General features: G+C 67.4%; 58 protein-coding genes (2 of these 58 cut by a window edge). 35 read left to right on the forward strand and 23 right to left on the reverse strand.

From position 1 onward, the window contains the following. The 5 genes from tsaD to GR702_RS07160 all read left to right on the forward strand — a co-directional run. Positions 1 to 851, forward strand: the 3' portion of a protein-coding gene (gene tsaD / locus GR702_RS07140) for a tRNA (adenosine(37)-N6)-threonylcarbamoyltransferase complex transferase subunit TsaD (RefSeq protein ID WP_160985287.1). 184 nt of this gene lie to the left of the window's left edge; only the last 851 of its 1,035 coding nucleotides appear in the window; its start codon lies off the left edge, out of view; its stop codon occupies positions 849 to 851. Continuing rightward, entirely contained in the window at positions 848 to 1,864 is a 1,017-nt protein-coding gene (locus GR702_RS07145; protein ID WP_160985288.1) for an NAD(P)H-dependent glycerol-3-phosphate dehydrogenase, read from the forward strand. Before tsaD ends, GR702_RS07145 begins: the two co-directional genes overlap by 4 nt. Beyond that, entirely contained in the window at positions 1,861 to 3,384 is a 1,524-nt protein-coding gene (locus GR702_RS07150; RefSeq protein ID WP_202408116.1) for a lipopolysaccharide biosynthesis protein, read from the forward strand. Before GR702_RS07145 ends, GR702_RS07150 begins: the two co-directional genes overlap by 4 nt. A gap of 43 nt (positions 3,385 to 3,427) precedes the next feature. Beyond that, entirely contained in the window at positions 3,428 to 4,150 is a 723-nt protein-coding gene (locus GR702_RS07155; RefSeq protein WP_160985289.1) for an OmpA family protein, read from the forward strand. 139 nt (positions 4,151 to 4,289) lie between these two features. Beyond that, positions 4,290 to 4,973 carry a hypothetical protein gene (locus tag GR702_RS07160; RefSeq protein WP_160985466.1) on the forward strand — a complete coding sequence of 228 codons (684 nt, stop codon included), beginning with the start codon at positions 4,290 to 4,292 and terminating at the stop codon, positions 4,971 to 4,973. Positions 4,974 to 4,999: 26 nt separating this feature from the next. Here the strand turns inward: GR702_RS07160 and GR702_RS07165 are convergent, their stop codons facing one another. Both GR702_RS07165 and uvrB read right to left on the reverse strand, forming a co-directional pair. Then, entirely contained in the window at positions 5,000 to 6,088 is a 1,089-nt protein-coding gene (locus GR702_RS07165; RefSeq protein WP_160985290.1) for a helix-turn-helix transcriptional regulator, read from the reverse strand. Between the two features lie 264 nt (positions 6,089 to 6,352). After that, complete coding sequence (gene uvrB, locus GR702_RS07170) at positions 6,353 to 8,539, reverse strand: excinuclease ABC subunit UvrB (RefSeq protein ID WP_160985291.1); 2,187 nt, start codon at positions 8,537 to 8,539, stop codon at positions 6,353 to 6,355. Between the two features lie 150 nt (positions 8,540 to 8,689). Between uvrB and GR702_RS07175 the strand changes: the two genes are divergently transcribed. Continuing rightward, the gene (locus GR702_RS07175) at positions 8,690 to 9,250 is read left to right on the forward strand and encodes a DUF3617 domain-containing protein (RefSeq protein ID WP_160985292.1); all 561 of its coding nucleotides are present in this window, start codon (positions 8,690 to 8,692) and stop codon (positions 9,248 to 9,250) included. A 23-nt stretch (positions 9,251 to 9,273) separates the two neighbouring features. Continuing rightward, positions 9,274 to 10,038 carry an esterase/lipase family protein gene (locus GR702_RS07180; RefSeq protein ID WP_160985293.1) on the forward strand — a complete coding sequence of 255 codons (765 nt, stop codon included), beginning with the start codon at positions 9,274 to 9,276 and terminating at the stop codon, positions 10,036 to 10,038. 49 nt (positions 10,039 to 10,087) lie between these two features. Here the strand turns inward: GR702_RS07180 and GR702_RS07185 are convergent, their stop codons facing one another. Next, on the reverse strand, positions 10,088 to 11,596 hold the full coding sequence (locus GR702_RS07185; RefSeq protein WP_160985294.1) for a YifB family Mg chelatase-like AAA ATPase: 1,509 nt from the start codon (positions 11,594 to 11,596) through the stop codon (positions 10,088 to 10,090). A gap of 155 nt (positions 11,597 to 11,751) precedes the next feature. On the opposite strand from GR702_RS07185, the gene GR702_RS07190 reads away from it, so the two are divergent. Further along, positions 11,752 to 12,522 carry an alpha/beta hydrolase gene (locus GR702_RS07190; RefSeq protein WP_160985295.1) on the forward strand — a complete coding sequence of 257 codons (771 nt, stop codon included), beginning with the start codon at positions 11,752 to 11,754 and terminating at the stop codon, positions 12,520 to 12,522. 4 nt (positions 12,523 to 12,526) lie between these two features. On the opposite strand, the gene GR702_RS07195 is transcribed toward GR702_RS07190, so the two are convergent. Further along, positions 12,527 to 12,775, reverse strand: coding sequence for a hypothetical protein (locus GR702_RS07195; RefSeq protein ID WP_160985296.1), 249 nt, complete (start codon positions 12,773 to 12,775; stop codon positions 12,527 to 12,529). Positions 12,776 to 13,025: 250 nt separating this feature from the next. Here GR702_RS07195 and rpmH point away from each other — a divergent pair, with 250 nt between their 5' ends. From rpmH to GR702_RS07250, 11 genes are all read left to right on the forward strand, one after another. After that, complete coding sequence (gene rpmH / locus GR702_RS07200) at positions 13,026 to 13,160, forward strand: 50S ribosomal protein L34 (RefSeq protein WP_039388288.1); 135 nt, start codon at positions 13,026 to 13,028, stop codon at positions 13,158 to 13,160. A gap of 137 nt (positions 13,161 to 13,297) precedes the next feature. After that, complete coding sequence (gene rnpA / locus GR702_RS07205) at positions 13,298 to 13,681, forward strand: ribonuclease P protein component (protein ID WP_160985297.1); 384 nt, start codon at positions 13,298 to 13,300, stop codon at positions 13,679 to 13,681. A gap of 41 nt (positions 13,682 to 13,722) precedes the next feature. Further along, on the forward strand, positions 13,723 to 13,923 hold the full coding sequence (yidD, locus tag GR702_RS07210) for a membrane protein insertion efficiency factor YidD (protein WP_237449612.1): 201 nt from the start codon (positions 13,723 to 13,725) through the stop codon (positions 13,921 to 13,923). 68 nt (positions 13,924 to 13,991) lie between these two features. Continuing rightward, positions 13,992 to 15,758, forward strand: coding sequence for a membrane protein insertase YidC (yidC, locus tag GR702_RS07215; protein ID WP_160985299.1), 1,767 nt, complete (start codon positions 13,992 to 13,994; stop codon positions 15,756 to 15,758). A gap of 3 nt (positions 15,759 to 15,761) precedes the next feature. Beyond that, positions 15,762 to 16,406 carry a ribosome biogenesis GTP-binding protein YihA/YsxC gene (gene yihA, locus GR702_RS07220; protein WP_160985300.1) on the forward strand — a complete coding sequence of 215 codons (645 nt, stop codon included), beginning with the start codon at positions 15,762 to 15,764 and terminating at the stop codon, positions 16,404 to 16,406. A 218-nt stretch (positions 16,407 to 16,624) separates the two neighbouring features. Then, positions 16,625 to 17,770 carry a DUF47 family protein gene (locus tag GR702_RS07225; protein ID WP_160985301.1) on the forward strand — a complete coding sequence of 382 codons (1,146 nt, stop codon included), beginning with the start codon at positions 16,625 to 16,627 and terminating at the stop codon, positions 17,768 to 17,770. 6 nt (positions 17,771 to 17,776) lie between these two features. Beyond that, positions 17,777 to 18,778 (forward strand): inorganic phosphate transporter, encoded by a 1,002-nt coding sequence (locus GR702_RS07230; RefSeq protein ID WP_160985302.1) that lies wholly within the window; start codon positions 17,777 to 17,779, stop codon positions 18,776 to 18,778. A gap of 293 nt (positions 18,779 to 19,071) precedes the next feature. After that, positions 19,072 to 19,737 (forward strand): glutathione S-transferase N-terminal domain-containing protein, encoded by a 666-nt coding sequence (locus tag GR702_RS07235; protein ID WP_160985303.1) that lies wholly within the window; start codon positions 19,072 to 19,074, stop codon positions 19,735 to 19,737. A 1-nt stretch (position 19,738) separates the two neighbouring features. Next, complete coding sequence (locus GR702_RS07240; protein WP_337192547.1) at positions 19,739 to 20,596, forward strand: S1/P1 nuclease; 858 nt, start codon at positions 19,739 to 19,741, stop codon at positions 20,594 to 20,596. Positions 20,597 to 20,709: 113 nt separating this feature from the next. Further along, positions 20,710 to 21,861 carry a succinyl-diaminopimelate desuccinylase gene (dapE, locus tag GR702_RS07245; RefSeq protein ID WP_160985304.1) on the forward strand — a complete coding sequence of 384 codons (1,152 nt, stop codon included), beginning with the start codon at positions 20,710 to 20,712 and terminating at the stop codon, positions 21,859 to 21,861. A 49-nt stretch (positions 21,862 to 21,910) separates the two neighbouring features. After that, positions 21,911 to 23,239 carry a dicarboxylate/amino acid:cation symporter gene (locus GR702_RS07250; RefSeq protein ID WP_160985305.1) on the forward strand — a complete coding sequence of 443 codons (1,329 nt, stop codon included), beginning with the start codon at positions 21,911 to 21,913 and terminating at the stop codon, positions 23,237 to 23,239. A 30-nt stretch (positions 23,240 to 23,269) separates the two neighbouring features. Here the strand turns inward: GR702_RS07250 and GR702_RS07255 are convergent, their stop codons facing one another. From GR702_RS07255 to dapB, 3 genes are all read right to left on the reverse strand, one after another. Continuing rightward, positions 23,270 to 23,659, reverse strand: coding sequence for a hypothetical protein (locus GR702_RS07255; protein ID WP_160985306.1), 390 nt, complete (start codon positions 23,657 to 23,659; stop codon positions 23,270 to 23,272). A 75-nt stretch (positions 23,660 to 23,734) separates the two neighbouring features. Beyond that, the gene (gene nth / locus GR702_RS07260) at positions 23,735 to 24,418 is read right to left on the reverse strand and encodes an endonuclease III (RefSeq protein ID WP_160985307.1); all 684 of its coding nucleotides are present in this window, start codon (positions 24,416 to 24,418) and stop codon (positions 23,735 to 23,737) included. Then, complete coding sequence (gene dapB / locus GR702_RS07265) at positions 24,415 to 25,143, reverse strand: 4-hydroxy-tetrahydrodipicolinate reductase (protein WP_160985308.1); 729 nt, start codon at positions 25,141 to 25,143, stop codon at positions 24,415 to 24,417. The genes nth and dapB overlap by 4 nt, the downstream gene beginning before the upstream one ends. A 146-nt stretch (positions 25,144 to 25,289) precedes the next feature. Between dapB and GR702_RS07270 the strand changes: the two genes are divergently transcribed. Further along, a complete protein-coding gene (locus GR702_RS07270) occupies positions 25,290 to 25,991 on the forward strand; it encodes an NAD-dependent deacylase (RefSeq protein ID WP_160985309.1) in 702 nt (233 codons plus the stop codon). 15 nt (positions 25,992 to 26,006) lie between these two features. Here GR702_RS07270 and GR702_RS07275 read toward each other — a convergent pair whose 3' ends face one another. The 6 genes from GR702_RS07275 to mutM all read right to left on the reverse strand — a co-directional run bounded on the left by GR702_RS07275 (position 26,007) and on the right by mutM (position 31,544). Then, positions 26,007 to 26,798: a HesA/MoeB/ThiF family protein gene (locus GR702_RS07275; RefSeq protein ID WP_202408117.1), complete on the reverse strand. Its 792-nt coding sequence runs from the start codon at positions 26,796 to 26,798 to the stop codon at positions 26,007 to 26,009. Further along, positions 26,795 to 27,199, reverse strand: a complete 405-nt coding sequence (locus GR702_RS07280; RefSeq protein ID WP_160985310.1) for a DUF983 domain-containing protein — start codon at positions 27,197 to 27,199, stop codon at positions 26,795 to 26,797. Before GR702_RS07280 ends, GR702_RS07275 begins: the two co-directional genes overlap by 4 nt. A 99-nt stretch (positions 27,200 to 27,298) precedes the next feature. Beyond that, complete coding sequence (locus GR702_RS07285) at positions 27,299 to 28,150, reverse strand: GGDEF domain-containing protein (protein ID WP_160985311.1); 852 nt, start codon at positions 28,148 to 28,150, stop codon at positions 27,299 to 27,301. Between the two features lie 137 nt (positions 28,151 to 28,287). Then, positions 28,288 to 29,721: a chromosomal replication initiator protein DnaA gene (gene dnaA, locus GR702_RS07290; protein ID WP_160985469.1), complete on the reverse strand. Its 1,434-nt coding sequence runs from the start codon at positions 29,719 to 29,721 to the stop codon at positions 28,288 to 28,290. Positions 29,722 to 30,327: 606 nt separating this feature from the next. Next, positions 30,328 to 30,588, reverse strand: coding sequence for a 30S ribosomal protein S20 (gene rpsT / locus GR702_RS07295; RefSeq protein ID WP_160985312.1), 261 nt, complete (start codon positions 30,586 to 30,588; stop codon positions 30,328 to 30,330). 143 nt (positions 30,589 to 30,731) lie between these two features. Further along, positions 30,732 to 31,544: a bifunctional DNA-formamidopyrimidine glycosylase/DNA-(apurinic or apyrimidinic site) lyase gene (gene mutM / locus GR702_RS07300; RefSeq protein WP_160985313.1), complete on the reverse strand. Its 813-nt coding sequence runs from the start codon at positions 31,542 to 31,544 to the stop codon at positions 30,732 to 30,734. Positions 31,545 to 31,794: 250 nt separating this feature from the next. On the opposite strand from mutM, the gene GR702_RS07310 reads away from it, so the two are divergent. The 5 genes from GR702_RS07310 to dut are packed head-to-tail and all read left to right on the forward strand — an operon-like array spanning position 31,795 to position 37,114. After that, positions 31,795 to 32,535, forward strand: coding sequence for a class I SAM-dependent methyltransferase (locus GR702_RS07310; RefSeq protein WP_160985314.1), 741 nt, complete (start codon positions 31,795 to 31,797; stop codon positions 32,533 to 32,535). A 7-nt stretch (positions 32,536 to 32,542) separates the two neighbouring features. Continuing rightward, complete coding sequence (ubiB, locus tag GR702_RS07315; RefSeq protein WP_160985315.1) at positions 32,543 to 34,117, forward strand: 2-polyprenylphenol 6-hydroxylase; 1,575 nt, start codon at positions 32,543 to 32,545, stop codon at positions 34,115 to 34,117. After that, complete coding sequence (locus GR702_RS07320; protein WP_202408118.1) at positions 34,084 to 35,283, forward strand: hypothetical protein; 1,200 nt, start codon at positions 34,084 to 34,086, stop codon at positions 35,281 to 35,283. Before ubiB ends, GR702_RS07320 begins: the two co-directional genes overlap by 34 nt. A gap of 51 nt (positions 35,284 to 35,334) precedes the next feature. Continuing rightward, positions 35,335 to 36,660 (forward strand): bifunctional phosphopantothenoylcysteine decarboxylase/phosphopantothenate synthase, encoded by a 1,326-nt coding sequence (locus GR702_RS07325; protein ID WP_160985316.1) that lies wholly within the window; start codon positions 35,335 to 35,337, stop codon positions 36,658 to 36,660. Then, on the forward strand, positions 36,644 to 37,114 hold the full coding sequence (gene dut, locus GR702_RS07330; RefSeq protein ID WP_160985317.1) for a dUTP diphosphatase: 471 nt from the start codon (positions 36,644 to 36,646) through the stop codon (positions 37,112 to 37,114). The genes GR702_RS07325 and dut overlap by 17 nt, the downstream gene beginning before the upstream one ends. Positions 37,115 to 37,130: 16 nt before the next feature. Here dut and GR702_RS07335 read toward each other — a convergent pair whose 3' ends face one another. Further along, positions 37,131 to 37,340, reverse strand: coding sequence for a hypothetical protein (locus GR702_RS07335; protein WP_160985318.1), 210 nt, complete (start codon positions 37,338 to 37,340; stop codon positions 37,131 to 37,133). 149 nt (positions 37,341 to 37,489) lie between these two features. After that, positions 37,490 to 38,164, reverse strand: coding sequence for a DUF4136 domain-containing protein (locus GR702_RS07340; protein WP_160985319.1), 675 nt, complete (start codon positions 38,162 to 38,164; stop codon positions 37,490 to 37,492). Between the two features lie 206 nt (positions 38,165 to 38,370). Here GR702_RS07340 and GR702_RS07345 point away from each other — a divergent pair, with 206 nt between their 5' ends. After that, entirely contained in the window at positions 38,371 to 39,024 is a 654-nt protein-coding gene (locus GR702_RS07345) for an MOSC domain-containing protein (protein ID WP_160985320.1), read from the forward strand. A 179-nt stretch (positions 39,025 to 39,203) separates the two neighbouring features. On the opposite strand, the gene trpS is transcribed toward GR702_RS07345, so the two are convergent. From trpS to secB, 3 genes are all read right to left on the reverse strand, one after another. Further along, entirely contained in the window at positions 39,204 to 40,223 is a 1,020-nt protein-coding gene (trpS, locus tag GR702_RS07350) for a tryptophan--tRNA ligase (RefSeq protein ID WP_160985321.1), read from the reverse strand. A 402-nt stretch (positions 40,224 to 40,625) separates the two neighbouring features. Then, entirely contained in the window at positions 40,626 to 42,188 is a 1,563-nt protein-coding gene (gene murJ / locus GR702_RS07355; RefSeq protein ID WP_160985322.1) for a murein biosynthesis integral membrane protein MurJ, read from the reverse strand. Between the two features lie 105 nt (positions 42,189 to 42,293). Next, positions 42,294 to 42,809: a protein-export chaperone SecB gene (gene secB / locus GR702_RS07360; RefSeq protein WP_160985323.1), complete on the reverse strand. Its 516-nt coding sequence runs from the start codon at positions 42,807 to 42,809 to the stop codon at positions 42,294 to 42,296. Positions 42,810 to 43,195: 386 nt separating this feature from the next. Between secB and GR702_RS07365 the strand changes: the two genes are divergently transcribed. From GR702_RS07365 to GR702_RS07380, 4 genes are all read left to right on the forward strand, one after another. Then, positions 43,196 to 43,885, forward strand: a complete 690-nt coding sequence (locus tag GR702_RS07365) for a Tim44/TimA family putative adaptor protein (RefSeq protein ID WP_160985324.1) — start codon at positions 43,196 to 43,198, stop codon at positions 43,883 to 43,885. Positions 43,886 to 43,996: 111 nt separating this feature from the next. Next, positions 43,997 to 45,226: a murein transglycosylase A gene (gene mltA, locus GR702_RS07370; protein WP_419880287.1), complete on the forward strand. Its 1,230-nt coding sequence runs from the start codon at positions 43,997 to 43,999 to the stop codon at positions 45,224 to 45,226. Next, positions 45,223 to 45,804 carry a Smr/MutS family protein gene (locus GR702_RS07375; protein WP_160985326.1) on the forward strand — a complete coding sequence of 194 codons (582 nt, stop codon included), beginning with the start codon at positions 45,223 to 45,225 and terminating at the stop codon, positions 45,802 to 45,804. The genes mltA and GR702_RS07375 overlap by 4 nt, the downstream gene beginning before the upstream one ends. A gap of 261 nt (positions 45,805 to 46,065) precedes the next feature. Further along, on the forward strand, positions 46,066 to 46,305 hold the full coding sequence (locus GR702_RS07380; RefSeq protein WP_160985327.1) for a DUF6894 family protein: 240 nt from the start codon (positions 46,066 to 46,068) through the stop codon (positions 46,303 to 46,305). 78 nt (positions 46,306 to 46,383) lie between these two features. On the opposite strand, the gene ahpF is transcribed toward GR702_RS07380, so the two are convergent. After that, positions 46,384 to 48,006 (reverse strand): alkyl hydroperoxide reductase subunit F, encoded by a 1,623-nt coding sequence (ahpF, locus tag GR702_RS07385; RefSeq protein WP_160985328.1) that lies wholly within the window; start codon positions 48,004 to 48,006, stop codon positions 46,384 to 46,386. A gap of 160 nt (positions 48,007 to 48,166) precedes the next feature. Continuing rightward, complete coding sequence (ahpC, locus tag GR702_RS07390) at positions 48,167 to 48,733, reverse strand: alkyl hydroperoxide reductase subunit C (protein ID WP_160985329.1); 567 nt, start codon at positions 48,731 to 48,733, stop codon at positions 48,167 to 48,169. A gap of 286 nt (positions 48,734 to 49,019) precedes the next feature. Here ahpC and GR702_RS07395 point away from each other — a divergent pair, with 286 nt between their 5' ends. After that, entirely contained in the window at positions 49,020 to 50,438 is a 1,419-nt protein-coding gene (locus GR702_RS07395) for an alginate export family protein (RefSeq protein ID WP_160985330.1), read from the forward strand. A 42-nt stretch (positions 50,439 to 50,480) separates the two neighbouring features. Here the strand turns inward: GR702_RS07395 and GR702_RS07400 are convergent, their stop codons facing one another. Continuing rightward, a complete protein-coding gene (locus GR702_RS07400) occupies positions 50,481 to 50,936 on the reverse strand; it encodes a YaiI/YqxD family protein (protein WP_160985471.1) in 456 nt (151 codons plus the stop codon). 43 nt (positions 50,937 to 50,979) lie between these two features. Next, a complete protein-coding gene (gene aroC / locus GR702_RS07405) occupies positions 50,980 to 52,059 on the reverse strand; it encodes a chorismate synthase (RefSeq protein ID WP_160985331.1) in 1,080 nt (359 codons plus the stop codon). A gap of 182 nt (positions 52,060 to 52,241) precedes the next feature. Here aroC and GR702_RS07410 point away from each other — a divergent pair, with 182 nt between their 5' ends. The 4 genes from GR702_RS07410 (at position 52,242) to GR702_RS07425 (ending at position 54,130) form a co-directional block, all read left to right on the forward strand. Continuing rightward, positions 52,242 to 52,559: an antibiotic biosynthesis monooxygenase family protein gene (locus GR702_RS07410; protein WP_160985332.1), complete on the forward strand. Its 318-nt coding sequence runs from the start codon at positions 52,242 to 52,244 to the stop codon at positions 52,557 to 52,559. Between the two features lie 146 nt (positions 52,560 to 52,705). Further along, positions 52,706 to 53,050 (forward strand): arsenate reductase, encoded by a 345-nt coding sequence (locus GR702_RS07415; RefSeq protein WP_160985333.1) that lies wholly within the window; start codon positions 52,706 to 52,708, stop codon positions 53,048 to 53,050. A 7-nt stretch (positions 53,051 to 53,057) separates the two neighbouring features. Then, entirely contained in the window at positions 53,058 to 53,621 is a 564-nt protein-coding gene (pnuC, locus tag GR702_RS07420; RefSeq protein WP_160985334.1) for a nicotinamide riboside transporter PnuC, read from the forward strand. Further along, the gene (locus tag GR702_RS07425; RefSeq protein ID WP_160985335.1) at positions 53,618 to 54,130 is read left to right on the forward strand and encodes an AAA family ATPase; all 513 of its coding nucleotides are present in this window, start codon (positions 53,618 to 53,620) and stop codon (positions 54,128 to 54,130) included. Before pnuC ends, GR702_RS07425 begins: the two co-directional genes overlap by 4 nt. A 28-nt stretch (positions 54,131 to 54,158) precedes the next feature. Here the strand turns inward: GR702_RS07425 and ubiG are convergent, their stop codons facing one another. After that, positions 54,159 to 54,672, reverse strand: partial view of a bifunctional 2-polyprenyl-6-hydroxyphenol methylase/3-demethylubiquinol 3-O-methyltransferase UbiG gene (gene ubiG, locus GR702_RS07430; RefSeq protein WP_160985336.1) — the 3' portion only. 248 nt of this gene lie beyond the right edge of the window; only the last 514 of its 762 coding nucleotides appear in the window; its start codon lies beyond the right edge, outside the window; its stop codon occupies positions 54,159 to 54,161.

The raw sequence follows: 54,672 nt of genomic DNA on the forward strand, positions 1-54,672 counted from the left end.
CGACGCTTGGCGATGCCGGCATGACGCTGGACCAGGTGGACGCCATCGCCGCGACCGCAGGGCCTGGCCTAATCGGCGGAGTGATGGTTGGCCTCGTCACCGCGAAGGCGCTCGCGATGGCGAGCGACAAGCCGCTTATCGCGGTGAACCACCTCGAAGGGCATGCGCTCTCGCCGCGCCTTGCGGATGCGGCTCTCGAATATCCGTACCTCCTGCTGCTCGTCTCGGGCGGACACTGCCAGATCCTGCTGGTGGAAGGCGTCGGCAGCTTCCGCCGGTTCGCCACCACCATCGACGACGCGCTGGGCGAGGCGTTCGACAAGTCCGCCAAGGTGCTGGGCCTTGGCTATCCCGGCGGTCCCGCGCTGGAGCAGCTTGCCCTTCAGGGCGATGCGAAGAAGGTGCCGCTGCCGCGCCCACTCAAAGGTTCGGCCGAGCCGCACTTCTCCTTCGCCGGGCTCAAGAGCGCGGTGCTGCGCGCCAAGCAGTCGGGCGAATACTCCGATGCCGACATCGCCGCATCGTTCCAGCAGGCGGCGATCGATTGCCTGGTAGACCGGCTTCGCGGCGCGCTGGCGAAGGCGGGCAAGGTGAACGCGCTCGTCGTCGCCGGAGGGGTTGCGGCGAACAAGGCGATTCGCGGAGCGCTGGAGGAACTTGCGGCCGGGCACGACCTGCCCTTCATCGCGCCGCCCCTTGGTCTTTGCACCGACAATGCGGCGATGATCGCATGGGCCGGGATGGAGCGGCTCGAGCGCGGACAGTCGGACCCGCTCGATGTGGCCGCCCGCCCGCGCTGGCCTCTGGACCCGGAGGCGCAAGCCGTTCGCGGTGCGGGAGTGAAGGCATGAGCACGCCGCAGGTCGGAGTGATCGGCGCCGGCGCCTGGGGCACCGCTCTCGCGCAGGCGCTGGCCGGTCCGCGCGACGGGGACGAAGGCACCGAAGTGCTGCTCTGGGCGCGGGAAGAGGCGCTTGCCGCGCAGATCAACCGCGAACATCGCAACAGCCTCTACCTGCCCGACGCAGCGCTTTCGCCCGCCATTCGTGCCACGAGCGAGCTTGCCGAACTCGCCGCGCTGCCGGTGCTGCTGGTGGTCGTCCCGGCGCAGTTCCTCGCCTCGGTGATCGCCCGGCTTCCCGCGGGTTCGCGCGACCTCGTCCTCTGCGCGAAAGGTATCGAGGCCGGGACGGGGCGGCTGATGGCCGATGTCGCGACAGGCGTTGCGCAGGCGGAGCGGCTTGCGGTGCTTTCCGGCCCCACCTTCGCCCACGAAGTCGCCGCAGGCCTGCCCACGGCCGTCACTCTCGCCTGCGGAGGCGGGCCCGAGCAGTGGGCGCGTCTTTCGCCGCTGCTCGCCCGTCCGGCGCTCAGGCCCTATTATTCCGACGATGTGACCGGAGCCGAGATCGGAGGCGCCGTGAAGAACGTGCTCGCCATCGCCTGCGGAGTGGTCGAGGGCCTGAACCTGGGCCAGAACGCGCGCGCGGCGCTCATCGCTCGCGGCTATGCGGAGATGCTGCGCTTCGGGCTTGCGCGCGGCGCGAGGGCGGAGACGCTTTCGGGCCTCTGCGGCCTGGGCGATCTGGTGCTGACGTGCTCTTCCACTTCCAGCCGCAACTTCTCGCTTGGCCTCGCCCTCGGCAAAGGGTTGAGCGCGGCAGAGGCGCTTTCGGGCAAGTCGAGCGTGGCGGAAGGAGCGGCGACGGCGCCGGTGCTGGCCGAACTTGCCCGCCGTGAAGGCGTGCAGATGCCGATTGTCGAGGCCGTCGCCCGGCTGCTGCGAGGCGAGGCTCCGGCCGCAACCGTGGTCAGCGACCTGCTCGCGCGCCCGCTGCGCGCCGAACAGGAGCCCGCCGCTTGAGCGAGATACCGGTTCCGCGAAGCGAAGCCACGCGCGAGGAACGCCAGCAGGACGACATCGCGGCGCTTGCCAAGGGCGGGCGCACGAACCTGTTCGGCTTCTTCCTGCGCCTCGCCGCGCGCATTCCCTTTCTTTTCATCGCGGGCCGCGCCGCTGCCTATGGTCCGGCCGCGCTGGGTCGTTTCGCCTCGGCGCTGGTGCTGATCGAACTCACCTCGATGCTCTGCACCATGGGCGAGAAGCGCGGGCTTGCCCAACGCCTGTCCGAAAGCGAGGGCAAGGTCCACCCCGCCAACGTGATTGCCGACGGCATGGTGCTGGCGGTCATCACCAGCTTCTCGGCGGCGGCTTTCTTCTGGTTCGTGCCGGCGCTGCTGTTCCCCGGCGGCCACTACACCTGGATCGACCGGCTCATGGTGATCGCCCTTCCGGCGATGACGATGACCGAGATCTGGCTGGCCGCGCTCGCCTATCGCCTGCGCGTCACGCCCACGGTGTGGTCGCGCGCGATCGTGGAGCCGTGGACGATCTCGATCATGGCCGGCCTGATGATCTGGGTGGCGCCCGAAAGCGGCCTCTCGATCGCCTACATCGCCTCGATCTACGCCGCCGCGCTCACCGCGTTCATCCCCTTCTTCCGCGAATACGGGGTGCCGCGTGGCTGGCGGCCGAAGCTTGGAGGCATGCGCAAGCTTGCCTGGCACTCGCTGCCCATCGCGCTGGCGGACGCCATCGAATGGGGCACGCGGCGCGTGGACATCTTCCTGCTCGGCTTCCTCGCTCCGCCCGCTGCGGTCGGTATCTACTACGCCGCGCAGCAGGTGGCGAGCCTGCCCCAGAAGCTCAAGACCAGCTTCGAGCCGGTGCTGGGCCCCGTCATCACCCGCAACCTCAAGGAGCGCGACTACGGGGCCATCGCCCGGCAGGTGTGCCAGGTGGGCTTCTGGATCACCGCATCGCAGGCCGGCATAGCGCTTGCGCTCGGCCTTCCGGGCGAAGGCGTCATGGGCCTCGTCGGGCGCGAGTTCGTGGCGGGCACGGGCGCGCTCGCCTTCCTCCTCGCAGCCGAAGTCGTGGCGGCCACCGCGGTGGTCAGCGAGGCGGCACTCGTCTACGTGGCGCGCGTACGCAATCTCGTCGTATCGGTGGCGACGATCGTGCTGCAGGCGGGTCTGACGCTGGGCGGCATCCTCCTCATGCAGCGGCTCGGCTATGATTCGCTCTACCAGGCTGCGGCGGCTGCCGTGGCGCTGATGCTTTCGCTCGGCATGGCATCGGTGGTGAAGTCGATCATGCTGTCGCGCATCCTGGGGCAGCCGATCAACAACTGGCGCTGGGCGCTCGTCTGGGCGGCGGCTCCGGCGGTCATCATCGGCTACATCACGAAGTGGCTGCTGCCCGAGTGGGCGGCGATGTCGCTCGGCATTCCGGCGATCCTGCTCTCCTACTTCTGGGTGATCTGGAAGAAGGCGTTCGGCCCCGAGGACCGCAAGCTGTTCCAGAAGGCGAAGCCTGCCTGAGAAGCGGGCTGACAGCCCGGCGACGAGGCTTTAGGCAGAACCCATGAACCCCCGCCGCGCTTCCATCATCCTCGCCGGAGCGGCACTGTGCGTCGCCCTGTCCTTCGCTTACACGCGCGTGCAGGGGGGCGTGTTCATCGCAGACCTGCGCAGCAGCGCCATTGCAGCGCGCGACGCTGCCGGAGGGCAGGGCATCACGCTCGCCTTCAGCGACAGCTATGGCTGGCTGACGCGCCATCCCGTGCTGTCGGGTGGAAAGGGCCTGGATGCGCGCACCCGCACCCGCGTGGCCGCCGCGATCACGAAGGTGCCGGGCATCGGCGGCGTAAGCTGGGCCAGCGAAGGGGATGCGCGAACCTCCTCGGCCCACTGCCAGGACGATGTGGAGCGCATCCTCGAAACCCGCACGATCCGCTTCGGCGAGGCGAGCACTCGCCTTGACCCCGCCAGCGAGCGCCTGCTGGACGAAGTCGCGCGCGCGCTGCGGCCCTGCGTCGGCAGCCTCATCGCCGTCACCGGGCACACCGACGCGGGCGGCAATCCCAAGGTCAACGTGGCGCTTTCGCTCGCCCGGGCGGAGGCGGTGCGCTCCGCACTGGTGGCGCGGGGCATTCCCGCCGATGGACTGCGCGCGGCAGGCCTGGGTTCCGCGCGTCCTGTCGAGGGTCTGGACCCGGCCGATCCTGCCAACAGACGCATCGAATTCTCGGTGATCTTCTCCGCGCCGGTGAAGCCCACTCCGATAGACACGCCCGGGCCTGAATGAACGCGGGCGCGGGGACTAGGAAAGGAGCCTGCCTTGCCGCTATGGCTTGAACTGGCCGTTTCGGTGCTGCTGACCTACGGGATCGGCTTTGGCATCGGGGCGTTGCTTTGGAACCGGAAGGGGTGAATTCGTGCTGCAAATGATCGAGGCCAACTGGCTGATCTTCATCGCCGCGCTGCTGATCGGCGTCGTGGTCGCGTACTGGGTCTTCGTGCGCGGCTCGAAACCCGCCCGGCGCGAGCATCGTCCCGACGTGCTGGACGAAGGCGCTGCTCCCGCGCAGCGCAACCAGGCCTTGATCGACGCGCCGCCTGCCGCCCAGTTCGAGACGCCGGTCCACCTCGATCCTCCGCCCATGGCAGGCGTGATGGCAGGCATCGGCGAAGTCATCGCCGTGGCCGCGCAGGAAGAGGCGGACGATGCCCGCTCGCGCCGGAGCGAAGAGGCCGCCCGGACGCTGGCGGATTATGAAGGGACTCAAGGCGGAGACACGCCGCAGCCGCCGCAGACGATCGCGGCAGAGCCCGATCCTACGCCCGCAGCGCCCGCAGCGCCGATGGTCGAAGGCAATGGCGACGAAGCCGTCGCGGACGACCTGCGCAGGATCAAGGGCTTGGGTCCGAAGATGGCGACCGTGCTGCATTCGCTCGGGATCACCACCTATGCCCAGATCGCGGCGTGGAACGATGCCGATCTCGACCAGCTCGATACACGACTCGGAGCCTTCGCCGGTCGTCCGCGCCGCGACAACTGGGTGGAGCAGGCGCGCCTGCTCTCCAGCGGGGATACGGGCGCATACGAGGCGAAATTCGGCAAGCTCTGAGCCGTGGACGCGGGTGGCAGCTTGTCCTAGCGGCTCGCCAGCTCCACCACTGCCCGCGCGACCGCAACCAGTTCGGCCTCTCGGTTCACGCCTGCCTTGTGGAAGATCGTGCGCAGCTGGGTGGCGACGGTCTGGACGCTCACCCCGCGTATCGCGGCAACGTCGCGGCGGGAACGCCCCTGCGCCAGAAGCGAGACGATCTCTCCCTCGGCCGGGGTGAGGCCGAGCGCCATCGACAGCCGGGCGCCCTGGTCTTCCGGGGGCGGCGTGGGCGCCTTGAGCGTTACGATCACGCCCGGCGCGAAGCCGAAGTTCCAGTCCTGCCGGGGCAGTGCGCAAATCTCGACCAGGAGCGGCCCCGCCGGACCTTGCAGCCATATCTCGTCTGGCATGGCCGAGGGACTGGCCAGCGCGGCGGCGAGGCGCAGCTGCAGCGCGCCGTCCCGCTCCGGGCGAGCCGCCTGCAGCCTGCCGCCGCGCACCTGCAGGGTGCCCGGGCCGAGCAGCGCCCGCGCCCGGTCCGTCACCGCGCAGACGCGCCCGGTCGCATCGAGGAGAATGGCTGCGGCGCGCAGGGCGTCTAGCGATCCCCGCAGCAGCGCGGCGCCCCGGTGCTCCACCGCGCGTTGCAGACGGATTGCCGCCATGACGTGCGGCGCGGCGTCCAGCAGCGCCTGGCGCTGTGCCTCGGTGGTGCGCCCGTCGCTTGCCGAATGCAGCGCGGCAAGCCCGAAGAAGGCGCCCGGCTGATCCGCCAGCACCAGTTGCGCTCCATGCTCCGCGTCCCAGCGGCGGACATGCTGCATATAGGCGTCGTTCGGGGCAGCGGCGCGCACGGCATCGTAGTGGTGTTCCCAGACCAGCTCGTACGGCCCGCGCGAGGCGCCGACGCGATAGTTCACATCGGGGCGATGCCCATCGATTGCGGCGAAATCCTCGACGTAGCCTTCCTCGATGTCGGTGACCCAGTTGAACAGCGCGTGCCGTTCTCCGATGGCAATGAGCTGCGCGCGCGATGAGCCGGTGGAGCCTGCCAGCGCCTTCAGGGCCTTGTCCCAGCCCGCCTCCTGGAACGGGGCCCGGGCGAACATCGCCCCGAGATCATCGATTCGCATGGCCTGCCCCCCGACTGCGCCTCGGGCCAATCTGAACACTGCATCAGGTTAACGCAAGGCCACCAAAATTGGCGTGTTTATCCGGGACATACCACGATCGTGGTATGCGCGTGGAACCGGAATCGCGCATGACGAAGGTGCGACCCGAAGGACGGCGAAACGCCATCTGGAGACCTTGCCCGGGTGCTGGAGATCCGGCGTCCGGGCATTTTTCCCGCCCCAGGCAAGGCTACTCCCCGGTTCCGGGCGGTCGTACGGCCGGCGCTACTTTCCGAACTTCCTTTGCGTCTTGCCGTACCGCATCTTGCGCGTGCCGGGCTTGCCCTCGTTCGAGCGACCGACGCGCGGCGCCTTGTGCTCGGCCTCGGGGAGCCCAAGCTCGCTCTGTTCCAACCGCCTAATTTCGTCGCGAAGGCGGCCCGCTTCCTCGAATTCGAGGTCGGCGGCAGCGGTGCGCATGCGCTTTTCGAGGTCTTCGATATAGGCGCGCAGGTTGTGGCCCACGAGATTGTTGCGGCCATCGTCTTCCAGATCGACCACCACGCCATCGCGGCTCGCGGTGTCGGCAACGATGTCGGCGATGCGGCGCTTGATGGTCTGCGGAGTGATGCCGTGCTCGCGGTTGTACTCCTCCTGCCGGGTGCGGCGGCGGTCGGTCTCGGCGATGGCGCGCTCCATGGAGCCCGTCATCCGGTCGGCGTAGAGGATCACGCGCCCGTCGACGTTGCGCGCCGCGCGGCCGATGGTCTGGATCAGCGATGTCTCCGAGCGCAGGAAGCCCTCCTTGTCGGCATCGAGAATGCACACCAGCCCGCATTCGGGAATGTCCAGGCCCTCGCGCAGCAGGTTGATGCCAACCAGCACGTCGTAGACCCCCATGCGCAGGTCGCGGATGAGCTCGATGCGCTCCAGCGTCTCGACGTCCGAGTGCATGTACCGCACGCGCACGCCGGCTTCGTGCATGAACTCGGTCAGGTCCTCGGCCATGCGCTTGGTGAGCGTGGTGACAAGCGTGCGGTAGCCCTTGGCCGCCGTCTCCTTGCACTCGTTGATGCAGTCCTGCACCTGGTCCTCGACCGGCCGGATCGTCACGGGCGGGTCGATCAGGCCGGTGGGGCGGATGACCTGCTCGGCGAAGACGCCGCCGGTCTGTTCCATTTCCCAGCTGCCGGGCGTGGCGGAAACCGCGAAGGTCTGCGGGCGCATCGCGTCCCACTCGTTGAAGCGCAGGGGACGGTTGTCGATGCAGCTGGGCAGGCGAAAGCCGTATTCCGCCAGCGTGATCTTGCGGCGGTGGTCGCCCCGCGCCATCGCGCCGATCTGCGGCACCGTCTGGTGGCTTTCGTCGACGAACAGCAGCGCGTTGTCGGGCAGGTACTCGAACAGGGTGGGCGGCGGCTCGCCGGGCAGGCGGCCGGTCAGGAAGCGGCTGTAGTTCTCGATGCCGTTGCACGATCCGGTGGCGGCGATCATCTCGAGGTCGAAGTTGGTGCGCTGTTCGAGCCGCTGGGCTTCCAGCAGGCGCCCTTCGGTCTCCAGTTCCTTCAGCCGCTCCGTCAGCTCGAAGCGGATCGCCTCGCTCGCCTGCCGCATGGTCGGGCCGGGGGTGACGTAGTGGGAGTTCGCGTAGACGCGGATCTTGTCGAGGCTCGCGCCCTTCTTGCCGGTGAGCGGATCGAACTCGGAGATCTCCTCGATTTCGTCGCCGAAGAAGCTGATGCGCCAAGCCACGTCCTCGAGGTGCGAGGGGAACAGTTCCAGGCTGTCACCGCGCACGCGGAAGTTCCCGCGCGCAAAGGCCACGTCGTTGCGCTTGTACTGGAGCGCGACGAGCTTGCGGATGATCTCGGTCTGGTCCTGCGCCTTGCCCACCTCAAGGTCGAAGATCATGGCCGAGTACGTCTCGACCGAGCCGATGCCGTAGAGGCATGAGACCGAGGCGACGATGATGACGTCGTCTCGCTCCAGCAGGGCGCGGGTGGCCGAGTGGCGCATCCGGTCGATCGCCTCGTTCACCGAGCTTTCCTTCTCGATGTAGGTGTCGGAGCGCGGCACGTAGGCCTCGGGCTGGTAGTAGTCGTAGTAGGAGACGAAGTACTCCACCGCGTTCTCGGGGAAGAAGTCCTTCATCTCGGCATAGAGCTGGGCGGCCAGGATCTTGTTGGGCGCAAGGATCAGCGCGGGGCGCTGCAGTTCCTCGATCACCTTGGCCATGGTGAAGGTCTTGCCCGAGCCGGTGACGCCCAGCAGCACCTGCGTCTTCTCGCCGTCGAGGGCGGAGCCCACCAGTTCGGCGATGGCCGTGGGCTGGTCGCCGGCGGGCTGGTACTCGGAGACGATCCGGAAAGGCCTGCCCGGCATCGACTTGTCGGGACGCTGCGGCTTGTGGGGGACGAAGGCGCCCGTGGTATCGGGTTCCTCGAGGCCGCGACGGATGATGAGCTCTGCCATGGAGGAACATATGGGGTATGCATCGGGCGTCGGCAACCGGGTCGGACGGAAGCGCTCCGACAGGCGGGCAACACCCGGGGCGGTAATGCGTTGACCCGGCGATCAGGGGCTGCCAGCCCACCGGCCATGATGAACAGGAAGGTAGCGCGAATGACGGTCAGGTTCGGGATCATGGCGACGGCGGCGCTGGGTGTGCTGGCGCTGGCGGGCTGCGGCTCGAAGGAAGAGGATGCGGCCCGGGGCGGTCCCAAGTCGGTCGCGCAGGTCCGCGAGGAAGCCGGCAAGCTCGAACGTCCCGAACCCGGCGAATACCGGCAGCAGGTGGAGATCACGAGCCTGGAAGTGCCCGGCATGCCCGCAGACGCTGCAGAGCAGATGAAATCGGCGATGAAAGCCACGCAGGACGGGACGTTCTGCCTCACCAAGGCCGATGCCGAGCGTGGATACGAAGACATGTTCAACGGCATCGGCAAGGGAAACCATTGCAGCCATTCGAAGTTCGACGTTGATGGCGGCCAGCTCGATGCCCAGATGGAGTGTCAGTCCCAGCAGCAGGGCAAGGCGGTCATGAAGGTGAAGGGCACCGTGGCGAAGGACGGCTCGAATGTCACGGTCGTCATGGATACCACCGGAGGCCCGCCGCCGATAACGACGATGAAGATGACGATGCAGCTCACCACCACCCGCCTCGGCGATTGCAAGGGCACCTGATCGAAAGCGATGCGCGAAGGCCGATGGAACCTCTGAAGAACGATCAGGAACGGTTTCCCGGATCGCTGCGCGACGCCATCGCGCGGCGGGCCGCCTTCGCGCGCGAACCGCACCCGGTGGGCGTGCGCAAGCCGCCGCTGGAGTTGATGTGGGCGGAACTGCGCTCGCTCTATCGCGGCGGCCACCGCGGGCAGATCGTCCGCCCCGCCGCGCGGCCGATGCCGGTGATGCTGCTGCCCGGCTTCGGTTCCCACCCCAAGCGCATGCAGCCGATGGCCGAAGCGCTGGCGGCAGCCGGGCATCATGTCCATGGCTGGGGCCTGGGCTTCAACTTCGGGCCGACGGAGCGCAACTTCTCGTACCTGATGCGCCGGGTCGCCGTGATCGCACGGGAAAGCTGGTCCCCGGTCGCTCTCGTGGGCTGGAGCCTTGGCGGCCTCTTCGCGCGCGAGATCGCGCGGCGCCAGCCCGAGATGGTGGCCAAGGTCATCACTATGGGCACGCCCTTTTCGGGCGATCCGCGCGCGAACAATGCGTGGAAGGCCTACCAGATGGTAACGGGCCATTCGGTCGACGCGCCGCCGATAGAGTGCGACTTCTCGGTCAAGCCGGGAGTGCCGACGATCGCGCTGTGGAGCCCGCGCGACGGCATCGTCCAGCCGCGCGCCGCAGCCGGATGGCCGCACGAGCGTGACCGTGCCATCCCCATCCGCTGCAGCCACCTCGATTTCTCGAGTTCTCCCAAGGTCGTGGCAGAAGTGCTCCGGCAACTCGACGTGAAGGAATAGGTCGTGCGAACCGTCCGCGCGGGCCGCGGGCGAGGCTGTTGACGCCCGCTCAGTTCACAGGCGCGCGCCGCCGGTAGCTCAGCGCTTCGGCGATATGGACGCGGCCCACCTGCTCCGCGCCTGCCAGATCGGCGATCGTGCGCGCCACTCTCAGGATCCGCACGTAGCCGCGGGCCGAAAGGCGCATTGCCTCGGCCGCCTGCAGCAGCAGCTTGCGGCCGGCATCGTCCGGCGTCGCGTGCGCCTCGAGGAGGTCTCCATCGAGTTCGGCGTTGGTGCGGGCCGATGCGCCCTCCAGCCGCCGGGTCTGGATGGCCCGCGCCCGCGCGACACGCGTGGCCACCTCGTCGCTCCCTTCCTTGGCGGGCGGAAGAGCGAGATCGACGGCGCGCACCGGATCGACTTCCACGTGCAGGTCGATACGGTCGAGCAGCGGGCCCGATACCTTGCTCTGATAGTCTGCCGCGCACTTGGGCGCCCGGCTGCAGGCGAGCGCCGGATCGCCAAGGTGGCCGCAGCGGCAGGGGTTCATCGCCGCGATGAGCTGGACGCGGGCAGGGTACGTCAGGTGCGCATTGGCGCGCGCGACGGTGACTTCTCCCGTTTCCAGCGGCTGCCGCAGCGAATCGAGCGCCTGGCGCTGGAACTCGGGCAGTTCGTCGAGGAACAGGACGCCGAGGTGCGCCATCGACACTTCCCCGGGTCGCACCTTGAGGCCGCCGCCCGTCAATGCCGCTATCGAGGCGGAGTGATGGGGTGCGCGATAGGGGCGGGCGCGGCTGATGCGCCCTCCTTCCAGCGTTCCCGCGACCGAGGCCACCATCGAGACCTCCAGCGCCTCCGCCGGGGTCAGGTCCGGAAGAATGCCCGGCAGGCACGAGGCGAGCAGCGACTTGCCCGCGCCGGGCGGCCCGACCATCAGGAGGTTGTGCGAACCGGCAGCCGCGATCTCCAGCGCCCGGCGTGCGGTTTCCTGTCCCTTCACCTGCCGCATGTCCCGGCTGCGTGCGGGCGCCTCGACGGTGCCGGGCTGCGGGATCGGCAGGACCTGGATGCCGCGCAGGTGATTGAGCAGGCTGACGAGATCGGGCGCGGCGACCACCGGCACGCCGCTGGCCCATCGCGCCTCGGGTCCTTGCGCGGCGGGGCAGATCAGGCCGCGCCCCCCCTCATGCGCGTGGAGCGCGGCAAGCAGCACGCCGGGCGACGGGATCACCCGGCCATCAAGCGCGAGTTCGCCCACGGCCACGAAGTCCGCCAGCATTTCCGCATCGATGACGCCCATCGCGGCGAGGAGCGCCAGCGCGACCGGGAGATCGTAGTGCGAGCCTTCCTTGGGCAGGTCGGCGGGCGAAAGGTTGATGGTGATCCGCTTGGGCGGCAGCGCCAGTCCCATTGCGGTGAGCGCGGCGCTGACCCGCTGGCGGCTTTCCCCGACCGCCTTGTCCGGCAGGCCGACGAGAGTGAAGCCCGGGAGTCCGGGGGCGATCTGGCACTGCACTTCCACCGCGCGCGCCTCGAGCCCGAGATACGCGACCGTGGATACCAGTGCGACCACGAAAAATCCCCCTGGGAGCCCGGCGAGCCGGGCGAGAACGGAAGAGCGCGTAGTAACAGCGCGGCTTATCCGTGCCAGTGCGTAAATCATGCCTTACAGCGTTTTAACCGGACTTGTGAGGAGCAGGGTAAGGGCGCCTGGCGCATCCTTCGCGCATGCGCTCGCTCACTGCATGCCTCGGCCTTGCCTGCCTTGTCGCCGTATCCCCCCTGTCGGCGCAGGTGATCGAGTACGAGGCGGTCGAAGTGGATGCCTACCACGCCGCCGGTGGTGGCGAGCGCAGCCTCTTCCTTCAGGGAACCGGAGCGGCTCCGGCAGCCGACCCGGTTCCGGGCGCATCCTACCTCGCCCCCCCTTCGACGGATGCGCCCGTTCATTCCGCGCCGACGATCCCGCTCGGCGCCGCAGCCTATGGCCCGTTCCGCGTGCTCGACGGCGGGCGAGCCGCGCTGGTCGACGTGACGGATGAGCGCAGCCCGGCCCAGTTCGAGGCCATGCTGCGCGAGCACCCGGGCATCGCCACGATCGAGATGGTGGACTGCCCCGGGACCGAGGACGACCTTGCCAACCTGAGGCTTGGCCGCCTCATCCGTCAGCGCGGCATCGCCACCCACGTGCCGGCAGGCGGCTCCGTGCGGTCCGGAGGGGTCGAGCTGTTCCTTGCCGGCGCGCGCCGCATGGCCGATCCGGGCGCCGAGTTCGCGGTCCATTCATGGCAGGACGATACCGGTATGGAGCCGTCGGACTATGGAGCCGCGGCGCCCGAGAACCTTCGCTACCTCGACTATTACAAGCAGATGGGCTTCAGTCCGATCGAGGCGGAGGCTTTCTATGCCATGACCAATTCGGTCCCCTTCTCCTCCGCGCGCTGGTTCGGGTCGGGCGAGATGAGCCTGTGGGTGCGCCTGGAGCCGGCAGGCGCCTGAGCGCTCAGCCGAACAGCGAGGCGAGCCAGCCGCGCGGCCGCCGGACGGGCGGTGCACCCGATTCGCGCAGCAGGTAATTCGCCAGCACTGCCGCCTGGCTCTTCGTCATCAGCACCGAGGTCTGCTGTGGAGGCTCGCCCTCCTGCCATGTCGGCCGGTCGTAGGTCTGGAGCGTGAGCGCCAGGCGCTCGCCCAGGTCCTTTGCCTGCCAGCCCACGAGTACGCCGGCGCGTGCGCCGCTTTCGTCCTGCATTCACCCATCCACACGCACGAGGTCGAAAAAGGGTGATTCCCGATTGCGCGGCACGGCGCAACTCTGCGAAATGAGGACGCACGCGCATTGCCCCGCTGGAATCAGGGCCCGGCCGGGTCTGGAGCGAGTACTCGGCCTTGACTCGGGTGAACCCCTCCAGTATCGGCGCGCAGGAGTTTAGCGGTCGTCCTGTAAGGGCGGCCCTTTTTGTTCAGGTCCTTCGGGGCCAGTTGGAATTTCGAGGACCGACATGAAGCGCACTTTCCAGCCCAGCCGCCTTGTTCGCGCCCGCCGTCACGGCTTCCGCGCCCGCACGGCGACCGTCGGCGGCCGCAAGGTGCTTCGCGCTCGCCGCGCTCGCGGCCGCAAGAAGCTCTCGGCCTGATTCGCCGCTGGCGGCAGGGGCTCGCGCCCTTGCAGGCCAGTCAGCGGGCGGCGCCAGCCCATGCTCTCGCCATCGTGCGGGGGCATGGGCTGGCGCCGTTTTGCTTTGGCGCGAATCGCGGGTAAGCATCCGAGCCGATGGCCGACGCCTATACCATCCTGACCCGCCGGGCGGATTTCCTTGCCGCGAATCGCGGTCTTCGAGTCGCGCGGCCGGGTTTCGTGCTGCTTGCCAACCGCAACGACGGACAGGGGCGGCGGGCCGGTATCACGGTGACGAAGAAGATCGGCAACGCCGTCGTGCGCAATCGCATGAAGCGGCGCTTCCGGGCGCTCCTGCGCGAACTCCTGCCGGAGCATGGCCTGGCGGATACCGATCATGTCCTGATCGGCCGCGAAGGGGGGATCGAACGCGATTTCGCCGTCCTGCGCAGCGAACTCGTGGCCGCACTCGGCCGTGCCGGCGCGGGCAAGGGCGATGCGCCCCGGCCGCAGAACCGCCGGCGGGGCCCGCGCAAGTGAAAAAGGCGCTGGCCTTCCTCGTCTCCCTTCCGGGCCTGCTGATGATCGGCCTTGCGCGGCTGTGGCAGATCGGCCCTTCGGCCATCATGCCGCCCACCTGCCGGTACAGCCCCTCGTGTTCGCAATACGCCATCGAGGCGGTGCGCAGGCATGGTGCGATCAAGGGTGGATTGCTGGCGTTCTGGCGTCTATTGCGCTGCAACCCTTGGGGCGGGCACGGTCACGATCCGGTCCCGGACTGACGAGACCTTGAAGAAGCCGGTGGCGCGCCGCGCCGCCGCGACCGGAATACGAGCAGGAACAAGCCTTCGTGGAAAACCAGCGCAACATCATCCTAGCGGTCCTGCTGACCGCGCTCGTCCTGTTCGGGTGGGAAGCCGGTGTCGGCTACTTCTACCCGCAAGCCAAGACGCCGACGCAGACCGTCGCGGCGGGAGGTGCCGAAAAGGCGACCAGCCCGACCAAGCCGACCCGCGAGGGCGGCCTGCGCGATGCGGCCGACGTGGCGCTGGAGACGAAGGACCTCAAGAGCGCGCTGGCATCGGGCGGCCGTGTCGCCATCGCCGCGCCGGGCCTCTCGGGCTCGATCAACCTGACGGGCGCCATCGTCGACGACCTCGTGCTCAATCGCCACCGCGAGACGGTGGAGAAGAAGTCGGGCCCTGTGCGCCTGTTCTCCCCGGCGGGCACCCCGGCGCAGCAGTTCGCGCAGGTGGGCTGGGTGGGCGAGGGCGTCGCCACGCCGACCGCGCAGACTGTCTGGACCGCGCCTGCCGGCGCAAGGCTGACCCCGCAGACCCCGCTGACGCTGACCTGGTCCAACCCCACCGGCCAGCGCTTCGCGATTACTTACACAATCGACAAGGACTACATGATCTCGGCCGCGCAGACGGTCGAGAACGCGGGCGGTGCGCCGGTGACGGTCAGGCCCTTCGCGCTCGTCAACCGCACCGACAAGACCGCCAGCCTCGACACGTGGAACGTCCACTCGGGCCCGATCGGCGCCTATGACGGCTCGGTCAGCTTCGCGACCAACTACGAGGACGTCGCCGAGGCGAAGACCGTGGCCAATGCCGGGCGCACCGACTGGATCGGCTTCACAGACGTCTACTGGATGTCGGCGCTCGCCCCGGTAGGCGCCAGCGCCGAAGGCACGTTTCGCTCGCTCGGCAACTCGGTCTTCCGTGCGGACCTGGTCTACGACCAGAAGGTCCTCCAGCCCCGCCAGCGCATGACGGTGACGACCAAGCTGTTCGCCGGCGCCAAGGAGCACGCCGTCCTCGACGCCTATGAGGCGCAGGGCATCGCCAACTTTGGCCTCGCGATCGACTGGGGCTGGTTCCGCTGGTTCGAGAAGCCGATCTTCTGGTTGCTGGTGAAGCTGTTCAGCCTGACCAGCAACTTCGGCGTCGCCATCATCCTGCTGACCGCGATCGTGCGCGGCATCATGTTCCCGATCGCCCAGCGCGGCTTCGCCTCGATGGCGGCCATGCGCGCCATCCAGCCCAAGATGAAGGCGATCCAGGAGCGCTACAAGGACGACAAGCCGCGCCAGCAGCAGGAGATCATGGCCCTCTACAAGAGCGAAGGCGTGAACCCGATGGCCGGGTGTTTGCCGATGTTCCTGCAGATCCCGGTGTTCTTCGCGCTCTACAAGGTGCTGATCCTTGCGATCGAGATGCGCCACCAGCCTTTCGTGCTGTGGATCAAGGACCTTTCCTCGCCCGATCCGCTGCATATCCTCAACCTGTTCGGGCTGCTGCCGTTCGAGCCGCCCGCGTTCCTGGCGATCGGCCTGCTGGCGCTGCTGCTGGGCATCACCATGTTCCTGCAGTTCAAGCTCAACCCCGCGCAGATGGACCCGGCGCAGCAGCAGGTCTTCATGATCATGCCCTGGTTCATGATGTTCGTGATGGCGCCCTTCGCATCCGGCCTGCTGGTCTACTGGATCACCTCGAACCTGCTGACCATCGCGCAGCAGAAGTACCTCTACAGCCGCCATCCGCAGCTCAAGGCGCAGGCGGAGAAGGACGCGGCCGACAAGGCGCGCGGTACCGGCAAGGGCGCGAAGGCCTGATCCATGGACGATGACGCACAGGCCGACCTCGCGGAACGCGCGCGCAAGCTCTTTTCGGGACCGGTCACGTTCCTGAAGAGCGCGCCTGCGCTCAAGTTCCTGCCCGACCCCGACGTTCCCGAGATCGCGTTCGCAGGCCGCTCGAACGTGGGCAAGTCCTCGCTGCTGAACGCGCTGGTCGGGCGCAAGGCGATCGCGCGCACCTCGGTGACGCCGGGCCGCACGCAGGAGCTGAACTTCTTCGACGTGGGCGAGCCGCTGCGCTTTCGCCTCGTCGACATGCCGGGCTACGGCTTCGCCAAGGCGCCGCCCGCCGTGGTGGAGCAGTGGCGCCGCCTGGTGCGCGATTACCTGCGCGGCCGGGTGGAACTGAAGCGCACGCTGGTGCTGATCGATTCGCGCCACGGCGTGAAGCCGGTGGATGCCGAAATGATGAAGATGCTCGACGAGGCGGCCGTAGGCTATCGCCTGGTCCTGACCAAGGCGGACAAGATCAAGGCGAGCGAACTGGATGCGGTCCACGCCGCAACCATCGCCGAGGCGCGAAAGCACCCTGCGGCGTTCCCGGTGGTCCATGTCACCAGCTCGGAAAAAGGCCTCGGCATCGAGGAACTGCGTGCCGCCGTGCTGGGCGATTCCGAGCTCTGATAAAGGCGATCGCGCGCCCGGCCTCGGCCGGACACGCGGCTGCGCCCGGCGGCCGCAACGCCGTTGCTCCGGAACGGGCGAGACCGCTGCAACCAAACGGTCACTCCATGCGTAGACACTCGAATCCACCGATTGCTTTTGTGACGATTGCGTGACGGCGCCCGCTCCCGTATGGGCCGCGCTTCGCAAGCGCCAAGGGATGAAGAGGAGTCTCGCCGATGCGCCAGATTGCCGTTCTTCCCTACCGCACGCTGGGCAGCGCCGTCGATGCGCCGATCCAGATCCTGCTCATCACATCGCGCAACTCGCGCCGCTGGGTCATCCCCAAGGGCGGGCTGATGAAGGGCATGCCGCCGCACGCCGCCGCCTCGGTCGAGGCCGAGGAAGAGGCCGGCGTGCTGGGCGCGACATGCCCGGTGCCGCTGGGCTCCTACCGCTATCGCAAGCAGCGGAACTCGGGAGCCTGGGTGTGGGCGGACGTCGATGTCTATCCCTTCGCGGTGACCGACGAACTGGTCACGTGGGATGAGCAGCACCAGCGCGAGCGCCGCTGGTTCCCGCTGGCCGAAGCAGCCGACGCGGTGGACGAGGAAGACTTGCGTGCGCTCATCCGTTCCTTCGGCGCGCGCGAGTTCCGCGCCGCCGCCAGTCCCGCGCGCCTGTTCGGCGCTATGGCCGATACCGTGGCCGACAAGACAGGGGTCAATGCCATGTTCGCCTGGTTCCAGAAGCTGCTGCCCGAGCAGGGCAATTTCTTCGACCTCTTCGAGAAGCAGGCCGCCACGCTGGTCGCCGGTGCGGACGCGCTTGCGCGGTTGGCGCAGGGCGGACCGGGCCGTGCCCAGCACATCCGCGAGATCGCCGAGCGCGAGCACGACGCCGACGACATCACCCGCGAAGTGCTCCAGACGGTGCGCCGCAGCTTCCTGACGCCCTTCGACCGCTCGGCGATCACCAGCCTCATCAACACGATGGACGATGCCATCGACGAGATGCAGCAGACGGCCAACGCCTCGGACCTCTACGAGGTTGTAGAGTTCGAGCCCGAGATGGTCGACATGGCGGCGATCATCGTCGATGCCGCGCGGCTGACCGCCGAGGCGATCCCGCTGCTGCGCCGGATCGGCGACAACGGCCATCGCCTGCATGAGTTGACGGAGCGCCTCGTGCGCATGGAAGGCCATGCGGACGAAATCCACGCCGCCGGGCTCAAGCGCCTGTTCAAGGCCGATTCGAACGGCGAGCGCGGCGATCCGATGCACTTCTTCGTGCGGCAGGAGATGTTCAAGCGGCTCGAACGCGTGGTGGACCGCTTCGAGGATCTCGCCAACGAGATCGACGGCCTGGTCATCGACCACTCGTAAACGGCCATGGACCACAGTCTTGCCCTGCCGCTGCTGTTCGGCCTCGTCGCGCTGGCGCTGGCGTTCGACTTCCTGAACGGCCTTCACGACGCTGCCAACGCGATCGCGACGGTGGTGGCGACGCGGCTGCTCTCCCCGGTGGCGGCAGTGCTGTTCGCGGCCGCCGGCAACTTCGCGGCGTACTTCTTCGTCGGCCTCCATGTCGCCGAGACGGTGGGCAAGGGCATCATCCAGGTCGATGCCGTGACGCCGGCGGTGGTGTTCGGCGCGCTGGTGGGCGCGATGTTCTGGAACGTGCTGACCTGGCTGAAAGGCATCCCCTCCAGTTCCAGCCACGCGCTGATCGGCGGGCTGCTGGGCGCCGGGATCGCGCACGGCGGCGTCGGCGTCGTCGAAAGTTCGGGCACGCTCAAGACCATCGCCGCCATCTTCGTCTCGCCCCTCCTGGGTTTCGCGCTGGCCATGCTGCTGATGCTGGCGACGAGCTGGCTGTTCCGGGGTTTCAGCCCGCGCCGTTCGAATACCGTGTTCAAGACGCTGCACCTCTTCTCCAGCGCCGCCTATTCGATCAGCCACGGCGGCAACGACGCGCAGAAGACCATGGGCATCATCGCGGTGCTGCTCTATTCCACCGGGCATATGTCGGGCGGCTTCCACGTGCCGCACTGGGTCGTCCTCTCGTGCTACGTGGCGATTTCGCTCGGCACGCTTTCGGGCGGATGGAAGATCATCAAGACGATGGGCTCCAAGCTCACCAAGCTGAACCATCACTCGGGATTTTGCGCCTCGACCGCAGGCTCGGTCGTCGTCTTCGGGGCGAGCGCGCTGGGCATTCCGGTCTCCACGACGCATGCGATCACCGGTTCGATCGTGGGCACGGGCGCCGCGCGCCGGTCCAGCGCGGTGCGCTGGTCGGTGGCGAGCCGGGTGATCGTTGCCTGGTTCATCACGATCCCGGCCAGCGCCGCCGTCGGCGCGGCGTTCTACCTGTTGACGCGGGTGTTCTAAGGCCCGCACGGGCTAAGGGCACGGGTCGGGGCAGGCGGGCGCCGCTCGGTTTCCTACATCCGGAGCCGGCGCTACATTCGCGCAGGTTCTTTCACATCGTCGTCCGGCCCCGCCTTTCCGCTTCAAGAAAGGTGCCCCGCGCGTATGCACTTCATCAACGAAACCCCGCCCGGCGGAACCGGCGGGGGCGGCGTGCGATTAAATTCCCGTCATTCGCGGCCGCGCCCAGCCTCGACATGCAGCGCTGCAGCCCCTAGGCCCGAAGTTCAGCCAATCCCGAGGAACACCGCCCCGTGAAGCTCATCATCGGCAACAAGAACTATTCCAGCTGGTCGCTGCGCGGCTGGCTGGCCTGCCGGCAATCGGGTCTGCAGTTCGACGAGATCACCGTCCCGCTCTTCGGCGAGGACTGGGAGGCGCTCAAGCGCAATTCCGACGGTCTGGCGCCCAGCCACGGCAAAGTGCCGATCCTGTGGGATGGCGATGCGGTGGTTTGGGACAGTCTCGCCATCGTCGACTATCTCGCCGACAAGGTCGGCCGCGACCGCTTCTGGCCCAAGGCCGACGATGCGCGGGCGATGGCGCGCTCGATGGTGGCGGAAATGCATTCGAGCTACCTGTCGCTGCGCCGCAACTGCCCGATGAACATCCGCACGCGGGTGGAAGGCGTCGCGCTCGACGAGGAGACGAAGGGCGACATCGTGCGCATCCTCACTCTCTGGGCGGAAGCGCGGGCGCGGTTCGGGAAGGGCGGGCCGTTCCTTTTCGGCACCTTCAGCGCGGCGGACGTGTTCTATGCCCCCGTCGTCAGCCGCTTCCTCACCTACGGTATCGGAGTGCCCGGGTTTGCGCAGGCCTACATGGAAGCGGTCTGGGAACATGAATGGATGCAGGCCTGGATCAACGCCGCCGAGGCGGAGGACTGGGTCATCGAACAGTACGAGACCACGGTCACCTGACATGATGCGCAGGATTTTCCTTGTTCTGGCGGCCGTTTCCGCGCTGATCTCGGGCCCGGCGATGGCCTGGGGCAGCATGGGCCACCGCACCGTCGCCGCCATCGCCATGGCCAACGTCACGCCCTCCACCCGAGCCGCGATCCGCCGGATCTTGGCCCACGAAAGCGAGATCGGCACGCCGCAATGCCGGCTGGGCACGATCGAAGATGCCTCCACCTGGCCCGACTGCATCAAGGGCGAGCGTTGGCGCTGGGCCTTCACCAATTCGTGGCACTACCACGACCAACCCATCTGCGGCGATTTCGACCTCAAGGCGCATTGCCGTGACGGCAACTGCGCCACTGCCCAGATCGAACGCAGCGCCCGGATGCTGGCCGACCGCAAGCTGGCGCCGGTGCTCAGGCTCGAGGCGCTGTCCTTCCTCGTCCACTTCGTGGGCGACATCCACCAGCCCCTCCACGTGGGCGAGAACGAGGATATGGGCGGCAATGCCGTGAAGGCGGACTATGGCATGGCGCCGGGCCGCAACCTGCACTCGATCTGGGACGGCGTACTTGCGGAGCGCGCCATCACCTCCGCGCCTGACCTGGTGCGTCGCTACTCCGCGCAGGAGAAGGCGCGTCTCGCGACCGGCACGCTGGAGGACTGGGAGCGCGAGAGCTGGCAGGTGAGCCGCGACTTCCTTTACCCGCTGGCGTTCGGGGGCAAGCTCCCCTGCGACCTTAAGGGAGAGGCGAAAGAAGCGCAGAAGGTCGTCTGGAGCAACAAGGCGATCGAAAAGGCGATCCCGGTGATCGACGAGCGGATCGAGCGTGCGGGCCTTCGGCTTGCCCGGATGCTGGACGAGGCGCTGGGCTGAACCGGCAAAAGGCGCCGCAACGCGTCGGAAGGCACATCGCTGCAGGTTCAGGCTGGGCATGTCCGCTCCCTTCCTATGGCCATGGCGACACTCCTGTGCGATGGCACAAGCCTATGTCCCATAGCCTTTCCTCCACCGCAGGCGTCGTCGAGCTTGCCGAAGCGCTGATCGCCTGCCCCAGCGTGACCCCCGCGACAGGCGCGGTGTTCGATTGTCTGGAGCGCCAGCTTGCGCCTCTCGGCTTCGAGATCACGCGCTTCGTTGCGGGCGAGGCGCCGGACGGCCCGGTCGAGAACCTGTTCGCGGTAAGGCGCGGCCGGGCGGGTTCACGCCATTTCGCCTTCGCCGGCCATCTCGACGTCGTGCCACCGGGCGAGGGATGGACGAGCGGCGCTTTCGAGCCCGAGCGGCGGGGCGAGCTGCTCTACGGGCGCGGAGCGGTGGACATGAAAGGCTCGATCGCGGCGATGGTCGCGGCGGTGGCCGATCTTCCGGCCGAGGCGGGCACCGTCAGCTTCGTCATCACCGGCGACGAGGAAGGCCCGGCCCGCTTCGGTACGCTGGCCCTGATCGGCATCATGCGCGAGAAAGGCGAGATACCCGACCTCTGCCTCGTGGGCGAGCCGACCTCGGTCCACCGCCTGGGCGACATGATGAAGGTCGGGCGGCGCGGTTCGGTCAACATCTGGCTCGAGGTGGAAGGCGTGCAGGGCCACGTTGCCTATCCCCACCTTGCCGACAACCCGATCTCGAAGCTGGTCGCCATGCTGGCGGAACTCAACGCGCTGGCACTGGATGACGGAACCGACTGGTTCCAGGCCTCCAATCTGGAAGTGACCGACATATCGTGCGGCAATCCGGCAACCAACGTCATCCCGGCAAAGGCATCGGCACGCATCTCCATCCGCTTCAACGACCTTCACACCGGCGAGGAACTCTCCCGCCGCGTTGAGGAGATCGCCGGGCGACATGGCGGCAGCGCACGGGCGGTGATCTCGGGAGAGGCCTTCCTGACGCAGCCGGGCGGCTTCTCGGACATGCTGGCGGCCGCAATCCGTGCCGAGACCGGGATCGAGCCGGAGCTTTCCACCAGCGGCGGCACCTCGGACGCGCGCTTCCTCAAGGACCTGTCGCCGGTGATCGAGTTCGGCCTTTGCAACGCGACGATGCACAAGCGCGACGAGGCAGTCGCGATCGCCGACCTGGAAGCGCTTGTCCGCATCTATCGCCGCGTGGCCGAGGCGGCGCTGCAGGGCGCACAGTAACACAAACGATAGCGCCGGCACGCAGCCGGCTCTGGAGAACCGATCCCACATGTCGCAGACAACCGAACACCGGGCCTCCGAGCCGGAGAAGGGGCACAGCCGCCTGCAGTGGCGCATCCTGATCGGCTTCGTGGCGGGGCTGACCCTTGGGCTGCTGACCTACACCTTCGCGCGCGATGCGCAGTGGGTGGCAGGGCTCATCGCCTATGTGACGATGCCGGTGGGGCAGATCTTCCTGCGGCTGCTGTTCATGCTGGTGCTGCCGCTCCTGTTCTCCGCGCTCGTCATCGGCATCGCCGAGATGGGCGAGATCAGCGCGCTGCGGCGGGTAGGAGCAGCGACGCTGGTCTACACTTTCGTCGTCTCGGGCATCGCGGTCGCCATCAGCCTGCTGGTGGTGAACACGATCCGGCCCGGCGACGGTGTTGACCGGCAGGCCGCGCAGGACCTTCTGGCCAAGGGCGCCGATTCCGCCGGCAGCATCCTTCAGTCGTCCACCAAGGCCGCGTCGGGCGTCGATGCGGTGCTGGCGCTGGTGCCGTCGAACGTCGTGACCGCGATGAGCAACAACGACATTCTTGCGGTGATGTTCTTTGCGCTGTTCTTCGGTATCGGCCTTCTGCTGGTGAAGACGCCCAGCACACAGACGCTGAAAGGCGCGATCGAAGGGATCTTCGAAGTCGCGATGAAGCTGATCGGTCTGGTGATCCAGTTGGCGCCCTTCGCGATCTTCTGCTTCATGTTCAACCTTTCCGCGCAGTTCGGATGGGACCTGCTGGGCAAGCTCGCCGCATTCGTGGGCGTGGTGCTGCTGGCGCTGGGCTTGCAGATGTTCGGCGTCTATCCGGCGCTGCTCGCTTTCGTCGCGCGCAAGAGCCCAGTGGCCTTCTTCCGCCAGACGCGCGAGGTGAGCGTCCTCGCCTTCTCCACCGCCAGTTCCAACGCCACGCTGCCGACCTCGCTGCGGGTGGCGGACGAGGAACTGAAGCTGCCCAACCGGGTCGCCCGCTTCGTGCTCACGATCGGCGCCACGGCCAACCAGAACGGCACTGCCATGTTCGAAGGCGTGACCGTGATCTTCCTCGCGCAGTTCTTCGGCGTGGAGCTCAGCCTTGGCCAGCAGCTCTACGTGATGGTGATCTGCATCCTTGCCGGGATCGGCACGGCGGGAGTTCCGGCGGGCTCGCTTCCGGTCGTCGCCCTGATCCTGGGCAGCGTGGGAGTGCCGCCCGAAGGCATCGGCCTCATCATCGGCGTCGACCGCTTCCTCGACATGTGCCGAACGACCCTCAACGTCATCGGCGATCTTGTGTGCGCGACGGTGATCTCGGCGGTCAGCGGCGGCTCGGAACAGGATGAGCCGGCCGTCCGGACATAAGCTCTCCCGGCGCCTGGCCGGAAGAAGGCCTCACCGGGAGAGCTTCACCGGGACGAAGGGACCAAGGCCGCAGCCGGCGCCTCGCTGGAAATCGTTGCCGAACCGGTTGAGCGGATAGACGATGTCCTGCCGGCAGAGCTGCGAAAGCGATGTTTCGTAGGTGATGCTGTCGGCGGCTTTGAGGCCGCTGCAGCGGTTTGGCAGCGTGACCCGCCAGACGCGCCGGCCGGAGCCGATGAAATCGATCGTTCGGTCGTCGCGCACCCGGGTGTTAGAGAACTGGCTGAGCGGCAGGCAGTCCTGTGGCTTGCCGACCACTTCTGCGGCCGGGGATGGCGGCGGCGTGTCGCGCGCCTCGCCCTGCGCGCAGGCGGCAAGGGGCAGCAGCAGGAGCAGCGTTGCAGCGGGGCCTCTGGTCATGGATCATCCTCTCGTTGCCGACGGATCGGTGCGGGGAGTGTCCGACCAAATCCGTCCGCCATCAAGACGGAGACGTCAGGCAGCGGCCTTTTTGGCGCCCACTTTCGCCGGCGACTTCGCCGCCTTGTCCAAGACCTTGGGTTTGTAGGCGCAAAGATCGACGACCGGGCAGCGCCAGCACTCGGGCGTGCGGGCCTTGCAGATGTAACGGCCATGGAGGATCAGCCAGTGATGCGCACCCACGCGGAAGGGCTGGGGCACTTTCCTTTCCAGCTGGATTTCCACTGCAAGCGGGGTCTTGCCCTTTGCAAGGCCGGTGCGGTTGCCGACCCGGAAGATGTGGGTGTCGACCGCGAATGTCTCCGCGCCGAAAGCGCAGTTCATGACGACGTTGGCGGTCTTGCGCCCGACGCCCGGCAATTCCACCAGCGCGTCCCTGTCCGCCGGGACTTCGCCGCCGTGCCGGTCGACAAGGATCTGCGAAAGGGCGATGACGTTCTTGGCCTTGGAGTTGAACAGACCGATGGTCTTGATGTGCTCTTTCAGCCCCTCTTCGCCCAGTTCGACCATCTGGGCGGGCGTCTTCACTTTCGCGAACAGCGCCCGGGTCGCCTTGTTGACGCCCACGTCGGTCGATTGCGCCGAAAGCGTGACGGCGACCAGAAGCTGGTAGGTGTTGCCGTATTCCAGCTCCGTCTCGGGCGAGGGATTGGCTTCTGCAAGGCGGCGGAAGAACTCGAAGACGTGGTCCCTCTTCAAAGACCGAGCACCTCGGGCATGGCGTAGCGTCCCGGGCTCCTGCCAAGGAGCCACTGCGCGGCGCGGACGGCGCCTTTGGCGAAGATGCCCCGGTTCTCGGCCAGGTGCGAGAGCGAGAGGCGCTCGTTGTCGGCGAGGAAGTGGACGGTGTGATCGCCCGCTACGCTTCCGCCGCGCAGCGCCGCGAAGCCGATCGCGCCTGCCTCGCGCTTGCCGGTGATGCCGTCGCGGCCGCGCACGGCAACGTCTGCAAGGCCCACCTCGCGGCCCTTGGCTGCTGCTTCGCCGAGCAGCAGCGCGGTGCCGGACGGAGCGTCCACCTTCATGCGATGATGCGTCTCGACGATCTCGATGTCCCAGTCCTCGCCCAGGCGCGCGGACGCCTCGCGCGCGAGATGGGCCAGGAGAGTGACGCCGAGCGAGGTGTTCCCGGTCTGGAGCACGGGGATGGTCTGTGCCGCCGCATCGATCAGCCAGTGGTGGCGCTCCTCGAGGCCGGTGGTGCCAACGACGATCGGCACGCCGGCTGCGATGGCGGCATCGAGGTTGTCCTCGAGCGCGGCCGGGCTGGAGAAGTCTATCAGCACATCGGCAAGCGCTGCGACAGAGGCCACCTCGCCGCCCTTGTCGACACCGCCGGCAAGATCCTCTCCGGCATCCGCGATGGCAGCCGCGATCGCCTGCCCCATGCGCCCCTGGCTGCCGATGATTCCGATTCGTGCCACTTCGCTATCTCCAACCGGCCGCCATGCCGAACTTGTCCCGGCACGCATCATGCCCCAGTCTGGTGGCTGCGAATGGCGCACAATGAACCCCGAAACAAGCCTCTCCCAAGGCGGAGGAGCGGCGGGTGAACACAGGGAACCCGATCTTGGACGCAATCCGCAATATCGTGATCCTCACCGGTGCCGGCGTATCGGCGGAAAGCGGCATCGATACCTTCCGCTCCGAAGGCGGCCTCTGGGAGCAGCACCGGGTGGAGGATGTCGCCACGCCCGAGGCTTTCGCCCGCGACCCCGAGCTTGTCCTGCGCTTCTACGACATGCGCCGCGCGGCGATCCAGACCAAGGAGCCCAACGCCGCGCATCGCGCACTGGCGCGGCTCGACGCCGAATGGGCGGGCGAACTGCTGATCGTCACCCAGAACGTCGATGACCTGCACGAACGCGCAGGCGCGCGCCGCGTCCTCCACATGCACGGAGAGCATCTCAACGCTTGGTGCACCGAGTGCGACGTACGCTCGCGGTGGATCGGGCCGCTGATCGAACGCCCGCCCTGTCCGCGCTGCGGCGCCCGCGCGCTGAGGCCCGACGTCGTCTGGTTCGGGGAGATGCCTTACGGGATGGAGGACATATTCGCGGCCCTGCGCAAGGCGGACCTGTTCGTCTCGATCGGCACGTCGGGCGCGGTCTATCCAGCGGCCGGGTTCGTGCGCAACGCCCGTGATCTCGGCGCGGCGACGCTGGAGCTCAACCTCGAGCCCAGCCAAGGCACCGCCTGGTTCGACGAGGCCCGGCATGGCCCGGCGACGCGGATCGTGCCTGAGTGGGTGGAGCAGATGCTGAAAGGGTAGCCTGGGGCGGCGGCGTCAGGCCGCGTTCGCGGAGTGGCGTTCCGGGCCGCAGCCCCGGCACGCCGGGTCCTTGGCGATCCGCAGGGGGCGCATCGAAGGCGCAAGGCCGTCGATGAGGTGGAGCGTCCCGAACTGCGGCTCGCCCAGCGCCGCATGGCCAGACAGAAGCACGCGCATGGCATGCATCGCTGCGAACGTGCCCACCATGCCCACCATGGCGCCGAGCACGCCGTCGGCAGCGCAAGTGTCGCAGTCCACCGCGTCGAAGGCGTCGCCCACGAAGCAGCGGTAGCAGGCATGGTCCGGCAGGTGCCCGGCGAAATTCGCCACTTGCCCCTGGAAGCGCCCTATCGCCGCGCTGGTGAGCGGGATGCCCAGCGCGACGCAGGTATCTGACACCAGCAGCCGAGTCGCGAAGTTGTCACAGCCGTCAAGTACCAGATCGGCGCCGGAAAGGACGTCGGGCGCGTTGCCATCCCCCACCCGCGCCATCACGGGGTCAACCTCCAGGCCAAGATCAAAACGCCGCACCCAATCGGCTGCCGCTTCCGCCTTGGGCCTGCCGACATCCGACGGCGTATAAATCGTCTGGCGCTGTAGGTTGCTGACGTCGACCACGTCATCGTCCACCAGGGTGAGACGGCCTATGCCGGCTGCGGCGAGGTACTGCAGGGAAGGACTGCCTATCCCGCCGCAGCCGACAAGCACGACATGCGACTTGTCCAGCGCCACCTGTCCGACACCGCCGACCTCGGGCAGCACGATGTGCCGGGCGAAGCGGCCGAGGCGATCTGCGGTCAAGGTCATGGCCGTTCCCGCTCCGTCGGTTCCGGTGTGGGAAGCCGTTCCTTGACGAAGCCGTGCATGCCGTTCCACCACTGCACCGCGATCACGCCGCCCTTGGCGGGCTGGAGCATCCCGAGCATCATCACGAGTGCCAGGGGAACCAGGATCGCCATCATCGCAACCGGGCCCAGCGCAAAGTCCAGCGAGAGCGCGATGATCAGCGGCGCCATCAGATGACCGGTCACGATCATGGCAATATAGGCCGGGAAGTCGTCGGCTCGCTGGGGCGTCAGGTCGAGCGAGCAGACTGAGCACCGCTCGCGCGGCTTCAGCCACCGGGCGAAAAGGCTGCCCTGCTCGCAACGCGGGCAGCGGCTGCGAATGCCGCGCCAGACGGCCTGTGCGAAAGTGGCGGGAATCATGCCCCTGCGCCTACAGCATGACGGGCAAGGGGTGAAGCCATTGAAGGCGGGCCGCCTGCCACCCCGGGGCCTCGCGGCTGTCGCACCGGAAACCCCGTGTCAAAGACCCCGAACATGCACCCGATTGCGCCCGGCGTTCTTGGCGGAATAGAGCGCGGCATCCGCCTGCCTGGTCGCGTCGCCGAGCTGCGCGAAGGTCCGTACCGGCGCCAGCCCGCAGGAAAACGTGACGGCGCGACCGGCGATGCCGAGCCGGGTATCAAGCGCCACCGCCGCGCGCAGGCGCTCCATGACGAGGCGCGCCTCCTCCAGCGTCGTGCGCGGCAGCAGCACCGCGAATTCTTCTCCGCCCCAGCGCGCGGCGATGTCGCTGCGGCGCAGGTGGTTCTCGATCTTCTGAGCCAGCGCCTGGAGTATGGCGTCTCCTGCGTCATGGCCGAATTCATCGTTGATGAGCTTGAAGTGGTCGATGTCGATGATGCCGAGAACGGCGTTGCTGCGGCTGCGCAGCACCTGTTCCGCCGAATCGAGGAACCCGCGGCGGTTGCGAATGCCCGTCAGCAGATCGCGTTCGGCAGCGTCAACGAGCTGCTCCATGCGCGCTGCGGTCTCGTTCGCGGTGGTGGTGACGCCCCGAAGCAGTCGTCCGACCAGATCGTCGCCGCCTTGCGGCACCGTGACGATCCGCTCGCCGTTCTGGATCGCCGAGAGCATGGCGGTCGCTTCGCCAATGGGGGCGAGCAGGGCATGTATGGCGGCGAGCCCGAGGCCCGTGCCGACGAGCGTGGCGAGAAGCAGCGTCAGCAGCGTCGTTACCTGCCACTCTCCGGTGAATGCCTGGAAGGCGATGCACGCGACCAACGGCACATGCACGGCAGCGAAGCAGAAGAACATGACTCGCCGCTCATAGCTGCGAGGGAAGAGGAAAGCCGTGGCCCTGTAGAAGCGCATGAATCCGATAGCCTTCTTGCCGGAGTGCCGACGCCCGCAAGCGCCGCGCGGCAGGCTAAGGAATGCGCCTTATCGAACTGTTAACTTCGGCGGCGGGTCGAAAGTGCGCTGCGGCAAAACGATCGCGGCGGCGGTCCTCAGCTTTCGAGTTGGCGCAGGAGGGAACGCACGTCGCCGTCCATGTCGGCATCGCGGGTGCGCAGTTCCTCGATCAGCCGGACGGCGTGGATCACGGTGGAGTGGTCCCGGCCACCGAACTTGCGCCCGATCTCGGGGTAGGAGCGAGGGGTAAGCACCTTGGCGAGGTACATCGCCACCTGCCGCGGACGCACCACGGCGCGGGCGCGGCGCTTGGAGCTCATTTCCGTCCGGTCGATGCGATAGAACTGGCACACCGTGCGCTGGATCTCGTCGATGGTGATCCGGCGGCGATTGGCCGAGAGAATGTCGGTCAGCTGTTCTTCCGCCAGCTGCAGCGACACCGCCTGGCCCGTCAGCTGGGCATAGGCGATCAGCTTGTTGAGGCCGCCCACCAACTCGCGGACATTGCGGTTGATGGTGCGGGCAAGAAACTCGATCACGTCGGCGGGCACCACGATCGAGGCGAAGCGCTGGAGGCGGCTTTCGAGGATCGACCGGCGCAGCTCGATGTCGGCGGGCTGGATGTCGGCGACGAGGCCCATCGACAGGCGCGAGAGCAGGCGAGGCTCCACGCCGTCGAGCGCCTGGGGGGCACGGTCGGCGGCGAATACTAGGCGCTTGCCCTCGGCGAGCAGTGCGTCGATCGTGTAGAGCAGTTCTTCCTGCGCCGATGCCTTGCCGATGATGAACTGGATATCGTCCACCAGCAGCAGGTCGAAACCGCGCAGGCGGGACTTGAACTCGATCATCTGGTTCTGGCGCAGCGCCTGGACGAACTCGACCATGAAACGCTCGGCCGAGCAGTAGAAGATGCGGGCATGGGGGTGCGCCGCAAGATAGGCGTGGCCGATCGCGTGAAGCAGATGGGTCTTGCCCTGGCCGGTGGCGGCCTTGAGGTAGAGGGGCGAGAACTGCGGCGTTTCCGTGGCGGCCATGCGCTGCGCGGCATTGCAGGCGAGCACGTTCGACGCGCCGGTGACGAAGCTGTTGAAGGTCTGCGAGGCGTCGATCCCCGCAGGGCCCTGGCCGAGAGCCGCGAACGATTCGCCGGCGAGGGCGACCGAAAGCGAATCAACCGAGCCTTGCGCCGAATCGTTGGCAGGCGCGCTGGAGGGACGGCCGCCGTTGCCAAGGCGCAGCTCGGGCAGCTGGCGGCGGCCCGGGTGTACGAGGATGCGCACGTGGCGCACGTCGGGGCGGGCGATCTTCCATGCCAGCGAAAGGCGGTCAGCGAATCGATCCGTCACCCAGTTCGCCGAAAATTCGGTCGGCAGGTAAAGATCGAGAGTGCCGGTTTCCTTGCAGTAGTTGCCGGGCTGGATCGGCTTGATCCACTGGCTGTGCGCCTGCTGGCCAAGGTCCTTGCGCAGGCCCTGGCTGATGTCTGCCCAGTCCGCCGCCAGATTTACGGCTTCCTGATCTTCTTCCATCGCCACTCGCACCGCCTTGGACTTCCTGTTCACGCCATTTGCACCTTGTTCGACCGTCGGGCCTGCCGAGTTCGGATCCGCCGAAATCGGGTTCGCCGAGGGCGCCACCGCAGGGTGGCTTGCTGACGTATTTGACACCGGTCGAACTCCCCTGTCCGCATGACACCCTGGTTGCGGAACGGCTCGACATCGGCAGCGTCCATGACGGCGATGGGTAAAACCCACCCCAACCGCAAACGCAGGTTTGCGACCGTTGTTTCAGACGCTATCGATGTTTCCCCGGCCCGTTCCGCAACGGCCGAGGCCTCTTTTAGGAAGGCGTTTGCCTCGCAGGCAAGACGGGCCTCCCCAAATAAATAAAATTATCGCGGTTGACTCAGGCGGGACCGGCGCATTTCCGTCGCCTAAGTGTAATCTGCTTAAAATTCAGGATGTTCCGCGCTGCAACGCGCCGAATCGCAGGTTTTCCGCGCGTTTGTCGCCGAGCATGCTGCACTGCAGCGCAAAAACAAAAACGGAGCCGGGATGCATCACCCCGACTCCGTTCCTGTTTCGTGCTCGCGGCAGGTGCAAGGCACCTGCCTCAGTTCCGAATCGGCGTGCGACTCAGAGCGCGGAGACGCGCTTGGTCAGGCGCGACAGCTTGCGCGCAGCCGTGTTCTTGTGAAGCACGCCGCGTGCAACGCCGCGGGCCAGTTCGGGCTGGGCAGCCTTGAGGGCGTCCGCTGCAGCGGTCTTGTCACCGCCGTCGAGAGCCAGTTCGACCTTCTTGATGAAGGTGCGGATGCGGCTGACGCGGTTGGTATTGATCTCGGCGCGGCGCTCGTTGCGACGGATGCGCTTGCGGGCTTGCGGCGTATTGGCCATCGAATTTCCTCTGTCTGGCGGTCCAACCCGTGTTGCGCCGCCGATGCCTAACGAATCTGCTCTTGGCGAGCGGACTCGCCGGAAAGCGCGCCCCTTAGCGGCGGGGGTGACTTTCGTCAACCCGGAGGGGGCTCGCAAAGCGCCTATTTCTGGCACTTGCGGCACCAGAAGGTGCTTCTCCCGCCCTGCACGAAACGCAGCACCGGGGCGCCGCAGGCGCAAGGCTTGCCCTCGCGCCCATAGACGTTCCACGATGCCGCGAAGTAGCCCAGCTCGCCGTTCGGCTGCGCATAGTCGCGGATGGTGGAGCCTCCCGCCGCGATCGATTCGCCGAGCACCTCTTGGATGGCGGGGACGAGCCGCTTCAGCGCCGGCAGGGAAAGGCCTGCGGCCGCCTTGTCGGGGCGTATCCCGGCGCGGAACAGGGCCTCGCACACATAGATGTTGCCCAGCCCCGCGACGACGGTCTGGTCGAGCAGCATCTGCTTCACGGGGGCAGTGCGTCCCGCGAAGGCGGCATGAAGGTGCCGGGGCGTCAGTTCCTCTCCCAGCGGCTCGGGGCCGAGCGAGGCAAAGGGGCCCCAGGACGCGAGGTCCGAGGTGGGCACCAGATCGACCGAGCCGAAGCGGCGCGCATCGTTGAGCGCGAGCACATGGCCGCTCCCGGTCTCCAGCACTAGATGGTCGTGCCTGTCGGGCGTCTCGGGCTCGATTCGCCAGCGTCCGGACATGCCGAGATGGAAGACCATCGTCTGCTCGCGGTCGGTATGGACGAGGCCGTACTTTGCACGGCGGCCCATGCCCGTCACTTTCGCGCCGGTGAGCGACTGGACGAGGTCGGGCGGAAACGGCCGGCGCAGATCCGCCCGGTTGAGCTGGACGCGCGCGATCCTCTCGCCTTCGAGGAACCGCGCAAGGCCGCGTACCGTGGTTTCGACTTCTGGAAGTTCAGGCATGGTCTCGTGCAGATAGGAATGACTGCGCCTTCAGCCAATCCCAACGGGATACCACTGCTCTCCGCGCTCCTGCTGGGCGAGCGGCTTGAGCGCTGCCACTTCGCAGGCATGGCGCTGATCCTTGCCGGCATCGTGGTTTCGGCGCTCGCCAGGCCGGCAAGGTCCGAGCCCCGCCTCCGGCTCGAAACTGACGCGTTCGGTTCAAAACTAAGGTGGCGCCGGAAGGTGCGGATGGCTAGAGACTTGGGCCATGAGCGAAACCAGCGATACCGTCTCCTTCGGCTACGAAGATGTGGCAAGCCACGAGAAGGAGGCGCGCGTCGGCGCCGTCTTCTCCAGCGTGGCCCGTAAGTACGACGTCATGAACGATGCCATGTCGGCAGGCATGCACCGGCTCTGGAAGGACAAGTTCGTGCGCCGCGTGAAGCCGCGCGCGCATGAGCAGATCCTCGACATGGCGGGCGGCACCGGCGACATCGCCTTCCGCATGGAGCAGGCGGGCGCGCGCATCACCGTCTCCGACATCAACCAGGACATGCTCGACGTGGGCATCGAGCGGGCGATGGAGCAGGGCATCGACGGGCTCGTCTGGTCTCGCCAGAACGCGGAGGAGCTGAGCTTCCCCGACCGCTTCTTCGATGCCTACACGATCGCATTCGGCATCCGGAACGTGACTCACATCGACAAGGCCCTGGCCGAGGCGCACCGCGTGCTCAAGTTCGGGGGGCGCTTCTTCTGCCTTGAATTCTCCACCACCGAATGGCCGGGCTTCAAGGAAGTCTACGATACCTATTCGCACAAGCTGGTGCCCAGGATCGGGCAGATGATCGCAGGCGATGCCGAATCGTACCGCTACCTCATCGAATCGATCCGCCGCTTCCCGCCCATGCCCGAGTTCGAACGGATGATCCGCGACGCAGGCTTCAGGCACACCAAGGTCGAGCCGATCATGGGCGGCCTCGTGGCGATCCATTCGGGCTGGAAGGTCTGAGCCGGGCGTGACCAGCACTGCCGTCCACATCGCGCGCCTGCTCAAGTGGGGCCGCGTCCTGGCGCGCCACGGGGCGCTGCGCGGGATCGAGAACGATCGCAACGCCCCTGCGCCGGTCAAGCGCATCTGCCGCGTCGCGCGGTTCGGTGCCCGCCAGTCGCCCGAACCCGACTATGCGGGCGCATTCCAGGAAATCGGGCCGGCCGCGATCAAGCTGGGCCAGGCGCTGGCAACGCGCCCGGACCTTGTGGGCGAGATTCCGGCGCGGAACCTGCTGACGCTGCAGGACAGTCTGCCGCCGGTTCCCTTCGAGGCGATCCGGGCCCAGATCGAGACGACGTTCGGCCGGCCGCTCGATGCGATCTTCGCCAGCATCGAGGAGGCGCCGGTCGGGGCGGCGTCGATCGCGCAGGTCCACCGCGCGGTCACTCCCGACGGGCGCACCGTCGCCGTCAAGGTGCTGCGCCCCGGCATTCGCGAGCAGTTCAGCCGTGACGTCGAGACGTACGAGTGGGCCGCGGCCCATCTCGAGGCGTTGGGCGGAGAGGCGGCGCGTCTGCGGCCCCGCGCGGTCATCGCCAACCTCAAGCGCTGGACCCTGCGCGAATTCGACTTGCGCCGCGAAGCAGCCTCCGCCTCCGAACTCGCCGACGCGATGAGGGGTATCGAGGACTACAACGTCCCGGCCATCGACTGGGATCGCACCAACGGCTCCGTGCTCACGGTCGAATGGATCGACGGCATCAAGATGAGCAACCTGCCCGCCCTGCGCGAGGCCGGTTACGACCTGCCGGCGCTGGCCCGCAGGCTGGTGCTGACGTTCCTGACGCAGGCGATCTCGTTCGGCTTCTTCCACGCCGACATGCACCAGGGCAACCTGTTCGTGCGCGGCGGGCCTAGCCACCCGACCATCGTCGCGATCGACTTCGGCATCATGGGCCGGATCAACCGGCAGGCCCGGCTCTGGCTGGCGGAGATCCTCTATGGGCTCACCACCGGCAACTACCGCCGCGTCGCCGAGATCCACTTCGAGGCGCAGTACGTGCCCAGCTATCACACGGTCGAGGAGTTCGCGACCGCGCTGCGCGCCGTGGGCGAACCGATGCGCGGCAAGCCGGTGTCCGAGCTTTCAGTGGGGCAGATGCTAGACGGCCTGTTCGCAATCACCCGCGACTTCGACATGGCGGTGCAGCCGCACCTGCTACTGCTGCAGAAGACGATGGTCATGGTGGAAGGGCTGGCCACCGCGCTCGACCCGGACATCAACATGTGGGACGTCTCCGGACCCTTCGTGAAGGGCTGGATCCGCGACGAGCTTGGCCCCGAGGCGGTCATCGTCGATCGGCTGCGCGAGGACGTGGACACGCTGCTGCGCCTCCCTGCGCTGGTGCGCCGGATCGAGGAGCGCTTTCCCCCGAAAGGCGGCGCGCCCGAGCAGGCGCCCTTGCCCGAGGTGGAGATCATCTGGGCTCGCCGACGCGACCGTAAACCCGAAAGTAACCACTGGGGCGGCTATGCTATGGCCGCAATTCTCGGGGGCGCTGCGGCTTGGGCAACGACGTACTGGACACTGCTGGCCTGAACCCGTCTGCGGGCGAAGCCAGCTCAGGGGGCTGGCTGACGCGCCTGTCGCCGGTTGCTGCGCGCCTGGTGCTCGGCCTGCTCCTTGCGGTGGTCGTGGCCTCGATGATCGTGCCGACCAACAAGCCGGGCAACCGCTCGCCCTGGCTGGGCCCGGTGGAGGGCCCCGTGGACGCGAGCGGCAAGGCGATCGACACGCCCGGGCAACCCTACGACGAAGACATCGCCCTCTACGAAGTCGCGATAGAGCGGATCGCAAGGGGCGAGCATTACTACGACTTCATCGTGGCCGAGCAGCGCGCGCGTGACTATCCGGTGAACCCGGGGATTGCCGTGCGCCTGCCGACGCTGGCCTACATCGACGCCTGGCTCGGCAGGACGGGGCAACTCGTGGCCGCGATCGCGCTGATGCTGGCGATCATCGCCGTCTGGTGGCGACGCCTTGGCGAAGAGCCGGAGGACAGGGGCCGCATACGCCGTCTGGGGACCGCCCTCGTCTTCGTGGGCGCGTCTCTTGGCCTCAACCGGCACTACTTCGCGCTGCACGAACTCTGGGCTGGCGGGCTGGTGGCACTCTCGTTCGGGCTGCACCGGATCGGTCGCGAGGGGAAGGGCGGCCGCTGGCTGGCGGCGTGGCTCGTCGCCGCGCTGGCCCTGGCGATCCGCGAACATACGCTGCCCTATGTCCTGCTCATGGCCGCTTTCGCCCTGTGGCAGCGAAACTGGCGCGAAGGCGCGGCGTGGCTGCTGCTGGTGGCGGTATTCGGCGCCGGGCTCTGGTGGCACCTTTCCATCGTGGCGCAGGACGTACTGCCGAGCGATCGCCATGGGCCGCCCTGGCTGGTCCTGCGGGGCATGACGGGGTGGCTCGCTAATGTCGTCCAGTCGAGCAACCTGCGCTGGCTGCCCCATTTCCTCGCCGGCCCCGCCGTCATCCTGATGGCGTTCGGATGGCTGGGCTGGCGGAGCCGGTCGGGGCTGTTCGGCTTCCTGCTTTGCGCGGGCTATGGCATCGCCTTCATGGTCGCGGGCAGGTGGGACAACTTCTACTGGGGCGCGATGATCGCCCCGTCCATGTTCGCCGGCATCGTCTTTGCCCCCCGCGCGCTGGCGCAACTGCTCGCGGCGGCAGGGATCGAAACGACCAGAAAGCCCGCCGTAAACTGATTGCACGCCCTTGCGCGCTGTTGCACAAGCCCCCGCATGAACGGACCTCGCATGAACGGACCCCGGATCCTGCTCGTCGTGGGCGGCGGCATTGCTGCCTACAAGTCGTGTGAACTTGTCCGCACGATCCGCAAGGCAGGGGGCATCGTCACCTGCGTGCTGACCGATGGCGGCGCCAGGTTCGTGACTCCCATGACGCTTGCCGCATTGTCCGAGCAGCCCGTCCATACCACTTTGTGGGACCTCAAGAACGAGGCGGAGATGGGCCATATCCAGCTGAGCCGACAGGCCGACCTCGTGGTCGTGTGCCCGGCTACCGCTGACCTTCTCGCCCGGATGGCCGCCGGCCTTGCCGACGATCTTGCGACCACGCTGCTTCTGGCCACCGACAAGCCGGTCCTTGCCGTGCCCGCGATGAACGTGCGCATGTGGCAGCACGCCGCCACCGTCCGCAACGTTGCCACGCTTCGCGACATGGGTGTCGACGTGATGGAGCCCGACGAAGGCGCGATGGCCTGCGGCGAGTACGGCCCCGGCCGCCTGCCCGAGATCGCGGCAATCTGGCAGCGGATTGAACGTTCGCTGGCAGGTGCTGTGCCTGAGGGCTCCCCGCTTGCCGCGAAAGGCGGTGCACGGCCCGCCCCTTCCACGGACCCGGCCGCGTTTTCGCGTTCGCAGGCGGCCGATCCACTCGTCGGCCAGCCCGATTTCGATCGAGGGACGCAGCATCGCCCGCTCCTTGGCCGTCACGTCCTCGTGACCGCCGGTCCTACCCACGAGCCCATCGATCCGGTCCGCTACATCGCCAATCGCTCCTCGGGCAAGCAGGGCTTCGCGATCGCCGCAGCTGCCGCCGAGGCCGGTGCACGGGTGACGTTGGTGGCAGGACCGGTGCACCTGCCGACACCGCCGGGCGTCGACCGCGTCGACGTGGAAACGGCTCTGGAGATGGCCGCAGCAGTGGACGCAGCGCTTCCCGCAGATGTTGCGGTGATGGTGGCGGCCGTCGCCGACTGGCGGGTCGGGCGTTCGGCCGGGCAGAAGCTCAAGAAGGCGCCGGGCGATGGGCCGCCCGCGCTGGAGCTTACGGAGAACCCCGACATCCTCGCCACTCTTGCCAAAGGGGACAAGCGTCCGGCCCTCGTCATCGGGTTCGCCGCGGAGACGCAGGACGTGATCCGCTATGCCCGGGAGAAGCGGGCGCGCAAGGGTGCGGACTGGATCGTCGCCAACGACGTCTCTGGCGACGTGATGGGCGGCGATGCGAATGCCGTCCATATCGTCACGGCCGAAGAGGTCACTTCCCTTCCCGAAATGCCCAAGGAGGATGTCGCGCGCATCCTCGTCGAAAGGTTCGCAGATGCACTCCCCCGCTGAAGTTCCCGTCATGGTCAAGGTCCTGCCCCACGGCGAAGGGCTGGATCTGCCCGCTTACGCCACCGCCGGGGCTGCGGGGATGGACGTGGTGTCGGCCGAGGACGTCACCCTTGCTCGGGGTGCCCGCCACGCGGTGGCGACAGGTCTGTCGCTGGCGATCCCCGCCGGTTTCGAGATACAGGTGCGCCCGCGCTCGGGGCTCGCCCTCAAGCACGGGATCAGCGTGCCCAATGCGCCGGGAACCATCGATTCGGACTATCGGGGCGAGCTCAAGGTGATCCTCATCAACCACGGCGAGGAGCCTTTCGCGATCCGCCGGGGAGATCGCGTCGCGCAGCTGGTGCTGGCGCCGGTGACCCGCGCCTCCTGGCTGACGGTGGATGAACTGGAGGCGACCGAGCGGGGCGAGGGCGGCTTCGGTTCGACCGGCGGCGTCGTCGCGCTGGGGAACTGAGGCAGGGCAGCGGCGCCTACTCGGCGTCCTTGTCGGGCCTTTGCTCGCCGGGTTCTTTCTTACCGCGCCCGATGCGGGACTTGCGCCATCTTAGACCGCACCAGCCCACGCCGCCAAGTCCTCCGATCAGCACGGCGCCCTTGGCCAGCGTCATGAACGCGGTGCTGAGCGCGCCGATGGTGACGCCCCAGAACAGCTGCGAGAGGATGGCCATGAAGTTGTGCATCGGCGTTGTTCCCGGCTGCCGCTGGTAGCAGCGCTCCCGTCCTCCCGGCAAAAAAGGACGGGCCCGCATGTTTCATGCGGACCCGCCCCTCGGTGTCTCCCACTCTTCGCAGGGGGGAGCCGGTCAGTCGTCGAACTCCTTGGAAGAGTTCACTTCTTCTCTGGCGCGACAGTAATGCGCACGGTCTCTCCCGAGTTCCCCGGGAAATTGGTGAACAGCGCCTCGACGAGGTTCGGCACCAGGTACTGGAGCCGGTTCGAGGACGAAACGGCCTCGGCCTTGCCTTCGAACAGGCGCTGGCCATCGGCGGCGCGATCGATCTTCAGGCCGACGCCGCTGGTGAAGACGGTGTAGGACTGGATGCCGTTGTCGAAGAAGGGGTCGTAGAAGCCGTAGCGCCACGGGCTGCCCCAGCCACCGCCCCAGCCCCAGCGGCTACGACCGTAGAAGCCGCCATATCCGCCCCACGGACCCCAGTAGGAGCCGGCCATCGGCGTGGAGCGGACCCGCTCACGGCCCGAATCGACGCCGTAGTCGAAGCGGACGATGAGTTCGGCACGCGAGGGATCCTGCACGGGCGTGTAGCCGACCTTGGCCATGCGCTCGCTGACGATCGAGGCGTACTGGGCGAACTCGAGTCCGCCGGCGAGCTTGGGATCGTCCGCCACGACCGCGAAAGTCTGACCGGACGGAACCGGAAGCTGCGACTGGAAGCGCGAGACATCGGCCTTGAAGGGCGTCGTACAGGCGGCCACGGCCATGAGCAGCACGGCGGCTGCGGCAAGCCGAAGCCTGCCGAAATGGGATATGGAATGGTCTGACATCGTTTTTTCGCTCCACGTGCCCGAAGAGCCTCTGACGCCCATCCCCGGCGTGGCCTTCGTTTCCTCTATTATCTTGTCGTAGATTCAATGCCCTGAATAGCGCTTGAATGATCCTGGCGTACGACGGGCCGACGCCGCCGTTCACCTGCTGCCAAGTTAACGGACGACTTGATCGCTCGTTCCCCATGTAGGAAGGGTGGCACCGCATGAACAGCCCGCTCCCCATCCTCTCCCTCCAGCGCGGCGGAATCGCCGTCTTCCGCGGCCCCGATGAGCCCAGCGCCATTGCCAAGACGCCTGTGGAAGGGCGCGTGCGCATCCGTCGCCTCGGCCTGGAAGGAGACGCGCAGGCAGACCTCACGGTGCATGGCGGACCCGACAAGGCGGTTCATCATTACCCGCACGACCATTATGCCTTCTGGCGCGGCTCCATCGGACCGCACCGGCTGCTCGACGGCTTTGGCGCCTTCGGAGAGAACATCTCCACCTCGGGCCTTACCGAGGATGGCGTCTGCATCGGGGATCGATGGCGGCTGGGAACGGCTCTGGTCGAGGTGAGCCAGGGACGCCAGCCCTGCTGGAAGCTGGACCACCGCTTCGACGGAGCGAAGGTTAACGCGGCCATGATCCGCGCCCGCTGCCCCGGCTGGTACTACCGCGTGGTCGAGGAAGGGGATGCCAAAGCGGGAGACACCATGGGCCTCGTCGATCGCCCGTTTCCGGACTGGAGCGTCGCGCGCGTTTTCGGCCTTCTCATCGCCGGCGACCACCGGCAGGACCGTGCGGCGCTCGAGGCGCTGGGCGAAGTGAGCGCACTTGCCGCGCCCTGGATGCGGCGGCGCGAAAAGCTGCTCGGCTGAGCCGCTTGCCCGGCGCAAGTTGATGAAGTGCATGCACGCGGCCTGCGCTTGGCTGAAAGCAGGCCGCGATGAGGTCCCGGCGGCGCAGGAAGGCGGCCGGAGTGTGGCAGCGACAGGCGGTGTAGGAAAGCGCGCGCGGCTTTTGCCTTTTCGGGAAGGCTAAGCGCGCGGCCCGGCGATCAGCCGCGAACCAGTCCCAGCGCCTGGTAGGTCTTCTCCAGCGTCGGCACGGCGCGGGCTCGGGCCTTCTCGGCGCCCTTGGCCAGGATCGCGTCCAGCGCGGCGCGGTCCTCGCGAAGGGACAGGAAGCGTTCGTTGATCGGCCCCAGCTTCTCGACCAGCAGTTCGCCCAGCGCCGGCTTGAACTTGCCAAAGCCTTCGCCGCCGAATTCTGAAAGCACGGCATCGACGCTCGTGCCTGCCATGACCGCGTAGATCGCGACGAGGTTCTTCGCCTCGGCCCGGCCCTCGAGACCCGCCTTCTCGCACGGCAGCGGCTCGGGGTCGGTCTTGGCTTTCTTGACCTTCTGCATGATCGTGTCGGCGCCGTCGGTCATGTTGATGCGGCTCATGTCCGACGGGTCCGACTTGCTCATCTTGGACGAGCCGTCGCGCAAGCTCATGATGCGTGCGGCTTCCGGCGGGATGAAGGGCGCGGGCAGGGTGAAGAGCGGCGCATTCTCGGCACAGAAGTCGTTGTTGAACTTCTGCGCGATGTCGCGGGCAAGCTCCAGGTGCTGCTTCTGGTCCTCGCCGACGGGAACGTGCGTGGCCTGGTACAGCAGCACGTCGGCTGCCTGCAGGACAGGGTAGGTGAAGAGCGCCACGCTCGCGCCCTCGCGGTTCTTGCCCGCCTTGTCCTTCCACTGGGTCATGCGGTTGAGCCAGCCCATGCGGGCGGTGCCGTTCAGCAGCCACTGCATCTCGGAGTGCTGGGGCACCTGCGCCTGGTTGAACAGGATGGAGCGGTCCGGATCGATCCCGCAGGCGACGAGGGCCGCCACCATCTCGCGCGTGTTGGCGGCAAGGTCGGCAGGCGCGTGCGGCATCGAGATCGCATGAAGGTCGGCCAGGAAGTAGAGGCACTCGCCCCCCTCGGCCGAGACCTGCTCCTGCATCGCCACCCAGTTGCGGATCGCGCCCAGGTAGTTGCCGAGGTGCAGGTTGCCGGTGGGCTGGATGCCGGAGACGATACGCATGGCCGCGTCCTTAAGTCAGTTGTGAGATCGGGAAACAGGCGTCCCCACGGAACGCAGGAGAGCAGGGGTCAACGCGCGGTGCGCGCGCTTGTCCACCATCGCCAGGCACTGCGCCGCTGGGAGAAGAGTTCCTGCATGGCGCAGGCTCATAGCACAGCCGCCCGGTGATGGAAGCCTTTCGGAGCGGGTGAAAAAGAGAAGGAAATTTGTCACGCAGAGACGCAGAGACGCAGAGGAGTAGCGCTGGCGGCGCAGCCGCTTTGTACCGGGAAGGGGGGGGTGCCGCAAAGCTAAAAGGGGCGGAAGCCTGCGGCGCGGCAGGACATCTCTGCGCCTCTGCGTCTCTGCGTGCACCTCATCCCTTCTTCTTCGCGCCTCAGTGTGAAATCACGAAGCTCCGCGTCAGCGTCGGCGGCGCAGGAGCGCAAGGTCGGCGCGGGTGAAGGCGCCTGTCGCGACCGTGGCCAGAGCGTAGACCGCGCCGCCCGCGCCCACCAGAACCGCCAGCGTCAGTCCGCGCACGATCCAAGTGCCGTGGAGGAAAGGCGCCATCAGTCCCTGTCCGAACCACAGCGCGACACCCATCGCCGCGGCCGCCAGCGCCAGACGCCAGGCGCGCCGCCGCAGACGTGCGTCGACCACGAAGTGACCGCGCTTCACGAGCGTGCGGTAGAGCATGGCGACGTTGACGGTGGAGGCGATCGCGGTCGCCAGCGGCGGGCCCATGTGCTGCAGCGGCACGATCAGGATGAGGTTCCCGGCAAGGTTCACCACCATCGAGATCATGGCGTAGCGCACGGGCGTCCTGGTGTCCTGCCGGGCGTAGAAGCCGGGCGTCAGCACCTTGACCAGGATGTAGCTGGGCAGGCCGATGGAGAATGCGGCGAGCGCCTCCGCCGTGCGCGCGACGTCGGTGGCGTCGAACTTGCCGTAGCCGAACAGCGCGGCGGCGATCGGCGCGCCGCACACGATCAGCGCCACTGCCGCGGGAAGGGTCAGCAGAAGCGCAAGTTCCAGCCCTCGGTTCTGCGTCTCCATCGCCTCGGCTTCCTGCCCGGCGCCGAGCTGGCGCGATATCGTGGGGAGAAGCACGGTGCCAAGGCCGATGCCGATCAGGCCGAGCGGGAGCTGGTTCAGCCGGTCCGCCATGTAGATATAGGTCACCGAACCGTGCGCCAGCAGGTAGGCTGCCAGTGCGGTCGAGATGACGAGGTTGATCTGCACCGCGCCTGCACCGGCCGCGGCGGGCAGGATCAGCTTCAGCAGTTGCTTCACGTCCGCGTTCCAGACCGGCATCCGAAGGCGCATCGACACCGCGTTGGCGCGGCAGGCCCAGACCAGCCAAGCCAGCTGCAGCGCGCCCGACACCGAGACGCCGATCGCCTGGTTGCGTGCGGTGACGAGCGGATCGTCCGAGTGGAAGCCCAGCAGGGCAACGATGAGTGTCAGGTTCAGCAGGATCGGCGCGGCCGCGTTGACCCAGAACTTGCCGAGCGAATTGAGGATACCGCCCAGCAGCGAGACGAGGCTGATGAGGGCAAGGTAGGGGATTGTCAGGCGGCTGAGCGAGACGGCATAGGCGAACTGATCCGCGCTCACGTCGTTGAAGCCGCCCGAGAGGAGCAGCGTCACCGGCCAGGCGAGCACTTCGAGGGCCACCGTCATGACGATGAGCACTGGAAGCAGCACCGAAAGCGCCTGTTCGGCGAAAGTGATGCCCGAAGCCAGCCCGGTGCCCTTGGGATCGCCCACCTTCTGGTTGAACATCGGGATGAAGGCGGACGCGAAGGCGCCTTCCGCGAAGAGCGCGCGGAACATGTTGGGCAGGCGAAAGGCGATCAGGAACGCGTCCGAGGCGAAGCCGGCGCCCACGAAGCGCGCGAAAAGGCTGTCCCGCACAAGGCCGAGGATCCGGCTGGCGAGCGTCAGGCCGCCGACGCTGGCGAGGGCTTTCGCGAGGTTCATGCGCGCCACATTCCCGTCACCCGCCCTCGCTCGATGCGGCCGCCATCGCGGCGAGCGAGGCATCCGAGGGAGCGGGGATGTTCACCCCCCGCTCCGAAGATCGCCTCAGGCGTGGCCCGCAGGCTCGCCGATGCCGGCCTCGGCCTGCTGTGCCTGCGCCTGGAGCTGCTGCACGTAGAGGCCGTTGAAATCGATCGGCTCGAGCATGAGCGGCGCGAAGCCTGCATCGCGCGTGGCGTCGGCGATGACGCGGCGCGCGAAGGGGAAGAGGATGCGCGGGCACTCGGCAAAGAGGAACGCGTGGCTCTGCTGTTCCTCGAGGTTGCGCATGCCCACGAGCGCGCAGTAGCTCAGTTCGACCGCGAAGGCGACGCCGGCATCGGCGCGCGAGGCGCAGGTGATCTTGAGCTCGACCTCGTGGACCTCGCCCTCGATCGCGCGGGCGCCGATGTTGAACTGCACGTCGATCTGCGGCTGGTCCTGCCAGGCGAAGCTCTCCGGCGCGTTCGGGTTCTCGACCGAGAGATCCTTGACGTACTGGGAGATGATCCCGGCAGCGGGCGCGTTGTCCTCGCCGTTGCCGAGGTTGAGGTCGGAAATGATGTTGCCTTCGTCGGCCATCTGATGATCGTCCCGCAATGAAACTGAGAAAACTCTGCGTGCCGGCGCGCCTAAAACATTTTCCCGGTCCGGGGAACACCCGAGCTTGCGGAAAATTGTAGGGATGTTGTCCCGGCAGGAAGCGCAAGCGTCGCGGGGGCCTGCCGCAAGGCACGCCCATCCTGTCCCCGGGCCGGCGAAAAAGTGCCCCCGGTCGCCTGCTCACGCGTTGTTCATTTGTAAAGGCTACCTATCTGGGGCTATGTTGGAGTGCTAAGGCCGACGCGCCGGAGTCTCTCCGAAGGAGCTCCCCGGCATGTGCCGGAGCCGGCCGCCGCCATGCCGGAACCTCGACGAGCGATGTTCATCGGCATGGTCGTGCGGACAGAAGGGATGGATAAAGGGACGTGACACCGGAAATAGTGATCCTGGCCATGATCGCGGCCTTCCTGGGACTGCGGCTCTACTCGGTGCTCGGTCGCCGCGCCGAGCATGAGGAGGAGCCCATCCAGGGACGCTTCGAAGGCCGTCAGGGCCAGCCGGGCGCTCCGCGCGTGGCTGCGCCCGCCAAGCCCGACAGCCGGGGCGAAGATCGTGCCCGCCTTCAGCAGGCTCAGCGCCTGCGTGAAGTGCCGCTTGCCTCACCTGCGGTCGAGCGCGGCCTTGCCGAGATCGGGCAGGCCGACCGACGCTTCGATGCCGCCGCCTTCGTGGAAGGTGCGCGCGGCGCCTACCGGATGATCCTCGAGGCCTTCTGGAAGGGCGACAAGGCGGCCCTGCGCCAGCTTTGCGACGACGAGGTCTACGCCGGTTTCGAAGCCGCCATCGATGCCCGCCTCGCCGCCGGTGAGACGCTCGACAACAGGCTGATCCGCATCGAGGAAACCGCGTTCGTCGCCGCCGGCGTCGACAACAGCTTCGCGAAGATCACCCTGCGCTTCCGCAGCGACATCGCCGCCGTCACCCGCGACGCGGAAGGCAACGTCATCGCCGGCTCGCTCGACGATGCGATCGAATCGATCGATGTGTGGACCTTTGGTCGTGCGGTGAACTCGCCTGATCCCGACTGGCTGCTCGAGGAAACCGACGAAGGTTGATCCCTGCGCGGCAGACTTTATCGATGAACGCCTGAATTGCCCCGCGCCCCATGCGCGGGGTTTTTGCGTGGAGGGAGTGCAATCTTGCAGCTTTGGGGGAAGGCGCGGAGCATCGCCGTTCGAACGGCGCGCGCCGCGTTGTTGTCTGCATCGTTTGCGGCGCTTGCCGCCTGTGGCGGCGTCGTTCCTTCGCCCAGTGGCCAACGCCCTCCCGTATCGCCCCCGCCTCGGCCCACGCCTGCCCCTTCGTCTTCCCTGCCGCAGCCGCAGAACGCCCTTCTGCTCGGCGTCAGGGCGGGCCCCGCGATTACCTCGCTGCCGATGACGGGAGACGATGCCGCCGGCGCGCTTTCCGCGTTCCGCGAAAGCTGCGCACGCCTGACAACGCGCGCGGACGGCAGCGGCCTCACGCGGCCGGCGGACTGGCGCCAGGCCTGTACCGCTGCGGCCAACTGGGGCCAGGGCGCCCCAAGCGCATTCTTCGCAAGCTACTTCGAAACCGCGCGCGTCGGCGATGGCAGAGCCTATGCCACGGGCTACTACGAGCCTGAAATCGCCGGTTCGCGCAACGCGGTGCCGGGGTACTCCTATCCCGTCTACGGGCTTCCTCGCGACCTCGTTCGCGCCCGGCCCGGGGACGCGGCTCCGCTGAAGGACGGGCGCATGCCGCTCGGCCGCTATGGCCCGGACGGCCGGTTCACCGCCTATTTCGACCGCGAGGAGATCACCAACGGCGCGCTTGCGGGTCAGGGGCTCGAGATCGCCTGGGTCGCCGATCCGGTCGAGTTCTTCTTCCTGCAGGTGCAGGGCTCCGGCCGGCTTGTCTCTCCCGACGGAACGGTCACGCGCATCGGCTATGCCGGGCAGAACGGGCAGGCCTATACCGGCATCGGCGGGCTCATGCGCGAGCGCGGCCTCGTGGGCTCGGGGCCGGGGCAGTACTCCGGTTCGATGCAGGGCATCATGCAGTATATCCGCGAGCATCCGGTGGAAGGCCGCGCGCTGATGAACGAGAACCGGTCCTGGGTCTTCTTCAAGGTGCTGGAAGGCGATGGCCCGCTGGGCGCGCTCAACGTGCCGGTGCGCGCGGGAAGCTCTGTCGCCGCCGATCCGCGCTTCGTTCCGCTCGGCGCCCCTGTCTGGCTCGATCTGGACCGGCGCGAGGCGAGCGGGCTGTGGGTCGCGCAGGATACCGGAGGCGCGATCAAGGGCGCCAACCGGTTCGACACGTTCTGGGGCGCAGGGCAGCGCGCACGCACGATCGCCGGCGGCATGAGCGGACGTGGCAGCGCCCTTGTCCTTCTGCCCCGGGGGACGCTCTCGCGCCTCGGCGTGCGATGAGGCGCGCTGGCCGCAACCTCACGCCCGAGGAAGCGCAGGTGTGGGCGCAGGTAGCCCGCACGGTGAAGCCGCTTTCGCCTCCCCGGCCTGCAGCGTTGCCTCAGGCGGCCAAAGCGCTCGTACCAGATACCCCATTGCCGCCAGTCCCGCCCCCGGCCCGGCGCGTGAAGGGGCGGGTTCCCGCGCCGCTGCCGCCAAAGGTCCCGCCGCCCAAGCCCAGGGCGGACGTGCCTGCCCACCTTGACGGAACGTGGGACAGGCGCATCGCCAAGGGCACGCTTGCCCCCGACTTCAGCCTGGACCTGCATGGCTCCACGCTCGACCAGGCCTATTCCCGGCTCATGCATGGCCTTGCGCAGGCGAAGGCCATGGGCGCACGGGTCGTGCTCGTCGTCACGGGCAAGCCCCGGCCGGTCGACGCGGCCGATCGCGGCACCGCGCGCGGGGCCATCCGCGCGAAAGTGGCGGACTGGCTTGCCGCCAGCGAGCACGCCAGCGACATCGTGGCCGTGCGCGGCGCGCACCGCCGCCATGGCGGACATGGCGCCATCTACGTGGTCCTGAAGAAGCGGCGCTGATTCGCTCCGGTTCGGGCAGGATGCCGTGGAGAGCCGGGAAGCGCAGGTGGGCGGCAGCTTACCTCCGATACGGAATGTTCCAAAGTGCGCGTCGGAACTCAAGTCATGGTTGCGGTGCGATAATTACTTTGCTGCGCCTGCTATAATACAGCCGCATTCGAGGTAAAAACATTCGCATCGGTTTTGATTATAGGACCCTTCGAGGTATGATGATCTGCGGGTGGAGCTTCCGGCCGCAAGGCGACTATGGGGGGACGCCGCATGCCTCGTTTTTACTTTCACGTGCAGGACGGGCGAGAGCAGGACTTCGACGGGATCGAACTTCCCGATCTGGACGCCGCGAGGCGGGAAGCGGTGCGTTTCGCAGGCTATCTGATCCAGAACGCGGCGGAGACACTTCCGGCGGGCGAACTGTGGTCCATGCAGGTCTGCGACGAAGAAGGCACCCGATATTTGACGCTGGAGTTTTCCGTGGCGATCGAGCGAGCGCTGACTGCCTGACCTTCTGACCCGTGAACGCGAAAGCGGGCGGAAGCCTTGCGACTCCCGCCCGCCTCTCGTTGACGCTACCGGGCCCGATCAGCCGACCGGCACTGCCTCGCGCGCGGCCGCCTGGCCGGCCTGGGCAATGTCCTCGGGTGCTTCGTTGCGGATCAGGTAGTCGAACGCGGAGAGCGCCGCCTTCGAACCTTCGCCCATGGCGATGATGATCTGCTTGTAGGGCACCGTGGTCACGTCACCGGCCGCGAACACGCCCGGCAGGTTGGTGGCCGCCTTGTCGTCGATCACGATCTCGCCGCGGCCGGTGAGTTCGAGACCGGAGTCCTTCAGCCACTCGCTGTTGGGCACCAGGCCGATCTGGACGAAGACACCTTCCAGCTCGATCTTGCGCTCCTCGCCGGTGTTGCGGTCCTTGTAGACCAGCGCGTTGACCTTTTCGCCGTCGCCTTCGACCTCGGTGGTCTGGGCGGAGGTGAAGATGTCGACGTTCTTCATCGAGGCCAGCTTGTCGACCAGCACCTGATCGGCGCGCAGCTTCGTGTCGAACTCGATCAGGGTGACGTGGCCGACGATGTTGGCAAGGTCGATCGCCGCCTCGACGCCCGAGTTGCCGCCGCCGATCACCGCCACGCGCTTGCCCTTGAACAGCGGGCCGTCGCAGTGCGGGCAGTAGGCAACGCCCTTGTTCTTGTATTCGGCCTCGCCCGGAACGCCGAGGTTCCTCCAGCGCGCACCGGTGGTGAGGATCAGGCTGCGGGCCTTGAGCGAAGCGCCGTTGGCGAAGACGACCTCGTGATAGCCGCCAGCGTCGCTCGCCGGGATCAGCTTTTCGGCGCGCTGCAGGTTCATCACGTCGATGTCGTATTCGGCGACGTGCGTCTCCAGCGCGGCGGCGAGCTTGGGTCCCTCGGTGTAGGGGACGGAGATGAAGTTCTCGATGCCCATGGTGTCCTGCACCTGACCGCCGAAACGCTCCGCCGCGATGCCGGTCGAGAAGCCCTTGCGCGCGGTGTAGACCGCAGCCGCAGCGCCGGCAGGGCCGCCACCGACGACGAGCACCTCGAACGGCTTCTTCTCGGCGAGCCTGGCCGCAGCCTTCGCGTCTGCTCCGACGTCGAGCTTGCCAAGGATCTCCTCGACGCTCATCTTGCCCGACGCCCACATCTGGCCGTTCAGGAAGACCGCCGGCACGGCCATCACGCCGCGCTCCTCGACTTCGGCCTGGAAAGTGCCGCCTTCGATCAGGGTGACCTCGACGTGTGGGTTATTGAGCGCGATCAGCGTCAGCGCCTGCACCACGTCGGGGCAGTTGTGGCACGAGAGCGAGAAGTACATCTCGAACTGCATCGAGCCTTCGAGGGCGCGGGCCTGCTCCAGCACCTCGTCCGAGACCTTGGGCGGATGGCCGCCGGTCCACAGGAGGGCGAGCACCAGCGAGGTGAACTCGTGGCCGAGCGGAAGACCGGCGAAGCGCACCCAGGCGCCCGCGTCCGAGGCGCGGCGGATGATGAAGCTGGGGCGGCGCGCGTCGTCGCCGTCGAAAGTGGCGGTGACCTTGTCCGAAAGCGAGGCGATGGTGGTCAGCAGCTCGCGGGTTTCGGCGGACTTCGCATCGTCGCCCAGGGAGGCGACGAGCTCGATCGGCTCGCGCAGCATGCCGAGGTACTGGGAGAGCTGTTGCTTCAGGTTGGCGTCGAGCATGGGTCTCAGGTCCTTTGGAATTTCGTTGATGAAAGGGGCGGCCCGGGGCGGGGTTCCCCGTGGAAGCCGCACGAGGGTGCGGCTCCGGGGGAGGGAAGCCCCGGGCCGCACACCTTCAGCACGCGACCCGGTCGGCTATGCGCCGATAGTCGCGTAAGTCTTAGAGCTTGCCGACGAGGTCGAGCGAGGGAGCGAGGGTCTCGCCGCCTTCTTCCCACTTGGCCGGGCAAACCTGGCCGGGGTGGGCGCGGACGTACTGTGCGGCCTTGATCTTGCGAACGAGTTCCTTGGCGTTGCGGCCGACGCCTTCCGAGGTGATCTCGACCAGCTGGATCACGCCGTCGGGATCGACGACGAAGGTTGCGCGGTCAGCCAGACCCGATTCCTCGCGCAGGACGCCGAAGCTGTTGGTCAGCTTGTGGTTCTGGTCACCGAGGAACGCGTAGGGGATCTTGCCGATCTTGTCCGAGGTGTCGTGCCAAGCCTTGTGGCTGAAGTGGGTGTCGGTCGAAACGCCGAACACTTCCACGCCCATGCCCTGGAGCGTCTCGTACTGCTCGCCGAGGTCTTCCAGCTCGGTGGGGCACACGAAGGTGAAGTCCGCCGGGTAGAAGAAGAAAACGGCCCACTTGCCGGCGATGTCCGTCTCGGTGACGTCGAAGAAGTCCTTGCCCTGCTGGAAGGCGGTGTTCTGGAACGGCTTGATGGTGCTGCCGACGATACCCATGGATGTATGCTCCCTCTGTGGGTGGTGTTGAACTTGTGAGACCGAGATAGTCCGGTGACATGACGTTTTGTAGCGTCTTCATCCGATTGGCCTCATCGAGTGAAGCGATAAGTGGGCGGCGGATTGTGCGGCTCTGTCGATAAAAGGAATGCGAGGGCGCCGATCCCGTTGTGTCACGGGCTTCTTCTGTATACGTCTGGACATGGATCTTTGTCCGGCCAACCGGTTCGGGCAGCGTCTGCCATGTCGATTACCGCTACGAAGCGATCTCGGGAGTAGTCAGCGCGTGAAACGAACGAACTGCGCGTGCTGGGGCGCGGCGCTGCCGGGCCTTCTGATCGCGGCCGACTGTCCGCCGGCCCAGGCACAGGCACAGGACAGGGGCGGAGCGAAGGATCCCGCAAAGGACTGGACGCTGCAAGAGGCACTTGGCGACCCCGAGGGGCTTACGGTCACCGGGGCCTTGCGCGTGCGCTACGAAGCCATCGGTGACCAGTTCCGGCCGGGCTACCGCGCGAGCGAGGACGCGCTGATGCTCAACACCTCAATCGCGGCGCAATACGACAGCGGACCGGTGCGCCTGGCAGCGGAACTCATGGACGCGCGGGTCTACGGCGCGGGAGCGGACAGTTCGATCAGCAACAACGAGGTGAACGCGCTGGCGTTCGTGCAGGCCTACGTCGGCTTCGACCTTGGCGATGGACTGGGCGCCGGATCGACCACCAGCCTGGAGGCCGGGCGCTTCACGATGGACCTGGGCTCCCGCCGCCTGTCCGCGCGCAACGCCTTTCGAAACACTCTCAACGCCTTCACCGGGTTCAGGGCCGAGTATGGCGGCAAGGACGGAACCGAGGTCACGGCGTTCTATACTTTGCCCACGGTTCGGCTGCCGGACGACATGGCCGGGATCGTCGACAACAAGGTGGAAAGCGACAGTCAGAGCTTCGACCTGACGTTCTGGGGCGTGTTCGCCAGCCACCCGCTGGGCGGCGGCACGAAAGTGGAGGCATACCTCCTCGGCCTCGACGAGAAGGACCGGCCCGATACCGCGACCCGCAACCGGCACCTGCGCACGCCGGGCGCGCGCGTGGTGCGCAAGCCCCGGGCAGGAGGCTTCGACTTCGAGGTGGAAGGCGCATACCAGTTCGGCAGCGTGCGAAGCGGCACGAGCCTCGATGCAGCCCGGCAGGACGTGTCCGCCTACTTCCTTCAGGGTACGGTGGGCTACACGTTCGCGCTTCCGGTGAAACCGCGCCTTTCGTTCGAATACAGCGTCGCCTCGGGCGACCGGAAGGGCGGCGCCTACAACCGGTTCGACACCCTTTACGGCGCGCGGCGGTTCGAATTCGGGCCGACTTCGCTATATGGTCCACTGGGGCGCGCCAACATCCGTTCGCCGGGCGTGCGCCTCGAGGTTGCTCCCGGGCCGCGCTGGGACGTGATGGCCATGTACCGGGCCGCATGGCTGGAGAGCAGGACCGACAGCTTCTCCAGCACCGGCGTTCGCGATGCGAGCGGGGCGGCCGGGTCCTTTGCCGGACAACAGGTGGAAGCGCGGGCCCGCTACTGGCTGGTTCCCAAGCGCCTGCAGCTCGAAGCGGGCGGCGCGGTCCTGTTCAACGGGGCCTTCCTGGACACGGCGGCAAACGCAAACGGCCGGGGCGATCCCGTCTACGGCTATATGCAGATGACGACCACCTTCTGAGCGACGTTCCGGACGTCAGGCCGCATCACCCTCCGGCTCGCCTCACCGCCCGGCGCGGGCCATGCGCACCAGCGTCTCGTCGAGAGTGGAGAGGAAGCGTGAGCGATCCTGCCGCGAGAATGGCGGCGGGCCGCCCACGATGTCGCCTCCTGCACGAAGGTCGGCCATGATGGCGCGTGTGGCGATGGCTCCGCCGATCGAGGCGGTGGTGAACGGCTTGCCGTTGGGAGCGATGACGCCCGCGCCCAGCTTGAGGCAGCGATCGGCAAGCAGGATATCCGCCGTGACGACCACGGTCGCCTCGTCGGTATTGGCGGCGATCCAGTCGTCGGCGGCGTCGAAGGCGTCGCTCACCAGCTTGCGCGAGATCAGCGTGCTTTGCGGAACGCGGATGGGGCTGTTGCTGACGACGACCACCGGCACCTTGTGCCGGGCGGCAACCTTGTAGACCTCGTCCTTCACCGGACAGGCATCGGCATCGATCAGTATGCGCGTCATCGCCGGCCCGCGCTCTGCGGGGAAGGCGGGACGATCGCTGCCATCATCCGCATTGCCCGCGGTGGAGCAGCTTGTGGTCGGCAAGGACGAGCGCCATCATCGCCTCCACCACCGGCACGCCCCGAATGCCGACGCAGGGATCGTGGCGGCCCTTGGTGAACATCTCGGTCGCCTGACCATCGCGCGTGATGGTTTCCTGCGGAGTGAGGATGGAACTGGTGGGCTTGAACGCGACACGGCAGGTCACCGGCTGACCGGTGGAGATGCCGCCGGCGATGCCGCCCGCATGGTTGGCGAGGAACTCCGGCGCGCCGTCCGGCCCGTTCGCCGACGGGCGCATCGGGTCGGCATTTCTCTCCCCCGAAAGGCGCGCTGCGGCAAAGCCGTCGCCGATCTCCACGCCCTTGACCGCGTTGATGCCCATCATCGCGGCGGCAAGGTCGGCGTCGAGCTTTCCATAGAGCGGCGCGCCCCAGCCTGCGGGAACGCCGCTGGCATAGCATTCCACCACCGCGCCGACCGAAGAGCCGGACCGGCGGGCATCGTCGACGATCGTCTCCCAACGCTTCGCGGCCGCCGCATCGGGGCAGAAGAAGGGATTGTTCGCGATCTCCGCCTCGTCGAACTTGCCCGGGTCGATCGTGTCACCCCCGATCTCCGACACGTAAGCGAGGATCTTCACCTCGGCGATGACGAGCCGCGCCACCGCACCCGCCGCTACGCGACTGGCCGTCTCGCGCGCCGAGGAGCGTCCGCCGCCGCGATAGTCGCGAAAGCCGTACTTGGCGTCGTAGGCGTAGTCGGCATGGCCCGGCCGATAGGCGAGCGCCACGTCAGAGTAGTCCTTGGAGCGCTGGTCGACGTTCTCGATCATGAGGCTGATCGGCGTCCCCGTGGTCCTGCCTTCGAACACACCCGAAAGGATGCGGACCTGGTCGGGTTCCTGCCGCTGGGTCGTGTACTTCGACTGGCCGGGGCGGCGCGCGTCGAGGAAAGGCTGGATCACGCCCTCGTCGATGGCGAGCCCCGGCGGGCACCCGTCGACGACCGCGCCGATGGCAGGCCCGTGGCTTTCGCCCCAGGTGGTGAAACGGAAAAGGCGTCCGAAGCTGTTCACGCTCATGGCACGCTGCCTTGTCGGCAAACAGGCGGTTTGTCCAGTGGAGCGCCCGGCACGCGCTTTGTGTCCCGGGTCGGGACGCATGCCTCCGCACCGGCTGCAATCGATAACCTGAACTGATGCGTTGTGCTCACAGCGAACGCAATCACGCTTGTCTGGCCGCATATTGCCGGCAATGGAGAAACATGTTCCTAGTCCTCTTCCGCAACCGCAAGCGCGCCGACATCGACGTCGATTCCTACATCGAGGATGCCGTCACCATGGAGGCGCTTGCGCACACGCAGCCCGGCTTCCTGTCGTTCCGCAGCTATACGGCGGACGATGGCGAGGTGCTGTCCATGTCGGAATGGCAGGACGCGAAGGCGGCGAGGGCGTGGTCACGCAATGCCGAGCACATGCTGGTCCAGCGGCGCGGGCGGGAGGAATACTACGAGTGCTACACCGTCTACGCCTGCGACGCACCCAGAGTGCACCGCTTTTCCAGGGATGGCGCGCCGGAATGAGCGCCGCCGCTCTCACGGCAATCGCGGCCCGGGCGCCAGGATAACCGCTCCATCCCGCCGCGCCTCTCGCCCGCCTTCACGTTTCCCCTTGTGCACCGGCAGCGTCCGGCTGCAAAGGCAGGCCGACATTCGGGCGGAAGAGATCGATGATCGAAGTTTACGGCATTCCCAACTGCGACACCGTGAAGAAGGCGCGAAGCTGGCTTGATGGCCGGGGCGTGGCCTACACGTTCCACGACTACAAGAAGGAAGGCGCCTCGGCCGACAGGCTGGCGGCATGGATCGATGGGGCGGGGCTCGACAGGGTGCTGAACCGCGCGGGGACGACCTTTCGCAAGTTACCGGATGCCGAGAAGGCCGATCTCGACAGCGCCAAGGCGATCGCCCTGATGGTGGCCAATCCCAGCATGATCAAGCGCCCGGTGGTGGAGCATCCCGGCGGCGTGCTGGTGGGCTTCAAGGAACCGGAATGGGCAGCGGCCCTGGGGTGAGCCGCGCATGAACCCGATCGAATGGATCGCGGCGGCGCTCGGCCTTGCCAATATCGCGCTGCTGGTGCGCCGCAGCGCGTGGAACTATCCATTCGGGATGGCGATGGTCGCCCTCTATGCCGTGGTCTTCTTCGAGGCAAAGCTTTACGGCGAAGCGGGCCTGCAACTGTTCTTCTTCGCGGCGCAGGCGTGGGGATGGTTGCTCTGGGTGCGCGCGGGCAGCGGCGATACGCAGGTGCCCGTCCGCCGGCTCGACAACATGAGCCGCGTGCTCTGGGTCATGGGCGCGGCGGCTCTGGCGCTGAACCTTGGCTGGGCGATGGACCGCTTCACCGATGCGTCGCTGCCCTATGCGGACGCGGCCATCGCGGGGACCAGCATCGCCGCCCAGATCCTGCTCGCCTTCCGCCGGATCGAGAACTGGATCCTGTGGATCGCCGTCGATATCGCCGCGATCGCGCTCTACCTGGTGAAGGGGCTCTGGCCCACGGCCGGGCTTTACCTCGTGTTCCTCGCCATGTCGGCGCTGGGCCTGCGCGAATGGATCGCCGCTTACCGGAGGCAGCCGTGAAGACAGTGTGCCTCCATGGCGCGGAAAGCACCGGCAAGTCCGTACTGTGCGAGCGTTTCCTGGTGGAGCGGGGCTGGCCCTTCGTGCCCGAATACGGCCGCTTCTACTGCGAGGAGAACGGAACCGATCTTGCCATGGAGGACCTGCTGGTCATCGCCGAAGGGCAGGCGCGCGCCAACCGCCACGCGATGGCGGGCGATCCGCCGGTGCTGCTGCTCGACACCGACCAGCTGATGACCGCCGCCTGGGCACAGATGCTGTTTGATGAGGTGCCGCCCCGGCTTCTGGCCTATCCCAAGGCAGACCTCTACCTCCTGTTCGAACCCGACGTTCCCTGGCGCGAGGACGGCACCCGCTTCTTCGGCGAGGATCAGCCCCGCGCCCGCTTTGCTGCCCTGTCGGAGGAGATGCTCTTGCGCGCAGGCGTTCCCTTCGTGCGCATCACCGGATCCTGGGATGAGCGCGAGGCACGCGCAGCCGCCGCGATCGAGAGCCTGCTGGCGGGGTAGGATTGCCTCGCGAAAGGCGCAGGCGCCGTCAGGACAGCGGGGCGGCCTTGCGCGCGGTCACGATGTAGTTGAGCGACAGATCGTCCGACAGATGCAGGCCGCGCGTCGGGGACCATGCGATGCCTCGCGGCTGACCGAGCACGAGGCCGGCTGCGGTCGCCAGTTCCTGCAGTTCCTCGGGCGTCGGGAACTGGCTCCAGTCGTGCGTGCCGCGCGGCACATGGCCGAGGCGCTCCGCCGCTTCGACAAGCAGGACGCGCGAAGCGACGGTGCGGTTCGGGCAGGAGAGGATCATCAGGCCATCGTCGGCGAGCGCGGCGGCAAGCTGGGCAAGGAACGCGGCCTTGTCCGTCACATGCTCGATCACTTCCAGCGAGCAGACGAGATCGAAGCGCCGCAGGCCAAGCGAGCCGAGTTCACCCGCGCGGTAGTCGATCGAAAGCCCCATGGCCTCGGCATGGGCGCGGGCAGCCGCGATGTTTTCGGGCGCCGCGTCGACGCCGGTCACGGCTCCTCCCATGCGCGACAGGGGCTCGCACAAA

It is taken from the genome of Novosphingobium silvae, assembly GCF_009856825.1.
GTDB lineage: Bacteria > Pseudomonadota > Alphaproteobacteria > Sphingomonadales > Sphingomonadaceae > Novosphingobium > Novosphingobium silvae.

Excerpts from the sequence above, each read along its gene's own strand:
- GR702_RS07145 (WP_160985288.1), top strand. The coding sequence starts at position 848 with ATGAGCACGCCGCAGGTCGGAGTGATCGGCGCCGGCGCCTGGGGCACC.
- GR702_RS07155 (WP_160985289.1), top strand. The coding sequence starts at position 3,428 with ATGAACCCCCGCCGCGCTTCCATCATCCTCGCCGGAGCGGCACTGTGC.
- GR702_RS07160 (WP_160985466.1), top strand. The coding sequence starts at position 4,290 with ATGATCGAGGCCAACTGGCTGATCTTCATCGCCGCGCTGCTGATCGGC.
- GR702_RS07165 (WP_160985290.1), bottom strand. The coding sequence starts at position 6,088 with ATGCGAATCGATGATCTCGGGGCGATGTTCGCCCGGGCCCCGTTCCAG.
- uvrB (WP_160985291.1), bottom strand. The coding sequence starts at position 8,539 with ATGGCAGAGCTCATCATCCGTCGCGGCCTCGAGGAACCCGATACCACG.
- GR702_RS07175 (WP_160985292.1), top strand. The coding sequence starts at position 8,690 with ATGACGGTCAGGTTCGGGATCATGGCGACGGCGGCGCTGGGTGTGCTG.
- GR702_RS07180 (WP_160985293.1), top strand. The coding sequence starts at position 9,274 with ATGGAACCTCTGAAGAACGATCAGGAACGGTTTCCCGGATCGCTGCGC.
- GR702_RS07190 (WP_160985295.1), top strand. The coding sequence starts at position 11,752 with ATGCGCTCGCTCACTGCATGCCTCGGCCTTGCCTGCCTTGTCGCCGTA.
- GR702_RS07195 (WP_160985296.1), bottom strand. The coding sequence starts at position 12,775 with ATGCAGGACGAAAGCGGCGCACGCGCCGGCGTACTCGTGGGCTGGCAG.
- rpmH (WP_039388288.1), top strand. The coding sequence starts at position 13,026 with ATGAAGCGCACTTTCCAGCCCAGCCGCCTTGTTCGCGCCCGCCGTCAC.
- rnpA (WP_160985297.1), top strand. The coding sequence starts at position 13,298 with ATGGCCGACGCCTATACCATCCTGACCCGCCGGGCGGATTTCCTTGCC.
- yidD (WP_237449612.1), top strand. The coding sequence starts at position 13,723 with ATGATCGGCCTTGCGCGGCTGTGGCAGATCGGCCCTTCGGCCATCATG.
- yihA (WP_160985300.1), top strand. The coding sequence starts at position 15,762 with ATGGACGATGACGCACAGGCCGACCTCGCGGAACGCGCGCGCAAGCTC.
- GR702_RS07225 (WP_160985301.1), top strand. The coding sequence starts at position 16,625 with ATGCGCCAGATTGCCGTTCTTCCCTACCGCACGCTGGGCAGCGCCGTC.
- GR702_RS07230 (WP_160985302.1), top strand. The coding sequence starts at position 17,777 with ATGGACCACAGTCTTGCCCTGCCGCTGCTGTTCGGCCTCGTCGCGCTG.
- GR702_RS07240 (WP_337192547.1), top strand. The coding sequence starts at position 19,739 with ATGATGCGCAGGATTTTCCTTGTTCTGGCGGCCGTTTCCGCGCTGATC.
- dapE (WP_160985304.1), top strand. The coding sequence starts at position 20,710 with ATGTCCCATAGCCTTTCCTCCACCGCAGGCGTCGTCGAGCTTGCCGAA.
- GR702_RS07250 (WP_160985305.1), top strand. The coding sequence starts at position 21,911 with ATGTCGCAGACAACCGAACACCGGGCCTCCGAGCCGGAGAAGGGGCAC.
- GR702_RS07255 (WP_160985306.1), bottom strand. The coding sequence starts at position 23,659 with ATGACCAGAGGCCCCGCTGCAACGCTGCTCCTGCTGCTGCCCCTTGCC.
- GR702_RS07275 (WP_202408117.1), bottom strand. The coding sequence starts at position 26,798 with ATGACCTTGACCGCAGATCGCCTCGGCCGCTTCGCCCGGCACATCGTG.
- GR702_RS07280 (WP_160985310.1), bottom strand. The coding sequence starts at position 27,199 with ATGATTCCCGCCACTTTCGCACAGGCCGTCTGGCGCGGCATTCGCAGC.
- GR702_RS07285 (WP_160985311.1), bottom strand. The coding sequence starts at position 28,150 with ATGCGCTTCTACAGGGCCACGGCTTTCCTCTTCCCTCGCAGCTATGAG.
- dnaA (WP_160985469.1), bottom strand. The coding sequence starts at position 29,721 with ATGGAAGAAGATCAGGAAGCCGTAAATCTGGCGGCGGACTGGGCAGAC.
- rpsT (WP_160985312.1), bottom strand. The coding sequence starts at position 30,588 with ATGGCCAATACGCCGCAAGCCCGCAAGCGCATCCGTCGCAACGAGCGC.
- mutM (WP_160985313.1), bottom strand. The coding sequence starts at position 31,544 with ATGCCTGAACTTCCAGAAGTCGAAACCACGGTACGCGGCCTTGCGCGG.
- GR702_RS07310 (WP_160985314.1), top strand. The coding sequence starts at position 31,795 with ATGAGCGAAACCAGCGATACCGTCTCCTTCGGCTACGAAGATGTGGCA.
- GR702_RS07325 (WP_160985316.1), top strand. The coding sequence starts at position 35,335 with ATGAACGGACCCCGGATCCTGCTCGTCGTGGGCGGCGGCATTGCTGCC.
- dut (WP_160985317.1), top strand. The coding sequence starts at position 36,644 with ATGCACTCCCCCGCTGAAGTTCCCGTCATGGTCAAGGTCCTGCCCCAC.
- GR702_RS07335 (WP_160985318.1), bottom strand. The coding sequence starts at position 37,340 with ATGCACAACTTCATGGCCATCCTCTCGCAGCTGTTCTGGGGCGTCACC.
- GR702_RS07340 (WP_160985319.1), bottom strand. The coding sequence starts at position 38,164 with ATGTCAGACCATTCCATATCCCATTTCGGCAGGCTTCGGCTTGCCGCA.
- GR702_RS07345 (WP_160985320.1), top strand. The coding sequence starts at position 38,371 with ATGAACAGCCCGCTCCCCATCCTCTCCCTCCAGCGCGGCGGAATCGCC.
- trpS (WP_160985321.1), bottom strand. The coding sequence starts at position 40,223 with ATGCGTATCGTCTCCGGCATCCAGCCCACCGGCAACCTGCACCTCGGC.
- murJ (WP_160985322.1), bottom strand. The coding sequence starts at position 42,188 with ATGAACCTCGCGAAAGCCCTCGCCAGCGTCGGCGGCCTGACGCTCGCC.
- secB (WP_160985323.1), bottom strand. The coding sequence starts at position 42,809 with ATGGCCGACGAAGGCAACATCATTTCCGACCTCAACCTCGGCAACGGC.
- GR702_RS07375 (WP_160985326.1), top strand. The coding sequence starts at position 45,223 with ATGAGGCGCGCTGGCCGCAACCTCACGCCCGAGGAAGCGCAGGTGTGG.
- GR702_RS07380 (WP_160985327.1), top strand. The coding sequence starts at position 46,066 with ATGCCTCGTTTTTACTTTCACGTGCAGGACGGGCGAGAGCAGGACTTC.
- ahpF (WP_160985328.1), bottom strand. The coding sequence starts at position 48,006 with ATGCTCGACGCCAACCTGAAGCAACAGCTCTCCCAGTACCTCGGCATG.
- ahpC (WP_160985329.1), bottom strand. The coding sequence starts at position 48,733 with ATGGGTATCGTCGGCAGCACCATCAAGCCGTTCCAGAACACCGCCTTC.
- GR702_RS07400 (WP_160985471.1), bottom strand. The coding sequence starts at position 50,936 with ATGACGCGCATACTGATCGATGCCGATGCCTGTCCGGTGAAGGACGAG.
- aroC (WP_160985331.1), bottom strand. The coding sequence starts at position 52,059 with ATGAGCGTGAACAGCTTCGGACGCCTTTTCCGTTTCACCACCTGGGGC.
- GR702_RS07410 (WP_160985332.1), top strand. The coding sequence starts at position 52,242 with ATGTTCCTAGTCCTCTTCCGCAACCGCAAGCGCGCCGACATCGACGTC.
- GR702_RS07415 (WP_160985333.1), top strand. The coding sequence starts at position 52,706 with ATGATCGAAGTTTACGGCATTCCCAACTGCGACACCGTGAAGAAGGCG.
- pnuC (WP_160985334.1), top strand. The coding sequence starts at position 53,058 with ATGAACCCGATCGAATGGATCGCGGCGGCGCTCGGCCTTGCCAATATC.